General features: G+C 70.4%; 35 protein-coding genes (1 of these 35 cut by a window edge). 27 read left to right on the plus strand and 8 right to left on the minus strand.

Translation table 11 applies throughout. The features are described 5' to 3' along the window. The 14 genes in view from ACTWQA_RS40065 to ACTWQA_RS40130 are tightly spaced (at most 55 nt apart) and all read left to right on the plus strand, a layout consistent with a single transcriptional unit that may run on beyond the window. Positions 1-146, plus strand: partial view of an acyl carrier protein gene (locus ACTWQA_RS40065; RefSeq protein WP_305917180.1) — the 3' portion only. It extends 94 nt beyond the left edge of the window; the window shows 146 of its 240 coding nt (coding positions 95-240); the start codon falls outside the window, past its left edge; the stop codon is at positions 144-146. 2 nt (positions 147-148) lie between these two features. Further along, a complete protein-coding gene (locus ACTWQA_RS40070; protein ID WP_327581127.1) occupies positions 149-601 on the plus strand; it encodes an SRPBCC family protein in 453 nt (150 codons plus the stop codon). A 55-nt stretch (positions 602-656) separates the two neighbouring features. Next, on the plus strand, positions 657-2,198 hold the full coding sequence (locus ACTWQA_RS40075; protein WP_443164141.1) for an AMP-binding protein: 1,542 nt from the start codon (positions 657-659) through the stop codon (positions 2,196-2,198). Next, positions 2,155-2,460 carry a TcmI family type II polyketide cyclase gene (locus ACTWQA_RS40080; protein ID WP_305917177.1) on the plus strand — a complete coding sequence of 102 codons (306 nt, stop codon included), beginning with the start codon at positions 2,155-2,157 and terminating at the stop codon, positions 2,458-2,460. The genes ACTWQA_RS40075 and ACTWQA_RS40080 overlap by 44 nt, the downstream gene beginning before the upstream one ends. A gap of 2 nt (positions 2,461-2,462) precedes the next feature. Next, positions 2,463-3,476 carry a methyltransferase gene (locus ACTWQA_RS40085; protein ID WP_327581130.1) on the plus strand — a complete coding sequence of 338 codons (1,014 nt, stop codon included), beginning with the start codon at positions 2,463-2,465 and terminating at the stop codon, positions 3,474-3,476. Beyond that, complete coding sequence (locus tag ACTWQA_RS40090; protein WP_443164142.1) at positions 3,476-3,886, plus strand: cupin domain-containing protein; 411 nt, start codon at positions 3,476-3,478, stop codon at positions 3,884-3,886. Before ACTWQA_RS40085 ends, ACTWQA_RS40090 begins: the two co-directional genes overlap by 1 nt. Beyond that, entirely contained in the window at positions 3,883-5,154 is a 1,272-nt protein-coding gene (locus tag ACTWQA_RS40095) for a beta-ketoacyl-[acyl-carrier-protein] synthase family protein (protein WP_443164143.1), read from the plus strand. Before ACTWQA_RS40090 ends, ACTWQA_RS40095 begins: the two co-directional genes overlap by 4 nt. After that, positions 5,151-6,374 (plus strand): ketosynthase chain-length factor, encoded by a 1,224-nt coding sequence (locus ACTWQA_RS40100; RefSeq protein ID WP_443164144.1) that lies wholly within the window; start codon positions 5,151-5,153, stop codon positions 6,372-6,374. The genes ACTWQA_RS40095 and ACTWQA_RS40100 overlap by 4 nt, the downstream gene beginning before the upstream one ends. 13 nt (positions 6,375-6,387) lie before the next feature. After that, positions 6,388-8,007, plus strand: coding sequence for an FAD-dependent oxidoreductase (locus ACTWQA_RS40105; protein WP_443164145.1), 1,620 nt, complete (start codon positions 6,388-6,390; stop codon positions 8,005-8,007). Positions 8,008-8,016: 9 nt separating this feature from the next. Continuing rightward, positions 8,017-8,334, plus strand: coding sequence for an antibiotic biosynthesis monooxygenase family protein (locus ACTWQA_RS40110; protein ID WP_305917172.1), 318 nt, complete (start codon positions 8,017-8,019; stop codon positions 8,332-8,334). A 52-nt stretch (positions 8,335-8,386) separates the two neighbouring features. Beyond that, complete coding sequence (locus ACTWQA_RS40115) at positions 8,387-8,917, plus strand: TetR/AcrR family transcriptional regulator (RefSeq protein ID WP_443164146.1); 531 nt, start codon at positions 8,387-8,389, stop codon at positions 8,915-8,917. Between the two features lie 21 nt (positions 8,918-8,938). Next, entirely contained in the window at positions 8,939-10,246 is a 1,308-nt protein-coding gene (locus ACTWQA_RS40120) for a cytochrome ubiquinol oxidase subunit I (protein ID WP_443164147.1), read from the plus strand. Next, on the plus strand, positions 10,243-11,259 hold the full coding sequence (locus tag ACTWQA_RS40125; protein WP_443164148.1) for a cytochrome d ubiquinol oxidase subunit II: 1,017 nt from the start codon (positions 10,243-10,245) through the stop codon (positions 11,257-11,259). Before ACTWQA_RS40120 ends, ACTWQA_RS40125 begins: the two co-directional genes overlap by 4 nt. A 15-nt stretch (positions 11,260-11,274) precedes the next feature. Then, positions 11,275-12,519, plus strand: coding sequence for an acyltransferase domain-containing protein (locus ACTWQA_RS40130; protein WP_443164149.1), 1,245 nt, complete (start codon positions 11,275-11,277; stop codon positions 12,517-12,519). Here ACTWQA_RS40130 and ACTWQA_RS40135 read toward each other — a convergent pair. The 3 genes from ACTWQA_RS40135 to ACTWQA_RS40145 all read right to left on the minus strand — a co-directional run bounded on the left by ACTWQA_RS40135 (position 12,506) and on the right by ACTWQA_RS40145 (position 17,489). Further along, positions 12,506-13,204, minus strand: coding sequence for a 4'-phosphopantetheinyl transferase family protein (locus tag ACTWQA_RS40135; protein ID WP_443164150.1), 699 nt, complete (start codon positions 13,202-13,204; stop codon positions 12,506-12,508). The genes ACTWQA_RS40130 and ACTWQA_RS40135 overlap by 14 nt on opposite strands. Continuing rightward, positions 13,201-13,731, minus strand: coding sequence for a TetR/AcrR family transcriptional regulator C-terminal domain-containing protein (locus ACTWQA_RS40140; RefSeq protein ID WP_443164151.1), 531 nt, complete (start codon positions 13,729-13,731; stop codon positions 13,201-13,203). Before ACTWQA_RS40140 ends, ACTWQA_RS40135 begins: the two co-directional genes overlap by 4 nt. A gap of 125 nt (positions 13,732-13,856) precedes the next feature. Next, the gene (locus ACTWQA_RS40145; RefSeq protein WP_443164152.1) at positions 13,857-17,489 is read right to left on the minus strand and encodes a LamG-like jellyroll fold domain-containing protein; all 3,633 of its coding nucleotides are present in this window, start codon (positions 17,487-17,489) and stop codon (positions 13,857-13,859) included. Between the two features lie 333 nt (positions 17,490-17,822). Between ACTWQA_RS40145 and ACTWQA_RS40150 the strand changes: the two genes are divergently transcribed. From ACTWQA_RS40150 to ACTWQA_RS40205, 12 genes are all read left to right on the plus strand, one after another. Beyond that, positions 17,823-18,866 (plus strand): LacI family DNA-binding transcriptional regulator, encoded by a 1,044-nt coding sequence (locus ACTWQA_RS40150; RefSeq protein ID WP_443164153.1) that lies wholly within the window; start codon positions 17,823-17,825, stop codon positions 18,864-18,866. Between the two features lie 66 nt (positions 18,867-18,932). Further along, positions 18,933-20,204, plus strand: a complete 1,272-nt coding sequence (locus ACTWQA_RS40155; protein ID WP_443164154.1) for a sugar ABC transporter substrate-binding protein — start codon at positions 18,933-18,935, stop codon at positions 20,202-20,204. A gap of 4 nt (positions 20,205-20,208) precedes the next feature. Next, positions 20,209-21,150 carry a carbohydrate ABC transporter permease gene (locus ACTWQA_RS40160; protein ID WP_443164155.1) on the plus strand — a complete coding sequence of 314 codons (942 nt, stop codon included), beginning with the start codon at positions 20,209-20,211 and terminating at the stop codon, positions 21,148-21,150. Then, positions 21,147-21,965 (plus strand): carbohydrate ABC transporter permease, encoded by an 819-nt coding sequence (locus tag ACTWQA_RS40165; RefSeq protein WP_443164156.1) that lies wholly within the window; start codon positions 21,147-21,149, stop codon positions 21,963-21,965. Before ACTWQA_RS40160 ends, ACTWQA_RS40165 begins: the two co-directional genes overlap by 4 nt. 28 nt (positions 21,966-21,993) lie before the next feature. Next, positions 21,994-23,904, plus strand: a complete 1,911-nt coding sequence (locus tag ACTWQA_RS40170; RefSeq protein WP_443164157.1) for a glycoside hydrolase family 127 protein — start codon at positions 21,994-21,996, stop codon at positions 23,902-23,904. Between the two features lie 4 nt (positions 23,905-23,908). Further along, the gene (locus ACTWQA_RS40175; protein ID WP_443164158.1) at positions 23,909-25,606 is read left to right on the plus strand and encodes a CBM35 domain-containing protein; all 1,698 of its coding nucleotides are present in this window, start codon (positions 23,909-23,911) and stop codon (positions 25,604-25,606) included. 416 nt (positions 25,607-26,022) lie between these two features. After that, positions 26,023-26,568: a hypothetical protein gene (locus tag ACTWQA_RS40180; protein WP_305917158.1), complete on the plus strand. Its 546-nt coding sequence runs from the start codon at positions 26,023-26,025 to the stop codon at positions 26,566-26,568. Between the two features lie 97 nt (positions 26,569-26,665). Then, complete coding sequence (locus ACTWQA_RS40185) at positions 26,666-27,598, plus strand: hypothetical protein (RefSeq protein ID WP_443164159.1); 933 nt, start codon at positions 26,666-26,668, stop codon at positions 27,596-27,598. 129 nt (positions 27,599-27,727) lie between these two features. Continuing rightward, entirely contained in the window at positions 27,728-28,969 is a 1,242-nt protein-coding gene (locus tag ACTWQA_RS40190; protein ID WP_443164160.1) for an ABC transporter substrate-binding protein, read from the plus strand. A gap of 1 nt (position 28,970) precedes the next feature. Next, positions 28,971-29,912: a carbohydrate ABC transporter permease gene (locus tag ACTWQA_RS40195; RefSeq protein ID WP_443164161.1), complete on the plus strand. Its 942-nt coding sequence runs from the start codon at positions 28,971-28,973 to the stop codon at positions 29,910-29,912. Further along, on the plus strand, positions 29,909-30,730 hold the full coding sequence (locus tag ACTWQA_RS40200; RefSeq protein WP_443164162.1) for a carbohydrate ABC transporter permease: 822 nt from the start codon (positions 29,909-29,911) through the stop codon (positions 30,728-30,730). The genes ACTWQA_RS40195 and ACTWQA_RS40200 overlap by 4 nt, the downstream gene beginning before the upstream one ends. 8 nt (positions 30,731-30,738) lie before the next feature. After that, positions 30,739-31,782 carry a LacI family DNA-binding transcriptional regulator gene (locus tag ACTWQA_RS40205; RefSeq protein ID WP_443164163.1) on the plus strand — a complete coding sequence of 348 codons (1,044 nt, stop codon included), beginning with the start codon at positions 30,739-30,741 and terminating at the stop codon, positions 31,780-31,782. Between the two features lie 58 nt (positions 31,783-31,840). Here ACTWQA_RS40205 and ACTWQA_RS40210 read toward each other — a convergent pair whose 3' ends face one another. Further along, a complete protein-coding gene (locus ACTWQA_RS40210) occupies positions 31,841-34,165 on the minus strand; it encodes a rhamnogalacturonan lyase (protein ID WP_443164164.1) in 2,325 nt (774 codons plus the stop codon). A gap of 360 nt (positions 34,166-34,525) precedes the next feature. Here ACTWQA_RS40210 and ACTWQA_RS40215 point away from each other — a divergent pair, with 360 nt between their 5' ends. Next, a complete protein-coding gene (locus ACTWQA_RS40215) occupies positions 34,526-37,096 on the plus strand; it encodes a M14 family zinc carboxypeptidase (RefSeq protein WP_443164165.1) in 2,571 nt (856 codons plus the stop codon). 54 nt (positions 37,097-37,150) lie between these two features. On the opposite strand, the gene ACTWQA_RS40220 is transcribed toward ACTWQA_RS40215, so the two are convergent. Genes ACTWQA_RS40220 through ACTWQA_RS40235 form a run of 4 tightly spaced genes read right to left on the minus strand, consistent with a single transcriptional unit; the run spans position 37,151 to position 41,661 of the window. Continuing rightward, complete coding sequence (locus tag ACTWQA_RS40220; RefSeq protein WP_305917150.1) at positions 37,151-38,140, minus strand: ABC transporter ATP-binding protein; 990 nt, start codon at positions 38,138-38,140, stop codon at positions 37,151-37,153. Next, positions 38,137-39,171 carry an ABC transporter ATP-binding protein gene (locus ACTWQA_RS40225; RefSeq protein ID WP_443164166.1) on the minus strand — a complete coding sequence of 345 codons (1,035 nt, stop codon included), beginning with the start codon at positions 39,169-39,171 and terminating at the stop codon, positions 38,137-38,139. The genes ACTWQA_RS40220 and ACTWQA_RS40225 overlap by 4 nt, the downstream gene beginning before the upstream one ends. Then, on the minus strand, positions 39,171-40,139 hold the full coding sequence (locus tag ACTWQA_RS40230) for an ABC transporter permease (protein WP_443164167.1): 969 nt from the start codon (positions 40,137-40,139) through the stop codon (positions 39,171-39,173). The genes ACTWQA_RS40225 and ACTWQA_RS40230 overlap by 1 nt, the downstream gene beginning before the upstream one ends. Before the next feature lie 13 nt (positions 40,140-40,152). Then, complete coding sequence (locus tag ACTWQA_RS40235) at positions 40,153-41,661, minus strand: ABC transporter permease (RefSeq protein ID WP_443164168.1); 1,509 nt, start codon at positions 41,659-41,661, stop codon at positions 40,153-40,155. Positions 41,662-41,729 lie beyond the last annotated feature (68 nt).

Consider the following 41,729-nt stretch of genomic DNA (forward strand, 5'->3'; position numbering starts at 1 on the left):
CCTCGCTCGCCGAGCTGGGCGTGGACTCCATCGGAGTGCTGGAGCTCCAGACGGTGATCGAGCAGAAGTACCGCGTGGCGCTCCCGGAGACGGCCGGGGAACTGAGCCCGGCCGAGATCTACGACCTTGTGGCGAATGGAGGATGACCATGGCCGGCAGCACCGACAACTCCGTCTGGATCGACGCGCCGTTCGACGTGGTGTGGAAGATCACCAACGACCTGCGCAACTGGCCCAGCCTGTTCACCGAGTACGCCTCCATCGACGTGCTCGAGGAGGAGGGCAACACGGCGACGTTCCGGCTGACCATGGTGCCCGACCCCGACGGCTCGATCTGGAGCTGGGTCAGCAAGCGCACCTGGGACAAGGCCAACAAGCGCGCCGCGGCCCACCGCGTGGAGACGGGTCCCTTCGAGTACATGAAGATCTACTGGGACTACGCCGAGGAGAACGGCGGCACCCGGATGCGCTGGCAGCAGGAGTTCGCCGTCAAGCCCGAGGCCCCCTTCGACCTGGCTTCCATCACCGACCGCATCAACAAGAACACCAAGATCCAGATGGCGGTCATCAAGGAGAAGGTCGAGCAGGCGGCCGCCGCCTGACGCCGAGCGCGGGCCTTCGGCGGCTGCCCGCCGGAGGCCCCGGCAGGAGACTCCCATGACACTTGATCGCACCCTGTACGACTGGTTCGCCGCGGCCGCGGCCGCGCACCCCCAGGAAATCGCCCTCCAGACGGGCGGCGACACGCTCACCTACGCTGAGCTGGAGGCGCGCGCGGCCGGGCTGGCCGAGCGGATCGTCGAGGTCAACGGCGGGGCTCCGGCCACCGTCGCTCTGCACGCCACCCGCGCGGCCGGTACCTACGCCGGTTACCTCGCCGCCCAGCGCCTCGGCGCCGTGGTGGTGCCGCTCAACCCGGCCTGGCCGGCGGCGCGCAACGAAGAGATCGTCACCGCGGCGGGCGCGGACATCGTCCTCACGGACGGATCCGACGTCCTGCGACGGCCGGGCACGGCCGAGCTCCGCGACGGCGTCGCCTACATCCTGTTCACCTCCGGCTCGACGGGCACCCCGAAGGGGGTCCCCATCAGCCACGCCAACGTGTCCGCCTATCTGTCCTACGTGATCCCGCGCTACGAGCTGGGGCCGGGCTGCCGGGTCACGCAGACGTTCGACCTGACCTTCGACCTGTCCGTCTTCGACCTGTTCGCCACCTGGGGCTCGGGCGCCACGCTGGTCGTGCCCACCCGAGGCGACCTGCTGGCGCCCGCCCGGTTCGCCGCCCGTGAGGGCATCACCCACTGGTTCTCCGTGCCCTCCCTGGTGTCGGTGGCCATCCAGCTCGGACGCCTGCCGGAAGGCGCCATGCCGGCGCTGCGCTGGAGCCTGTTCTGCGGCGAGCGACTCACCCTCGACCAGGCCCGCGCCTGGCGGGCGGCCGCGCCGAACTCCGTCATCGAGAACCTGTACGGCCCGACCGAGCTGACGCTGAGCTGCACCCAGTTCCGGCTCCCCGGCGAGGTGGAGAGCTGGCCCAGGCCGGCCAACGGGACGGTCCCGATCGGCACCCTCTACCCGGGGCACGAGGAACTGATCGTCGATGACGACGGCCTGCCCTCCGACCTGGGCGAGCTCTGCGTACGCGGTCCGCAGCGCTTCGCCGGATACCTGGACCCGGCCAGCAACAAGGGCAGGTTCGTCCGCTTCGACGGCACGCGGGCGATCGTCTGCGGCGACCTGCCGGCCGCCGGTCCCGACCTCTGGTACCGCACCGGCGACCTGGTGCGCAGGCAGGACGGCGGGCTGCTCCACCTGGGCCGCCTGGACCACCAGGTGAAGATTCAGGGATACCGCGTCGAGCTCGGCGAGATCGAGACGATCCTGCGCGCCCAGCCGGGCGTCGTGGAGGCCGTGGTGGTGCCCATGTCGGGCGGCGACGGGCGTACCTGGCTGGCGGCCGTGCACACCGGCGCGGACGCGGACGGCGAGGCCGGGCTCCTGGTGGCCCTGCGCTCCCGCCTGCCGAACCACATGGTGCCGCGCTCCATCAGCCGGCTGGACCGGATGCCGCTCAACACCAACGGCAAGATCGACCGCTCTGTCATCATCAAGCTCCTGGAGGACGGAAATGCAGCGGGCACTCCTCGTCATGAAAATGAGCCCGAGCGACGCGCCGCACGTGGCGCAGGCATTCGCTGATCACGACCGCTCGTCGCTGCCCACCGATATCGGGGCCGTGCGCCGCACGCTGTTCAGCTACCACGGTCTGTACTTCCACCTGGTCGAGGCCCCCGACGACCTCGACGGCGACCTCATGGACCGGATCTACGCCTGGCGCGGGCACCCGGTCTTCGCCGAGACCGCCGAGCGCGTCAAGCCCTACCTGACGCCCTACCTGCCGACGTGGCAGGGGCCCAGGGACTCCCGGGCCACCGAGTTCTACTGCTGGGAAGCGGAGTGATCATGGATCGTAAGCAGCTCTTCGGCATGATGAAGGCGTACCAGCAGACGAGCCTGCTGCGCGCCGCCGTCAAGCTGAACGTCTTCGAGCACCTGGCGGGCGGTCCCGTCACCCCCGAGGAGGTGGGCCGCGGCGTCGGCGCCGACGCGCGGGGCGCCCGGATCCTGCTGAGCGCGCTGGCCGCCGTGCGCCTCGTCGAGTCCGACGGCACCCGCTTCTGGCTCTCCGACGAGCACGCCGACCTGCTGGTCCCCGGCCGTCCCGACTACGCGGGCGGCATGGTGAACGTCTTCGCCAGCGACTGGGAGTGGGACGCGCACAAGCGCATCGCCGACGCCGTACGGCACGGCGGCACGGTGCTCGCCGAGAACGCGGAGACCGCCGAGTACGAGTTCTGGGAGGACTTCGCCCGCTACGCCAACGTGGTCGCGGAGCCGACGGCCGATCTGCTCGCCGACGCGCTCCAGCCGTGGGCGGCCGGCCGGGACGAGCTGAAGGTGCTCGACGTGGCCTGCGGCCACGGCATCTACGGCTACACCGTGGCCAGGCGCTACGAGCAGGCCCGCGTGTGGTCCCTGGACTGGCCGAACGTGCTGGACGAGGCGCACAAGCACGCGGTCAGGCTGGGCGTGGCCGACCGGGTCGAGCGCATCCCCGGCGACATGTTCGAGACCCCGCTCGGCGGGCCGTACGACCTGGTGCTGGTCACGAACGTGCTGCACCACTTCTCCGCCGAGCGCGCCGCCGACCTGCTGGCGCGGACCGCGTCCGCGCTCAAGCCGGACGGCAGGCTGGGCATCGTGGGCTTCACCACCTCGGGCAAGACGCCCGCGGAAGACCCCGCGCCCTACCTGTTCGACCTGCTGATGCTCGCCTGGACCACCCAGGGCGAGGTTCACTCGGCGGAGACGTACGAGCAGCTGCTGGCCAAGGCGGGACTGGAGATCACCTCCAACGAGCCCGTGGCCAAGCCGGGCATCGACTTCCATGTGCTGCTGGCCAAGCGGGCGGCGTGATGGCCAACAAGATCTCGTTGACGGACGTCACGCCGACCAGGCGCTTCGGCTGCGACATCCGGGCCCTGCTGACGCCCAACTCTGTCGGCTCCACCTCGGGCTTCCTCGGCACGATGAACCTGGCGCCAGGGGAGATCGTGGCCGCACACTACCACCCCTACTCCGACGAGTACTGGTTCGTCGCCGAGGGCCGGCTGTCGGTCCGCATCGACGGCGAGGAACTCCCCGCCGCGCAGGGCGATGCGTTGTTCGTGCCGCGCGGCAAGGAACACCGGATCGAGAACACCGGCGACGAGCCGGCGCTGGTGGTCTTCCACATCGCGCCGCTCGCCCCCAGCCCGGAGCTGGGGCACGTGGACGTCGAGCCGATGCCCTTCCCGGCCGCGCCCCCGCCAAAAGTGGGAGGATGATCGTGAAAAGAGCAGTCATCACCGGGATCGGCATGTGCGTTCCCGGTGGGGTCGGTCGCAAGGAGTTCTGGGAGTTCATCACCTCGGGCCGGACCGCCACCCGCCCGATCTCGCTGTTCGATGCCAGCCGGTTCCGCTCGCGCATCGCGGCAGAGGTCGACTGGGACCCGATCGCCGAGGGCTTCACCGAGCACGAGGTGGCCAAGTTCGACCGGGTGCTGCAGTTCGCGCTCTACTCCCTGCGTGAGGCGCTGGACGACAGTGGCCTGAGCGTGCAGCCCGTCGCCCCCGAGCGGATCGGCGTGGCCGTCGGCACCGCGATCGGCGCCACCATGAGCCTGGACCGGCAGTACGCGGCCACCAGCCACACGGGCGAGCGCTGGCTGGTGGACCACACCCGCGCCGACCCGTGGATCTTCGACTACTTCGTGCCCAGCTCGATGGCCAGGGAGATCGCCTGGCAGGCGGGCGCTGAGGGGCCGGCCACCGTGGTCTCGACCGGCTGCACGTCGGGCATGGACTCGATCGGATACGCCCTGGAGCTGATCAGGGAGGGCACGTCCGACGTCGTGATCACCGGCGCGTCCGACGCCCCGATCTCCCCGATCACCTCGGCCTGCTTCGACGCCATCAAGGCCACCACCCCGCGCAACGACGACCCGGAGCGGGCCTGCCGCCCGTTCGACATCACCCGCAACGGCTTCGTGCTGGGTGAGGGCGCGGCCATCGTGGTGCTGGAGGAGTACGAGCACGCCGTACGGCGAGGCGCGCACATCTACGCCGAGGTCGCCGGCTTCGCCACCCGATGCAACGCCTACCACATGACCGGCCTGCGGCCCGACGGCGCGGAGATGGCCGAGGCGATCACCGTGTCCATGGGCCAGGCCCGGGTCAACCCGGAGGACTTCGGCTACGTCAGCGCCCACGGCTCCGGCACCAAGCAGAACGACCTGCACGAGACCGCGGCGTTCAAGACGTCGCTCGGCGCCGCCGCCTACGGCGTGCCGATCAGCTCGATCAAGGCGGCGATCGGCCATGCGCTCGGCTCGGTCGGCTCCATCGAGCTGGCCACCTGCGCGCTGGCCATCGAGCACGGCGTGGTGCCGCCCACGGCCACCCTGCACGACCCCGACCCGGAGTGCGACCTGGACTACATCCCCCGGACGGCCAGGGAGGCGCGCGTCGACGTCGCGCTCAGCGTGGCCAGCGGCTTCGGCGGCTTCCAGAGCGCGGCGGTGCTGCGCGGCCCGAGGAGCTGGTCGGCATGAGTGGCACCACCCAGACGGCCACCAGGACCGTCGTCACCGGCCTGGGCGTGGTGGCCCCCAACGGCGTGGGCCTGGACGCGTACTGGGACGCGACGCTCACCGGGCGCAGTGGGCTGCGCCGCCTCACCCGCTTCGACCCGTCGCAGTACCCGGTGCAGCACGGCGGCGAGGTGCTGGACTTCACGCCCAGGCCGGCCGTGCCCGGGCGGCTGATGCCGCAGACCGACCGGGTCACCCAGTTCTCGCTGGCCGCGACCGGGTGGGCGCTGGACGACGCCGCCCTCGACCTCGCTGCGCTGGGCCTGTACGACGTGGGCATCGTCACCTCCAACGCCTGCGGCGGCTACGAGTTCGGCCATCGGGAGCTGCAGAAGTTGTGGAGCGACGGCCCGCACCGGGTCAGCGCGTACCAGTCGTTCGCCTGGTTCTACGCGGTGAACACCGGCCAGCTCTCGATCCGGCACAACGTCCGCGGACACAGCTCCGTGGTCGTCACCGAGCAGGCGGGCGGCCTCGACGCACTCAACCACGCCCGCCGCCTGCTGCGCAACGGCACACTCAAGGTGGCGATCGCGGGGGGCATGGAGGCGCCGCTGTGCCCGTGGGGGCTGACCGGGCAGATCCCGACCGGCCGGCTCAGCCGTGCGGGCGCCTACCTCCCCTTCCACCGCGCCGCGTCCGGCTACCTGCCGGGCGAGGGCGGCGCCATGCTCACCATCGAGGACGCGGAGGGCGCGCGGAGTCGCGGCGCCCACGTGTACGGCGAACTGGCCGGATACGCCGCCACCTTCGACCCGGCGCCGGGCACGGGGCGCCCGTCGGCGCTGCCGCGGGCCATCCGCGGGGCGCTCGACGACGCCGGGCTGGAGCCGGCCGACGTCGACGTGGTCCTGGCCGACGCGGGCGGGCTTCCCGAGCTCGACACGACGGAGGCCCGGGCGATCAGCGAGGTCTTCGGCCCACGTGGCGTGCCCGTGGCCGCGCCCAAGAGCCTCACCGGCCGCCTCTACTCGGGGGGCGGGCCGCTGGACGTGACCACCGCCCTGCTGATGATCCGGGACGGCGTGATCCCCGCGGTGCCCTATGAGAGCGACATTCCCGACGAGTACGAGATCGATCTGGTCGCCGGGGAGCCTCGGCGGCACCCGGTGCGCAACACCCTCGTCATCGCCCGCGGGAACGGGGGCTTCAATTCCGCCCTCGTGGTCCGGGCCGCCTAACTAAGGAGTCGTCATGGCAGACAGAGAAGTTTCCGTCCTGGTCGTCGGGGGCGGGCTGAACGGACTGGCGTCGGCCCTCTTCCTGAGCCAGCAGGGCGTGGACGTCCACCTGGTCGAGCGCAACGACAAGACGGCGCAGCTGCTGCGCGCGGCGGGCGTCAGCGCCCGCACCATGGAGTTGTTCCACAGCGTCGGGCTGGAGCCGGAGATCCGCGAGCGCGGCCTGCGGCTGATCCCCGGTGAGCACTGGACCGAGCCCCACTCGCCGGTCGACCTGCTGCCGCGGGCCATCCTGGGCGCCAAGCGGCTGTCCGACATCGGCAACGGCCGTGCCTTCGTCATGGAGGAGGGCACGGTCGAGGTGGCCGACGCCAGCCCCATGGAGCCCGCCTGGTGCGGCCAGGACCGGCTCGAGCCGATGATGATCCGCGAGGCCGTGCAGCGCGGCGCGCGGATCGAGTTCGGCACCGAGATGGTGTCCTACGAGCAGGACGCCGACGGCGTGACCGTCGTGGTGCGCACCCTGGCCACCGGCGCCGAGCAGCGGATCAGGGCCCGCTACCTGATCGCCGCCGACGGCGTGACCAGCCCCATCCGCGAGTCCCTGGGCATCACCAGGTCGGGCAACGGCACCATCGGCCACGTGCTGAGCATCCTGTTCGAGGCCGACCTGGACTCGGTGGTGGAGGGCCGCAGGTTCCTCATCGCGTACCTGCTCAACGAGGCCGCGGGGCTGCTGCACCGGTTCGACGAGACCCGCTGGGTCTTCGGCCTGTTCTTCGACCCGGAGCGGCACGCCGAGGCGGAGACGTCCAAGGACAAGGCGCTGGAGCTGCTGCGCACCGCGCTCGGCGAGCCGGACCTGCCCATCGACATCCAGCTCGTCAACCGCTGGCGGCTGGCCCACGACGTCGCCGACACCTACCGGTCCGGCCGGATCTTCCTGGTCGGCGACGCCTGCCACGTGCATCCTCCGGCGGGCGGCTACGGGGCCAACTCCGGCATGCAGGATGCCCACAACCTCGCCTGGAAGCTCGCCGCGGTGCTGCGCGGCTGGGCCGGCGAGAGCCTGCTCGACAGCTACGAGCAGGAGCGGCACCCGGTGGGCAAGGCGACCGCCGACCAGGCCTGGATCCGCCAGACCACCCGCAGCGAGGGCGACGGCGGGCACCCCGACCTGCGCAACTCCACCGTGATCAGCACCGGCTACCGCTATCCCGAGGGCGCGTTCGTCGGCGAGAAGGGCGGCGAGGCCCTGGAGACGGAGCTGCGCATCGACGGCCGTCCCGGGCTGCGGGTGCCGCACGTCTGGCTGGAGCGCGAGGGCGCCAAGGTGTCCACGGTAGAGCTGGCGACGGACACGTTCGTGCTGCTGGCCGCGCCCGACGGCGCCTCCTGGGCCGACGCCGCCACGGCCGCGGCCGGCGAACTCGGCATCCCGCTGTCCGCGTACCGGATCGGCACCGACCTCGCGGACGCCGAGGGCAGGTTCCTCCAGGTCACCGGCCTCACCCCGCCGGGGGCGCTGCTGGTGCGGCCGGACGGCTTCGTCGCCTGGCGCTCGCCCGGCGCCGCCGGGGAGCCGCGCGTCCTGCTCCAGGACGTGCTCGAGCAGATCACCGCACGGGCCTAGGCGCGCGCGATGGCGACCATCACGACGGACGAGAAGCACTACACGCTGATCAACATCTTCCGGGTGACCCCGGAGAACCAGCGGCGCATGTACGACATCATCCTCGACGCCACCGACGTGATCACCAAGTTCCCCGGATACGTGTCGGCGAACGTGCACCTCAGCGACGACGGCACCCGGGTGGTGAACTACGCGCAGTGGCGCACCAAGGAGGACTTCGACGCCATGCGCGCGCATCCCAGCGTCCAGGAGCACTTCGCGGCCTGCCGGGCGCTGGCCGATATCGAGCCGATCTTCTGCCACGTGGAGTACACGCACGAGGCCTGATGTTAAGGTGGACTCAACCAACTGGTTGGTGGAGTCTCGCGGAGGTGGAGTCATGAGCACAGGAAGCCGACGGCAGGCACTGGTGGAGGCCGCCTTCCACTGCGTCGCGGCCCGAGGTTTCGAAGGGCTCCGCCTCCGCGAGGTCGCCAAGGAGGTCGGCATCGACCACTCGACCGTCCACCACTACTTCCCGACCAAGGAAGACCTGGTGGCCGCGGTGGTCGAGCTCGCCACCCGCCAGTTCTGGAAGACGATGCCGCCCCAGCCCAGCGCCGCCGCCACGATCAGGCATCACCTGGCGGTGCTGGCCGACATGATCCGCACCCGTCCCGAGTTGTTCGCGGTGCTGCGCGAGCTGGACCTGCGGGCCGCCAGGGACGCGCGCATCAGGGAGATCGTCGCGAGCAGCGAGCGCGGCTGGCACGACGCCCTGCGCGAGGTGCTCGCGGAGGCGGCGCCCGGCGCCGACGCGAAGGCGACGGCCGACCTCGTCATCTCCGTGGCCCGCGGCGTCAGCCTCGCCCCGGACCTGGCGCCCGCTGTTTTCGCACAGCTCGAACTGTTGCTCGACCTGACCGACTGACGCCTGACAAAGGAGTGCACCGTGCCGGCGGATGCGATCGTCTACGCACGGCTTCAGTTCGCGCTGACCGCCGTCGCGCACTGGCTGTTCGTAGCCCTCACGCTGGGCCTCGTCACCTACGTCGTGATCATCCAAACCATGTGGACGGTCACCGGAAACCCCCGTTACGAGCGGATGACCCGATTCTTCGGCCAGCTCTACCTCATCAACTACGCGCTCGGCATCGCCACGGGCATCGTGATGGAGTTCCAGTTCGGGCTGAACTGGAGCGGGCTGACCAAGGTCACCGGCAGCGTCTTCGGCGCACCACTGGCGATCGAGACGCTCGTGGCGTTCTTCCTGGAGTCGACCTTCCTCGGCATCTGGATCTTCGGCTGGAACCGCCTCGGCAAGCGGCTGCACCTGGCGATGATCTGGCTCACCGCCGTCACCGCCTGGATGTCGGTCTTCTGGGTCCTGATGGCCAACTCGTTCCTGCAGCACCCCGTCGGGCACGCCTCCGCCGCGAATGGGCGGCTGGTGCTGGCGGACTTCGCCGAGTTCGTCGGCAACCCGAACTTCTGGCACGCCATCCCGCACGCGGCGGCGGCAGCGATCACCACCGGCACGTTCTTCGTCGCCGGCGTCAGCGCCTGGCACCTCAGGCGGCTGCCCGAGGGTCACGAGGACCGGGCCGCGTTCCTGCTCCTGCTGCGCATGGCCGTCTACATCGCGCCGGTCTTCGTGTTCATCACCGCCTTCATGGGCGGCAACCTGCTCGACGTCATCAACGTGGAGCAGCCCATCAAGGGCGCACTGGCCGACAACGACCTCGCCTTAGCGGCCCGGCTGCAGGAAGAGATGGTCGCCAAGCACGGTCCCGGTGAATACATCCCGGTCCACGAGTTCATCTACATCACCCGCACGGTCATGATCTGGTCGGCCATCACCCTGCAGGCCGTGTCCGTCATCACCGCGCTCATGACCATCAAGATCTCGCTGCTGCTCACCCGGTTCGCCTGGCTGCTGCGGGTGTTCCCATGGCTGATCCCCGTGCCGTTCGTCGCGGCCACCGCGGGCTGGCTGTTCCGGGAGGTGGGCCGCCAGCCGTGGGCCGTCTACGAGATCCTCAAGACCGAGGACGCGATCAGCCCCGGGCTGACCAGCGGCGTGCTGCTGACCTCCCTCATCGTCTTCACCCTGGTCGTCGGGGCACTGGCCGTCACCGACTGGCGGCTGCTGGCGAAGTTCGCCCGGCGCGGGCCCGACGCCGCCCAGCTGGGCTCCCAGGGCCAGGAGACGGACACTGACGAAGAAGAAGAGCTCGCGATCACCGGAGGTCGGCTGTGACCTGGCACGCTGCTTGGCTCGTCCTCACCGGGCTGATGTTCGCCGGATACCTCCTCACCGAGGGACGCAGCATCGGCATCGGGCTCATCCTGCCCGTGCTGGGCAGGAGCGACCGCGACAGGGACGCCGTCGTCGACACGATCGGGCCGTACTTTCTCGGCAACGAGGTGTGGATCGTCTCCGTGGTGGGCCTGCTCATCGGCGGCTTCCCGGTCTTCGAGGGGACGCTGCTGTCCGGGCTCTTCCCGCTCTTCGCCGCGTTCGCGCTGGGCATGGTGGTGCGCGGCGCTTCCTTCCACTTCCGCCGCCGCCACCCGTCGCCGCGCTGGCGGCGCGGCTGGGCCGCCGCCATCACCGCCGCCAGCCTCGTGATCGCGCTGGCGCTCGGCGCGATCGCCGCCGCGCTGCTCCACGCCCTGCCGCTGCGGCCGGACGGCGTGCTGCCGCTGACCGCCGGGGTGCTGTTCACCCCGTTCGGGCTGGCCTGCGCGCTCACGTCCGTGCTGTTCTTCGCGCTGCGTGGGGCGGCGTTCGCGGCGACCAGGACCCGGGGACCGCTCGCCGAGCGGGCCATCGGGCTCGCCAGCCTGCTCACCCGGCTCGCCCTGGCCGGCGCCGCGATCTCCTTCGGCGTGGGCCTGCTGGCCGCCGACGTGCGGGCCTCCGTGCAGCAGCCGATCGTCGTGTGGGTGCTGGCCGGCGTCGTCGCCGTGGCGCTCGTGGTGTGCGACGTCTTCGCGATGCGGGCCGCGCCCCGGCGCGCGCTCGCCCTGTCGGGAGTCGTCCTGCTCGCCGCCGCGGCCGCCGTCGCCATCGGCCGCCTGCCGTACCTGCTCGTCTCCCGGTACGGCGACTCGGCCGGCATGACGGTGGCCGAGGGCAGCGCGGATCCGGTCGTGCTGGCGCCGCTGTTCTGGGTCGTGGCCGTGCTGGTCCCGTTGCTGGCCGCCCTCCAGTGGTGGGCGGGGCGTCTCTACCGCACCGCCAGGACCGGCGCGCGCGCCTACTTCTAGGTGGAGGAGCAGATCATGACCGTGCAGCTTCAGGACGTGACCGACGCGCGGGCGCTGCTCTGGTCGGGCCGCGACGAGGCCGAGTGGGAGTCGGAGCGGCGGCGGCTGGCAGAACGGCTGGCAGCGCGACCGGTTACGGCGGCGGAGTTCGCCGCCGTCGCCGGCGAGTGGAACGCCTGTGAGCGCGGCGACGGCCCGGTGCGCGGCGCGATCGTCGCGGTGGACGCGGAGGCCGCGCTGGCGGCGCTGCCGGGCGCGCGGCCGTCCGCGGCGCTGCGGCGGCCGGTCGCGCTGCTCTTCCCCGGGCAGGGTGCGCAGCACCGCAGGATGGCCGCCGGCCTGTACGGGTTCGAGCCCGTCTTCACCGCCGCGATGGACGAGCTGTTCGACCTGCTCGGTCCCGACGGGGAGGAGGTGCGGGCCGACTGGCTCGCCGGCGAGCCCCGGGTCCCCGTCGACGAGGTGTCGCGGGCCCAGCCGCTGCTGCTCGGCGTCGGCCACGCGCTGGCGCGAACGCTGATCGGCTGGGGGCTGCGGCCTGGGGCGCTGCTCGGGCACAGCGTGGGGGAGACCGTCGCCGCGGTGGTGGCGGGGGTGTTCTCCCTGGAGGACGCGGTGGCCACGATGCGGCACCGCGTCGCGGCCGCCGCCTCTCAGCCGCCCGGCGGCATGCTGGCGGTCGGCGCCGCCGCCGAGGCGCTCGCCCCCTACCTGCGGGGCTCTGTCGTGGTGGGGGCGGTCAACTCGCCCCGGCAGACAGTGCTCGCCGGTCTGGCCGCGGAACTGGGCGCCGTCGCCGACGACCTGCGGGAGGCCGGGTTCATGGTGGTCCCCGTGCCGTCGCCGCTGGGCTTCCATAGTCCGGCCGTGGACGAGCTGGCCAGGAGCGGGCTCGACGTGCTCGGCCGCGTCACGTACAGCCCACCGGGGCTGCCGCTCTACTCCGCGTACACGTGCGCGCCGCTCACCGCGGAGCAGGCCGGCGACCCGTGGTTCTGGGCCAGGCAGGTGGCCGACCCCGTGCTGTTCTGGCCGGCGCTCGACCGGCTGCTGAACGACGGCGACTTTCTCCTCGTCGAGGCGGGGCCGTCGCAGGGCCTCATCACCGCCTGCCGCCGCCACCGGTCGGTGATCAGGAAGAAGAGCGACGTGACGGCCTTCCTGCCCGCCCGCCCGGGCCCGGCGGAGGCCGACAGAGCCGCCCTGCTGACGGCCGCGGCGCGGATCTGGACGGAAGGGCACGACATCACGCCGTGGTGACCCCCGCCAGGTAGGGGGCGGCGCTGCCCGCCGCCACGCGGGGCATTTCCCGCACCCCGACGATCGCGAGCGCCGCGGCGTGCCCGTCTCGCCGCGGCAGGTCCGTGAGCGCCACCCGGAGCAGCGGGCGCCCGCGGAAGCCGAGCAGGCGCGCGGGCTGATCGGGAGGGGAGACGATCACGTGTGACATGGGCACGCGCAGCCCGTCACCGGTGGCCTTCAGCACGGCCTCCTTGCGCGTCCAGTAGGCGATGAATCCGGCCACGGGGTCGGCCGTGCGCCCCAGCGCCTCGGCTTCGACGTCCGCGAGCGCCGCCTCCACCAGCGCCGTGCTCCGTTCGGCGACGCGCTCCACGTCGATGCCCACGGGCCCTACGCCGCTGATCGCCACAGCCACCCAGCGGCCGGAGTGAGACACCGAGACGTGCAGCTCGTCGCCGGGCAGGCGCGGCTTGCCGTGCGGGCGGGCACAGGCCGGGCAGTCGCGACGCAGCGGCACGCCGGCGGCAGGCACGCCCAGGCGCCTGCCGAGCATGATCCTGGTGATCGCACAGCCCAGGATGAAACGGTCGCGGTCCGCCGGGGCACGGTACTTGCCCTTGCGGAGCCGTTCCACGGGGTCGAGGAGCTCCTCATGCCAGGGCCGCACCTCGCCGAGCTCGGCCCACCACACCTCGCAGGTCATCCGGCTCGGTCCGGGAGCGCGGCGGCCAGGCCGTCGAGCAGCAGCTTCAGGCCGAAACGGAAGCACTCCCCGCACGGGGCGTCCGGTGCCGAGGCAAGGCGGGGATGACGTCCTTCCGGCGCGTGCCGGCACGCGGCAAGGCTGGGGTGACGCCCATCCGGTGCGTGCTGGTACGCGGCATCGGCGATCGCGTACAGCAGCAGCCGGGTCAGCGCCGCGGCGCGGGTCGCCTCCGGCAGACCGGCCGCACGCATGATCGCCAGCATGCCCTCCCTGACGCGCAACCCCTGCGGGCACACCGGAGACTCCAGCGCGGCTCGCGCCACGCCCGGATCGACCAGCAGCGCCTCGCGCAGCCCGGCGGTCGCCTCCTCCAGCTGCTCCCGCCAGCGCCGCGGGTCCGCCTCGGGCACGCGGACCCCGGCCAGGACGCCCTCGAGCGTGATCGGGGGCCTGCGGGGCGGGGTCGTGCGCGGAGGCCACCAGGCGGGCAGGCGGGCCGCCGTCGGCAGCAGGTCGGTTTCCATCGGCTCACTCCGCTCAGTCACTCGCCCTCTACTGTGCCGCGCCACGACCGAGAATCGATTGAGGACCGATGGAGCGTCCCGCCCGTGCGCCGGGGTTGCGGGGCACGGGCGGGGGAGTGGGTGTGTCAGTCCCGGTAGGGAGCGACCGTGATCTTGTCGATGGCCGGGGCGTACTGGGAGCGGAGGAGCACTCCCGGGAAGGTCTCCGACGCGTAGGTCTTGCCGTCGAAGTTGGGCAGTTCCTCGGCGGAGAACCGCACCGTGTTCTCGCCCTTCTCCAACTGCACCGGGACCGTGAGCTCCCAGAAGTTGTTCTCGTGGAAGGAGTGCGGGAACAGGACGCGCTGCGGGGCGGCGCCGTTCACCGAGATGTCGGCGTGCCTGGCGAGCGGGTCCGGGTTGTAGTGCGTCGCGGGCGACTGCTCCGGGTTGGAGTAGCGGACGCGCATCGCGTACGTGCCCGGCTTGTCCGCCTGGACGGTGAAGGTGAGCGTGTTGGCGTTGCCCGGCGTGCCGCCGACCCCGGTGACCGCGGCCTTGCCACTGGCCAGGGAGAGCTGCGCAGCCTGGGCCGTGCCGGCCAGCTGCGCGGACTCCGCCTCGTAGGCGGTGCCGGGCAGTGCGTCGGCGGCCGGGCGCACCTCCAGCCGGTCGACGAGCGCCGTGCCGGACGCGCCGGTGACCGTGACCTTGTTGACGCCGCCGGACAGCGACACCGTCCTGGTGGAGCCGTCGCGCCGGGCGTCCTCCATCACCTGGATGCCGTTGACGGATATCGTCGCCTCGCCGGAGCCGAGCAGCTTGAGGTCGAGGACGGCCGCGGCGTCCCGGGCGGAGTAGACCCAGAACGTCACCGACTTCCCGCGGTCGGCCGCCACGACACCCGAGCCGCCGACGCCGTCGCCCTTGACGTCGTGGGCGATGTGGGCCCCGCTCAGGTCGGCCAGCTCCGCCTCGTAGATCGAGGTCGCCGCCGCCGGGTTGGCCAGCGACAGCCGGATCCGGTCCACGATCGCATCGCCCTTGGTCGCCTTGGCGCCGTCGAGGCTCCGCGCGGCCAGGGAGATCACGTGCTTGCCCGCCTTGAGCTCCACGGTGGTGCCGGCGTGGTCCCACACGACCCACTTGTAGCCGAGGGGCAGGAACAGCTCCTGCTCGGCGGCGCCGTCCACGCGGACGAAGACGTTGGTGGGCCCCTGCTCGCGCACCCGGTCGAAGGTGTTGAGCGAGTTGGCGAAGACGCTCAGGTCGTAGCGGCCGTCCTGCGGGACCTCGACGGTGAAGTCGAGCACCCCGTCGGAGCCGGTCCGCAGCCCGCCGACGTTGTAGCGGCCGGAGGTGTAGAACTTCGACACGTCCGAGGGCGAGCCCTCGGGGCCGTTGCGGCTGTAGCCGCCGCCGGTGTACTTGGCGTCCTCGGCCTCGTACGACTGCTCCCACAGCTTGGGCGCGGGCGCTGTCACCGTGCCCGCGCCCTCGGGGCTGAGCACGATCTCGTACGCCGACGACTCCTTCAGCCGCGGCAGGCCGCCGCTGCCGAAGTCGAACGCCACGGTGCCGTTCTCGACCTTGACGTCACGCTCGGCGATGATCTCCGGCTGCGCCGAGTCGCCGATCTGCCCCGTCCACGGGATCTCGCGGATCCAGGCGTGCACACTGTCACCGAAGACGCCGGCGGGGACGTTCTCGAAGCGGATGTGCCCGGCGCTGCTCGCGCCACCGAAGATCGTCCGGGCCTGCTTCTTGGCCGGGTCGAGGGTGGCGACGCCCTGCAGGGTGTAGTTCTGCCCCGGGAACGGTGGCGTGACCTGCACGGTGTGCCCGCTCATGCCGCCGTAGGCGTTGAGCAGCCACCACTGGCCGTTGGCGCGGTTGGCCTGCACGGCGGAGTCGGACAGGTTGCCGTCGATGTTCCAGTACGCGATGTCGGCGTCCACCTTCGACTCCTCGATGGCCGACACCCACTGGATCATCTGACCGGGCACCGAGGTGTGGTAGTTGAAGGCGTACTCGTTGATGTTGATCGGCAGCTTCTTCCCGGCGTGCTCGGTGCCGGCGAAGACCTCGGCCTCCCAGCCGCGGTAGCGCTTGACGCTCTGCCGCACCTGCTCGGGGTGGCTGAGTTCGTGCCAGGTCATCACCTCGGGCACGGTGCCGGCCTTGACGGCGTGCTGCAGAAAGCCCTTCACCTGGGAGTACAGCACGCTGGTGTTGGGTCCGGCGATGCGGGCCTGCGGCATCTTGCCCTTGATGAGCGCGTGGACCTCGTCCCACGCCCTGAAGTAGTCCGTCGGGTCGTTGAGCCAGCTCTTGCGGTTGTAGCTCCACTCGCCGGTGCCGAACATGTTGCCCTCGGGCTCGTTGAATGGCACGAAGACGATGTTGTCCTGATATTTCGCGTCTAGTTGGAGGACCTGGTCGACCTGCTTGGCGATCTTCTCCTTGAACAGGTCCATCTTCTCCTGCGGCGTGCTGCCCGGCCACTGGTACGGGAAGCCGCGGTGGATGTCGGTCATGTAGATGTACACGTCGCCATTGGTGCTGTCGGCCAGCGGCTTGACCACTTCGAGGGCGTCGGCCCCCGGGTGCTGCGGGCCGTCCTGGGCCTTGGTCGAGACCGTGCGCAGGCGCATGCCCTCGATCAGGTTGTTCGTCGGCACCCCGGGCCCATACAGGCCGTAGAGCGTGCCGGACGCGCCGCCGTGGAAGGCGCCGGTGTCCTTGGCCAGGTCGATGACGAGCTGGCCCTCGCGGATCACCGTGACGTTGGCGGTGACGGCGCGGCCGCCCGCCGTGCCCTTCACGGTGAACGTCCCGGCCTTGGCGTAGTCCTCGGGGCTCACCTGCGCCCAGGTGATGGACACGTCGCGGTCATAGCCGTCGGAGAAGGTGGCGCGGACCGCGGCCGGCAGGGACGGCGCGGTGCCGATGAACGTCCGCACCGCGAAGGCGTCCTGGGTCAGGCCGGTCGGGGTGGGGACCTGGCCGCCGGCGAGGGTGGCGACCTGCTCGGCCGTCAGCGCCGCGCCGTAGACGCGGAAGTCGTCGATCGCGCCGTCGAACAGCGGATCCGGATAGAACGAGCGGCCGATGAAGCCGGCGGACGTCGTGGCGGCGTCGATCAGCTGCGCGGCCGTCACGTTCGTGGCGGCGGAGGCGACGGCGGCGCCGTCGAGGTAGGTGGTGACGCGCTTGGCGGCCGTGTCGAGGGTGACCGTCAGCGTCTTCCAGGCGTTCGCCGGCAGCGGGGCATAGCCCGTGACCTGGGCCTCGCCGCCCGCCGCCGAGGCGGTGACGGCCGTGCGCAGGCGGCCGTCGCCGTTGTACGGCGTGGTGAACAGGTAGCGGCTGGTGTCCTTGCCCAGCGCGTAGATCCACTGCCAGGGGGCGGTGGTGCCGTCCCACTTCACCCGAGCCGACACGGTCAGATCGGTCTTGCCTTGGATCGCGGCCAGCGGCAACCTCACGTAGGCGCCGTTGGAGGTGGGCGCGCCGCCGGGCAGGCTCAGCGCGTGACCTCCGCCCGCGCCGTCGACCAACGACGCGGTGGAGCCGTTGACCAGCGTCCCGTGCAGGCCGTTGCCCGAGGAGTCGGTGACGGAGCCGGTGCTGACGTCGTCGGCGTCGAATTCGTAGACGAGGGCGGGAGCAGGCGGATCGGCCGCTGCCGCGACCGGGACGCCAAGGGTTAACGCGAGGGTGAGGGCGGCCGGGAGGAGCCCGGCGCGCATGGCCTTGGTGATGCTCGGAAAGGTCATCACGATGTCCCTAGGTCATGTGAGCGCTAACAAAACCGAGGGAGTCGATCCGCAACGCAACCGAGGTTTCGCGTAGGTTACGTAGCCGCGGCGCGCACGTCAATGGGGTGGTTTCCCACCGTTTCCGGCAAGTCACGATTCGGTATCTTCCGTCGCCCGCGCTCTTGACGCCTGCCTCCTGGAGGAGTGACAGTCGAGCCCAATCGTTGAACCGGTTCGCCGATGCCGATGAGGCACCGTCCAGGGAACTCTGGGCGAAGGCGTCGTCCGGGCGACGATATGAGGGAGTCCGCAACGCAACTGTCGAACCGGTTCAATGATCAGGAGGTGAGAGTGGCGACGATCGGAGACGTGGCCCGGGAGGCCGGGGTGAGCCGCAGCACGGCGTCGTATGCGCTGTCGGGCAAGCGGCCCATCTCGGAGGAGGTCCGCCGGCGGGTGCTGGCGGCGGCCGAGGCGCTGGCGTACACGCCGAACGCCGGCGCCCGCGCGCTCGCCACCTCCCAGACCAAGGTCCTCGGTCTGCTCGCCCAGTTCCACGAAGACGAGTTCGCGCCCGCGATGATGCAGTACATCCTGGGCGTCACCGACACCGCCCGCGACCTGGGCTACGACACGCTGCTGGTCACTGAGGCCGACGGCGCGCGGGCGCTGCGGCGCATCACCGATTCCCGGATGGTGGACGGCGTCGTGCTGATGAACATCGCGGAGGACGACCCGCGGCTGCCCATCCTGCGCGCCGCGCCGCAGCCGGGCGCCCTGGTCGGCCTGCCCGGCGACTGCTCGGGGCTCGACGTGTTCGACCTGGACTTCGAGGAGGCCGGCCGGGTCATGGTGGAGCACCTCCATCGCCTCGGCCACCGCGAGCTCATCCTGATCTCGCAGCCCGAGCACGTGGTCGAGCGCGGCGGCGCGTACGTGTGGCGCCTGCGCGACGCCGCGCAGGAACGGGCGCGGCAGCTGGGCGTCACCCTGCACGCGGTATACGGCGAGTCCCGGCAACCCGCCGTCGGCCGCCTGCTCAACGGCCTGCTCGACGCCTACCCGGCGGCGACCGGCCTGCTGATCAACAACGAGGCGGCCGCCGCCGCGCTGCCGTCGGTCACCTACCAGCGGGGACTGCGAGTCCCCGAGGACCTGTCGGTCATCGGGCGTTACTCCGAGGAGTTCGCCGCGACCTTCTCCCTGCCCTATTCCTTCATCGAGAGCGCACCCGACCGCCTCGGCTCCATGGCGGTGCGCCAGCTCGTGCGCCGCGTCGAATCGGCGTCGGCCCGCAACGAGCCGTTCGTGGTGCGCTTCATCTCTCCCGAACTGGTCTCCCGAGGCAGCACCGCAGCCCCGGGAGCGCCGCTCCCGCCTCCGCACGCCCGCTGAACACGGGCCTCTACCCCCCAAACCACCTTTGACCGCTCGATGTGAGCGCTAACATTGGAGGAATCGATGAACCGTCCGTCGATGTCCACGAGGGCGGCGGTCTTCGGAACCGCCGCTCTGGCGCTGTCCGCTCTGTCCGCCTGCGCCTCCGCCCCTCAGGGTGGCAGCACCCCCACGACCGCCGGCTCCGCCGGCACGGCCTACACGTGGTGGGACCCGTACCCGCAGCACGACGCGTCCTCCGCCTGGGCGAAGCGGGTGAACACCTGCGGGCAGCAGGCCGGCGTCACCATCGAGCGCACCGCCTACGACACGACCGCGCTGACCAACCAGGCGCTGCTGGCCGGGCAGGAGGGCAACGCGCCGGACGTCATCCTCCTGGACAACCCGGCCGTCTCGACGCTCGCCGACGCCGGGATGCTCACCACCATGGCCGACTTCGGGCTGGACACCGCCCGGTTCGACAAGAACCTCATCGCCGCCGGTGAGCTGGACGGCAAGACCTACGGCATCCCCATCGGCGCCAACACCCTCGCCCTCTACTACAACAAGAAGATCCTCGACGAGGCCGGCGTCGACCCCGCCTCGATCAAGGACTGGGCCTCGCTCAACGCGGCGCTGAAGAAGGTCAAGGCGGCGGGCAAGAAGCCGATCACGTTCTCGGCCATCGGCACGGAAGAGGGATCCTTCCAGTTCCTGCCGTGGTTCTGGGGCGCCGGCGCGCAGCTCACCCAGCTCGACTCGCCCGAGGCCGTGGCGGCGCTGGAGCTGTGGACGTCGTGGGTCAAGGACGGCACCGCGCCCAACTCGGTCATCAGCAACTCGCAGAACACCACCTGGGAGGAGTTCCTGACGGGCGAGTTCGCCTTCGCCGAGAACGGCACGTGGCAGATCAACAGCGCCGGGAAGGCGGACTTCCCCACCGGCATCGTCCAGATTCCCGGCAAGGACGGGGGCGTCGCCCCCACGCCCACGGGCGGCGAGTTCATCACGGTCCCGGTGCAGAAGGACACCGGCCGCTACAGCGCCACCAAGAAGATCCTCGAGTGCATGACCACGCCCGAGGGCCTGGTGGAGACCGGTACGACGTTCGCCTACTACATCCCTTCCACCGCCGACGGGCAGCAGGCGATCCTCGCCAAGGAACCCGGCCTGAAGCCGTGGGTCGGGGCCGTGCAGTCCGCCAAGGGCCGCACCAGCGACAACCTCGGCACCAAGTACCCGAAGATCTCCGAGGCGATGTGGACGGCTGTGCAGAAGTCGCTGAGCGGTTCGGCCAGCCCGGCCGACGCGCTCAAGGAGGCGCAGGCGCAGGCGAAGCAGGCCACCGGCGGCTGATCCGATGACCTCCGTTCGCACCCAGACGGTCACGGTGAGGAGAGCGGCGCACCAGGCTCCCCGGCGGCGCTCTCCCCGGTGGACGGCCCTCGCCTTCCTCGCGCCGCTCGTCGTCTACCTGCTCCTCTTCTACGCCTATCCGCTCTACCGCAACATCGAGCTCAGCGTGCACGACTACACGCCGCGCGCGTTCGTGCAGGGCGACCCGGAGTTCACGGGGTTCGAGAACTACGCGACCATCCTGTCCGACGACACCTTCCTGCGGGCTCTGGGCAACACCGCTGTGTTCACGCTGGGATCCATCGCCGTGCAGTACGCCCTCGGGCTGGCGCTCGCGGTCTTCTTCCACCGCACCTTCCGCCTGTCGGTGGCGTTGCGCGCGATGTTCCTGGTGCCGTGGCTGCTGCCGCTGATCGTCTCCGCCTCGACCTGGTCGTGGATGCTCAACAGCGAGAACGGCATCGTCAACGCGGCCCTGCAGGCGTTCGGGATCGGCCAGATCAACTGGCTCACCTCGCCCGACACCTCACTGCTGGCCGTCACCATCGCCAACATCTGGCTCGGGATCCCGTTCAACCTGGTGATCCTCTACGCGGGGCTGCAGAACATCCCGGCCGACCTGTACGAGGCCGCCGGCCTGGACGGGGCGAACGCCTGGCAGCGCTTCTGGCGCATCACGTTCCCCCTGCTGCGCCCGGTGTCGGCGATCACGCTGCTGCTCGGCCTGATCTACACGCTCAAGGTCGTCGACATCATCTGGATCATGACGAGGGGAGGTCCGGCGGACGCCTCGACGACGCTGGCCATCTGGTCCTACCGGGAGGCGTTCGGCACCGGGCAGCCTGACTTCTCCCCGGCGGCGGCCGTCGGCAACATCCTCATCCTCATCGCCTTCGCCGCCGGGCTCGTGCACGTGCATCTGCAGCGCAGGGAGGAACGCGCATGAGGACCGGGAGATCCTTCTGGAAGACCGCGCTCGGCGTCGTCCTGGTGGGGCTGATGCTCTTCCCGGTCTACTGGATGTTCAACGTCTCGCTCACCAAGACGAGCGACATGCGGGCCGACCCGCCGCACTGGTTCCCGTGGGACCCCACGTTCGAGGGATACACCGCGGCGTTCGGCCAGCAGCTGCCGGCCCTGGCCACCAGCCTGTTCATCGGCCTCGGCACGGTCGCGCTCACGCTGGTCGTGTCGCTGCCCGCCGGCTACTCGCTGGCCAAGCTGCGGCCGCTCGGCGCGCGCGGGATCGACTTCCTGCTCCTGGTCGCCCAGATGATCCCCGCCGTGGTCATGGCCATGGGCTTCTACGCGATCTACATCAGGCTCGGGATGCTCAACACCGTCGCGGGCCTGATCGTGGCCGACTCCACGCTGGCCGTGCCGTTCGGGGTGTTGCTGTTCCGGGCGTTCATGGCGAGCATCCCCGCCGAGCTCATGGCCGCGGCCCAGATCGACGGGGCGAGCACCTGGCGCACGTTCCGCTCGATCATCCTGCCGCTCAGCCGCAACTCGGTGATCACGGTCTCGCTCTTCGCGTTCCTGTGGGCGTGGTCGGACTTCATCTTCGCCTCCACGCTCAACCGCAACAGCGACGTCATCCCCATCACGCTCGGCATCTTCCGTTACATCGGCAACAACACGACCCAATGGAACTCGATCATGGCGACCGCCGTGATCGCGTCCGTTCCCGCCGCGTTCCTCCTCGTCCTCGCGCAGCGTTACATCGCCGCCGGGGTCACCGCGGGCGCCGTGAAGGACTGATCGTTCCGTGATTCGAAAGGCCCACCACATGACCGACCGCTCCGTTCCCGTGCTGCCGCCGACCGGCCCGGTACGCCCTCTGGGGCTCGCCCAGGTGTCCATCACCGGCGGGTTCTGGGGCCGCAGGCAGAGCGTGAACGCGACGGCCACGCTGTTCCACTGCGAGTCGTGGATGGAGCGCCTCGGCTGGCTCGCGAACTTCGACCGCGTCGCCGACGGCACGACCGGGCCCGACCGCCCGGGCTGGTCGTTCTCCGACTCCGAGGTCTACAAGCTGCTGGAGGCCCTGGCCTGGGAGACCGGCCGGACTGGCGACCCGGACGCGGAGGCGGCCATCAAGCGGCTCACCGCCCGCATCGGCCGGGCGCAGGACCCCGACGGCTACCTCAACACGTGCTTCGGGCACGGCGAGCAGCCGCCGCGCTACAGCGACCTGGAAATGGGCCACGAGCTCTACAACACCGGCCACCTCCTGCAGGCCGCGGTGGCCCGCTTGCGCACCTCCGGCGAGGACGACCTGGTACGGATCGCGCGGCGGGCCGCCGACCACGTGTGCCGCACCTTCGGCCCCGGCGGCAACCCGGGCATCTGCGGACACCCCGAGATCGAGGTCGGGCTGGCCGAGCTCGGCCGGGCACTGGGGGAGGAGCGCTACGTCGAGCAGGCCCGGCTGTTCCTCGACCGCCGCGGGCACGGGACCCTGCGGGACATCCCGCTGGGCCGCGCCTACTTCCAGGACGACATCCCGATCAGGCAGGCCGACGTCTGGCGCGGCCACGCCGTGCGCGCGCTCTACCTCACCGCCGCCGCGGTGGACGTCGCCGTCGAGCTCGGCGACGAGGAGCTGCTGGCCGCGATCGAGCGGCAGTGGGAGCGCTCGGTCGCGCGCCGCACCTACATCACGGGCGGCATGGGCTCCCGCCACCAGGACGAGGGGTTCGGCGAGGATTGGGAGCTGCCGCCGGACCGGGCCTACTGCGAGACGTGCGCCGGTGTGGCCTCGATCATGGTGTCCTGGCGGCTCTACCTGGCCACGGGCGACGTCCGCTACACCGACCTCATCGAGCGCACGCTCTACAACGTCATCGCGACCTCCCCGAGCCCCGACGGCCGGGCGTTCTTCTACGCCAACCCCCTCCACCAGCGCACGCCCGGCAAGCCGGCGGACGCCACCGAGGTCAGCCCCCGGGCCGAGGCCGGCGTCCGGGCCGCCTGGTTCGACGTCTCCTGCTGCCCCACCAACGTCGCCAGGACGCTGGCCAGCCTGGACGGCTACGTCGCCACCGCCGACGACGACGGCCTGCAGATCCACCAGTACGCGCCCGGTACCGTCCGCGCCGAGCTGCCCGGCGGGCGGCAGGTCGCCGTGGACGTCGAGACGGACTACCCCGCGTCGGGGACCGTCCGCGTCCGGATCGTGGCCGAGGCGCCCTCGCCCTGGACCCTCTCCCTGCGGGTGCCGGCCTGGGCCGCCGGCGCCACATTGACCGAGGACGGGCAGGCACGGCCGGTCGAGCCCGGCATGCTGGAGATCCGGCGGGCGTTCCGCGCCGGCGAGGTGATCACCCTCGAACTCCCGATGGAGCCCCGCTTCACCTGGCCGGACCCCCGCATCGACGCCGTACGCGGCTGCGTCGCCGTCGAGCGCGGCCCCGAGGTCCTGTGCGCCGAGGCCCACGACCTCCCGCACTCCGGCGGGCTCGACTCCCTGGCGATCGACCCCCTGTCCAGCCCTCAGGCCGAGCCCGGCGGCGCGCGGGTCCGCGCCCTCCTGCCCGCCCACCCCGACCGGCCCTGGCCCTACCGTCTCTCGGCCGTTCCCGCGGAGCGCGCCGAGTGGCTCGACCTGCCACTGCGCCCGTACCACTCCTGGGCCCAGCGCGGCCCGTCGAGCATGCGCATCTGGTTGCCCGTGTCCACACCCCCCGAAGGAGCGTGACACCATGTCCCGAATCCGAGCGATCGCCTTAGCACTGGTCACCACGGCCGCCACCGTGGTGACCGCCGCCCCTCCGGCCGCCGCGGCAGGCGCGACGCTGACCGTCAACGTCGCCCAGCCGTTCCGGACCGTCACCCACGCCGCCTCCGGCGGCCTCTACGGCCTGGCGGAGAACTCCCGCCCGGCCGACTCCACCCTGCTGCCGATCAAGGTGAACTCGCTCACCCAGCCCGCGCCCGGCGTCGGCCAGCGCCCCAACGGCCAGCCGCCCGGCGGCGACGCCCTCCTGGTCGCCCCGCAGGCCACCCGGGTCGGCGCGGGTGAGTTCATCCGCATGCCCGACATCTACCCGGACTTCCCCTACCGGTGGGTGAGCTGGGACGACTGGCTGGCCAAGGTCAACACCATGGTCAACGCCCGCCTGTCGGCCACCACGGTCACGAACGTCATCGGCTGGGAGCTCTGGAACGAGCCCGACTACACCTGGAACACCTCTGCCGCGGGCAACTTCAACGACGGCTGGGTGCGCACGTTCCGGGCGGTGCGCGCGCTCGACACGCTCACGCCGATCGTCGGCCCCAGCACCGCCACCTACAACCGCTCCTGGATGCAGGCGTTCCTCACCCGCGCCAGGGACACCGGCACGCTGCCCGACATCATCTGCTGGCACGAGCTGACGAACCCCACCAGGATCGCCGGCGACATCGCCGACTACCGCAACCTGGAGGCGTCGCTGGGCATCAGCCCGCGCCGCATCTCCATCAACGAGTACGCCGCACCCGCCGAGGTGGACGTCCCCGGCCGGGTCGCCAGCTACGTGGCCAAGCTGGAGCGAGGCGGCGTCGAATCCGCGCACCGGGCCTTCTGGTACGAGTACGGCACCATGAACGGCCTGGTCGTCAACAACAACCAGCCCACCGGCACCTGGTGGCTGTACAAGTGGTATGGCGACATGGCCGGGAACATGGTCACCACGACGACCAGCACGCAGACCGGCCTGGACGGGTTCGCCTCCTACGACCCCACCCGCAGGATCGTCAACGTGGTGTTCGGCAACGAGGCCGGGGCCAACACCGTCAACCTCACGGGCCTCGGCCCGCTCGGCTCCAGCGTGCGCGTCACGCTGCTGTCCACCCCGTCCAGCGGCCGCTTCACCGCCGTGACCGCGCCTGCCACCGTCTCCACCACCACCCGCACGGTCAGCGGCGGCAACCTCAGCGTGTCGGTGCCGAACATGAGCGCCACCAGCGCCTACCAGCTCATCATCGAACCCGGCAGCGGGGTCCCGTCCTACCAGCAGCGCTACGAGGCCGAGAACGCCTCCGTGTTCCGCGCCCAGCGGCTGAGCGCCTCCAGCGCGTCGGCAGGCGGCTACGTGGGCCGGATCGACAACTCGGGCACGCCGCGCACCGACAGCTACGTCGACTTCGTGGTGAACGTGCCCACCGCCCGGGCGTACACGATGACCATCGGCTACGCCAACGGCACCGGCGCCACCGCCACCCAGGGCCTGGCCTACAACGGCGGGGCCTGGACCACGGTCAGCTACCCGCCGACCGCGGGCTGGGGCCAGTTCGGGGCCACGATCAGCACCAGCGTCAACCTCAGGGCCGGCTACAACGTGATCCGCCTGGCGAAGGGCTCGCCATACTTCGCGGGCGGCACCGGATACGCCGAGCTCGACTACATCCAGCTCACCTGATCGCTCGCCGCCCATGATCGCGCCTGGCCGGGCCACGACGTCGACGTGACCCGGCCGGGCGGGTCTGGTCGAGGCAAAGGGCTGCGGGCGAGCGCCCCGGGAGCGTCCGCCCGCAGCTCAGGGAATGGATGGGCCGGCCGTGGCGTTACCCCCGCAACCCCGAAGCTGGCTTTACCGCACAGGGTAGATCTTTGCCGGATTCGTGGTGTTTTATTTGCGTTTGTCCGATTCGAGTCGGTAACGTAGTTCCAGTTGCCGGGGAATGACCCGCACCTTACCTCTGAAGGGCGGTTTCCCGGATCCTCTTGCGCTCCACGTAGCGACTGTGGCCTCATGCCCGGCTACGTCGGTCAAGCGAGTGCAATGCCTGTACGTGTCCCCTAACAAAGGACTGACCTTTAACTATGACTGCCCGCATGCGCTCTATCGCCCTGCTCGCAGCCTCCACCCTTGGCGCCCTGACCATCGGCTCCGCCGCGGCACACGCCGACACCGGCTCGGACGCCGGCAAGGCCAAGCTCCAGGGCTCGACCACCGCGTCCTACTTCTGGGACGACTCCTCCGGTCGCGCCGGTGACACCGGCCTTCCCGCCGCCGGCAAGCCCATGCAGAAGGGTCTGGCCGCCAGCCCCAGCTGGCCGCTCATGACCGAGGGCTACGTGATGTACAAGGGCAAGAAGCTGCCCTTCTTCGTCGGCGACCGCGGCCCCGGCGACCCCTCCAGCCGTGGCGTCATGCTCGACCTGGACGCCAAGACCTTCGCCGAGCTGACCGGCGGCACGTTCAACCCCGACACCCTGGGCGTGGACGGCGTCGGCGGCGAGGGCCACATCAAGATCCAGTACGTGGTGACCAAGTGGGGCGACGGCATCGGCCGTAAGAGCCACCCGGTCGCCTTCTCCACCCGCGCCTGGGCCGAGAAGGACACCACCTCGGTCTCCACCGTGTCGGTGAAGCACTAAGCCGGCCCACCGGTCAGTCCGTCCACGAGGAGGGCACCCCATTCGGGGTGTCCTCCTCGTCTGTATCGTTACAAACCGATCTACAGAAGGGACGGTCATGACAGAGGTTCCCCGGCCGCTCTACCGCGACCCCATGTTCGACGGCGCCACCGATCCCACCGTGATCTGGAACCGCGCCGAGGGCGCGTGGTGGCTCGTCTACACCAGCAGGCGGGCGAACGCCCCGCACCGCCAGGACGTCAGCTGGGTCCACGGCACCGACCTCGGTGTGGCCTCCTCCGCCGACGGCGGCGTGACCTGGCTGTATCGGGGGACCATCGACGGTCTCGACCTCGAGTGGGGGCGGCACACGTACTGGGCGCCGGAGATCGTCGACGACGGCGCCACGTACCACATGTACGTCAGCGTCATCCGCGGCGTCCCCGAAGCCTGGCATCCCCATGAACGCCATATCCGCCACTACACCAGCCCCGACCTCGTCCGCTGGACCTACCGCTCCACCTTGGACCTGTCCTCCGCGTACGTGATCGACGCCTGTGTGGCCCCGCTGCCCGGCGGCGGCCACCGCCTCTGGTACAAGGACGAGGCCGACGGGTCCCACACCTGGGCCGCCGACAGCCAGGACCTGTATGAATGGAAGGTCAAGGGCCCGGCGGTGACGATCTCCGCCCACGAGGGGCCCAACGTGTTCACCCTCGGCGGCCACCACTGGATGATCGTGGACGAATGGCGCGGCCAGCGCGTGCTCAGATCCGACGACCTCGAGACCTGGCAGCCCCAGGGGCTCATCCTCGACAAGCCGGGGACCGGCGAGCAGGACGCCGGCTACGGGCACCACGCGGACGTCGTGGTGACCGGCGAAGAAGCGCTGGTCTTCTACTTCACCCACCCGGACGGGCCGGACAGCGGACGGCGCTCAGCCGTGCACGCGGCCCGGCTGAGGGTCCGCGACGGCATGCTGACCTGTGATCGTGACGAGCCGCTCATCGGCCCGATCCTGCCCGTTGAGGGTCCGGCAACACATCCTTGACATCCGCCAATTTTTATCGATACAAACCACTGTATCGATAAACCGGCGAAAGACCGGCCGGTTGCCCCCCGCGTGGATGTCCATCCGCGCGCCCATCCCCCACGGTAACGATCGCCAAAGAGGTGAGCGATGTCCCTGCTCAGAAGATCAGTCGCGACGCTGGCGGCAGCGGCCGCCGTCCTGGCCGCAACGGCCGGATGCGGCTCGGGAAGTGAAGGCAGCGGCGGCGGCAAGACCAAGCTGAGCTTCTTCTCCTGGGAGAACGAGCAGACGATGAAGCCGCTCATCGACGCCTTCGAGAAGCAGAACCCCAGCATCGACATCGAGTTCTCCACCGCCCCGCCCGTGGCCGAGTACATCGCGGCGCTGCAGACCAGGCTCGTCTCGGGCACCGCGGCGGATGTGTTCGTGATCGCCGCGGAGAACAAGACCAACCTCGTTCAGGGTGGCTTCGTCAAGGACCTGACCGGCAAGCCGTTCATGGCGAACATGTCCAAGTTCAACACCGAGGCCTGGTCCGTGGACGGCAAGGCCTACGGCATGTCGATCTCGTCGTGGTCCGCCGGCATCCTCTACAACAAGGACCTCCTCGCCAAGGCGGGCGTCACCGAATTCCCCACCAAGTGGGACGACTTCATCGCGCTGTGCCAGAAGCTCAAGGCGGCGGGCACCACGCCGTACCACGAATCGGTGGCGGGCATGCCGCTCACCTTCGCGGCCCTGGTCGGCCACGAGAACGCGCGCCAGGGCGGCGACGTGGACGCCCAGATCTTCGCAGGCACGAAGAAGTTCGGCGACCTGTGGAACGGGCCGCTGACGACCTTCAACCAGCTGTTCACCAGCGGCGTGCTGGGCAAGGACGCGGTCAGCCTGAAGGGCGAGCAGATCGTGGACGAGTTCGCCAACGGCCGCGTCGCGATGATCCCCGCGGGTCCGTGGGACGTGACCTCGCTGCGGGAGAAGGCGCCGAAGATGAACATGGTCTTCGCCGGGGTGCCCACGCCCGACGGCAAGCCGTTCTGGGGCGGCGCCGCCTCGCCCGGCTGGGCCATCAACGCCAAGACCGAGCACGAGAAGGAGGCCGAGGCGTTCCTGACGTACCTCGGCAGCAAGGAGGGCGTCACGCTGTTCAACAAGCAGACGGCCGCCATGACCACCACGTCCGACGTCACCCCCGTGATCGACAAGGTGCTGGAGCCCAACCTCCAGGCGCTCAAGGACGGCAACTTCTACCTGCCGCAGATCGCCTGGCCGCGGGTCCAGGACGCGCTCAACACCGAGGCCGTCGCCCAGCTCCAGCTGATGGTGCAGGGCCAGGCCAAGCCGGCGGACGTCGCCGCCGCGCTGGACAACCGGCTGGCCCAGGGCTGACATGACCGCGCTCGGCAGAAGGGCGCCCGCACCGACGGGCGCCCTGTCCTGGCTCACCTCGCCGAAGAGGCTCGAAGGGCTGCGCCTGCAGGCGTTCCTGGTGCCGATCGGGATCGTGTTCGCGGTGTTGTTCGCGATCCCGCTGGCGCAGTCGCTCTACTTCAGCGTGACCGACTTCAACGGCTACTCCACGGACGTCAACTTCGTCGGGCTGGAGAACTACCGGAAGATCTTCAGCGATCCGTCCATGCTGGCGGGGCTGGGGTTCACGCTGCTGTACGCGATCGGCACCACCGTGATCGTCACGGTGCTGGCGATCCCGCTGGCCGTGCTGCTCAACCGGCGCTTCTTCGGCCGGAACGTGGTGCGCGCGGTCTTCTTCTTCCCGGCGATCCCGAGCATTGCGATCCTCGGTCTGGTGTGGGGGTTCATCCTGTCGCCCCTCGGGTCCGGCGCGCTCAACTGGCTGCTCGACGCGGTCGGCGGGTTCGGCCCCGTGTCGTGGCTGTCGGACGGCACGCTCGCCCAGTTGTCGATCATCATGGTCGCCGTCTGGTCGTCCACCGGCTGGCACGCCATCCTCTACCTGGCGTACCTGCAGTCCATCCCCGGCGACTACTACGAGGCCGCGCGGGTCGACGGGGCCTCGCCGCGCCAGTCGTTCTTCAGGATCACGCTGCCGCTGCTCGCCCCCGCGGTCACCGTCAGCTCGCTGCTGCTGATGACCGGCGGGCTGAAGGTCTACGATCTGCCCTACACCCTCACCAAGGGCGGCCCCGGGTACGCGACCTTCACCATCACCCAGTCGATCATCCAGAGCGGCATCGCCCAGGCCAAGTTCGGCCAGGCCTCCGCGCTGGCCGTGGTCTTCATGCTGGCCGTGGGAGCGATCGTGGCCGTCCAGCTCGTTCTGTCCCGCCGCCTGGAGGGACGCCTCTCATGAGGAAACAGCGCTCCTCACCGATTCTGTCCCTGGCCATGATCCTGGCCGCGGCCGTGGTCGGCGTGCCCTTCTACTACATCGTCGTCAACACGTTCAAGACGCGGCAGGAAACGTCCGCCGCGCCGCTCGCGCCGCCGACGAGCCTTTACCTGGACAACTATGTGCGGGTGTTGGAGGGCACGCCGATCCTGCAGTCGTTCCTCAACACCCTCTACGTCACCGCCGTGTCCATCGTGATCATGCTGGTCATCGGGTCGATGGCGGCGTACGCGATGCTGCTGCGCCAGACGCTGCTCAACCGGGTGGTCGGGGTGCTCCTCGTGATCGCGTTCTTGGTGCCCGGGCAGGCCACGCTGATCCCCGTCTACCGGATCCTGGTGGGGCTGCGGCTGGTGGACAGCCTGGAAGGGCTCGTCTTCCTGTACGCGGCCGGCTCGATCTTCTGCTACTTCCTCATCCAGGGCTACCTGCGGTCGCTGCCGATCTCGATCTTCGAGGCCGCCCGCATCGACGGCGCCGGACCCTGGCAGATCTACTGGCGGATCGTGCTGCCGCTCATCCGGCCGATCCTCATCACGGTCGGGGTGTTCCAGACCATGTGGATCTGGAACGACTTCATCACGCCGAACGTCTTCATCAGCTCACCCGACAAGCAGACCCTGGTCCTGCAGGTCTACAAGGCCGTCGGGGAGTACTCGGTGGACTGGCCGGCGTTCATGACGCTCAGCGTGATCGTGCTCATCCCCGTCGTGGTCTTCTTCATCGTGATGCAGCGGCACATCGTCAACGGGCTCCTGCAAGGAAGCGTCAAGGGCTGAGGCCCTCCATGAGAGGATTCTTCGGTGAGGCGGCGGGGATGGTGACGATCCAGGACGTGGCACGAGCAGCAGGCGTGTCCGCCATGACCGTGTCCCATGTGATCAACGACCATCCGCACGTCAAGACCGAGACCCGGGCTCGCGTGCTGCAGGCCATCACTGACCTCGACTACCGGGTCAACGTGGCCGCGCGCAACCTCCGCACCGGCCGCACCGGCACGATCGGGCTGGCCGTTCCCGAGGTCGACCGGCCTTACTACGGGCAGCTGGCCGCCGAGATCATCACCGCGGCGGCCCGGCACAACCTCAAGGTGGCGATCGAGCAGACCGGCGCCTCCCGCGAGGGCGAGCTCGACGCGCTCGCCCTGTCCCGCAACCGGCTCTATGACGGGCTCATCCTCAGCACGGTCGGGCTGGGACCGGCCGACACCGACCTGCTCAAGGTCGACTACCCCGTGGTCATCCTGGGGGAGCGGATCTTCGACGGGCCGGTGGACCACGTCGCGATGCCCAACGTCGAGGGCGCGCGGGTGGCGACCGCGCACCTGATCGAGCGGGGCTGCCGCCGCATCGCGCTGATCGACGGCGGGCCGCCCGGCGACGAGGTCGACGTGTCCAGCCTGCGCTACGACGGTTATCGGGAGGCGCTGGCGGAGGCCGGCATCCCCCTCGACCCGCGGCTACTCGTCCACATCGACGGGCTCACCATGGAGCAGGGCGCCGCCGCCGCGCGGCGGGTGAGCGAGTCCGGGGTCGAGTTCGACGGCGCCTTCTGCGTGACCGACACGGTGGCGATGGGCGCGCTGCGCGGGTTCGCCGACGCCGGGGTGCGCGTGCCGCAGGACGTCAAGGTCATCGGGTTCGACAACATCGCCGAAGGCGCCTACATCGTGCCGTCGCTGTCGTCGATCGACCCCGACCACGCGCTCATGGCGAGCACGGCCGTGCGGTTCCTGGTCGGGCGGCTGGCGGAGAAGGGGAAGAAACGGCAGGTCGCGCGGGAGTTCATCAGCCGCTTCACGGTCGTGGCCCGCGAGTCCACCGGCGGCTGACGACTCCGGCCACTGACATCGACCGGCGGCTGACCGCCGCCGGTCGACTCGCTGGGGCTCAGCCCCGGGGGGTCCGGAAGCGGGGCACGGGCACCCGCGACCAGTCGATGTCCGAGCCCAGGTAGAAGCTCGGGTACGCGGGCTGGTTGTAGCCGGTCTGCTGCCGCGCCACCTCCACGCGATACTGCGGGTCGTGCATCAGCGTGTACAGCTTGCGGTCCGTGACCTCCATGCTGAGGAAGATCCGGATCGCCGAGCTGTCGGCCGTGCGCGTCAGCAGCTCCTCCCGCCAGTCGCCGAACACGTCGGCCACCAGACCCGGGTTGCCCTTCGTCCAGTTGTTGGTCAGCGTGCCCTCAGCGGTGAGCACCGTGCCGCGCTTCCAGTCGTCGATCGTCGGCGTCTGGAGCACGGTGGTGGCAGTGCCGTTGATCAGCTGGGTGGTCATGTCGGTCGCCCAGCGGATGCTCATGTTGGTGCCGGGGGTGGTCCGGCCCAGGTGGTCGCCGCGGGCCGACCACAGGCCCGCCTGGATCTCCTGGTTGGGCGGCATCGACGACCATGCCTCCAGGCCGCGGATGGCGGGGTCGATGTCACCGACCATGCCGCGCCCGGTATCCCGGCCGCTGTATCCGCCGAACAGTACCTTTCCGGTGGCGGCGTCCCGCATCGCCCATCCGTACGGGGCCCACGCGGCGCCCTCGTGCACCGTCCAGATCTCCAGGCCCGGGTGGTCGGGGTCGAGGTCGCCGACGTGCATGGCGTCGCCGTGGCCGAGCCGCACGTTCTGCCCGGGCACGTTGCTCTGCGGCGGGCCCTCGGCGAACGACGAGTACAGCAGGTCGCCGTCGTCGTCGATGGTCGCGGCCCCGTACACGATCTCCTGCCGGCCGTCAGCGTCCACGTCGGCCACGCTCATCGAGTGGAAGCCCTGGGTGGTGAGGTCGGCATATTTCGGGTTGCTTCCCGGCACGCCGTGGGGGGAGGCGTTGAACGGGTTCGCCATCGGCGCGTGGCCGCTGTCGACGTACCAGACCTCCTTCAGCTTCCTGCCGTTCCAGTCGTAGGCGACCAGCGTGGTGCGCGTGTAGTAGCCGCGGGCGAAGATCGCCGACGGCCGCTTGCCGTCGAGGTAGGCGACGGCGGACAGGAACCGGTCGACCCGGTTGCCCGGCTCGACGCGGGCCATCGCGTAGTCGCCCCACAGCAGGCCGTCGTCGCCGCGGCCCGGCTTGTAGTGGATGGTCTGCAGCTCCTTGCCGGAGGCGCCGTCCAGCACCGACAGGTACTCGGGGCCGGTGATGACGAACCCGGCGAACTCCCGCAGGCGGTTGTTGCCGCTGCGGCCCGGGGCGTAGACGTCGACGAAGTGCGTGGCCAGGTCGACGGCGGCCTCGTGCGACAGCGGGTACTGGTGCCTCGGGGCGATGCCGAAGGCCTGCTCGAGCGTCGCCGGCCAGCGCCCGGCCACCACCTCGGGGTGCTCGTGCCACTTCTCGAACATGCCGACCACGTGGTCGAAGTAGTCCGCCGCGCTCTTGCGGTAGTCGTCGGCGTGCGAGTAGCCGGCTTTGACGTCCTGCTCCGGCATCGTGACGTAACGCTCGGAGACGACCTGGCCGTCGCGTCCGTAGCGGATCATCTTCGTGCCGGGGGCGGTCTTGAGCATCATCTCCGAGCGGCCGTCGCCGTCGAAGTCGTAGACCAGGAACTGCGTGTAGTGGGCGCCCGCGCGGATGTTGACGCCCAGGTCGAGCCGCCAGCGGAGGGTGCCGTCCAGCTCGTACGTGTCGACGTAGGTGTTGCCGGTGTAGCCGCGCTGGGAGACGTCCTTGGAGTTGGACGGGTCCCATTTCACGACGTATTCGTATTGGCCGTCGCCGTCCACGTCGCCGACGCTCAGGTCGTTGGCCGAGTAGGTGTAGGCCTCGCCGGCGGGGGTCACGCCGTCGGCCGGTTTCTTCAGCTGAAGATCATAAAACGATTTAACCCACGGCGTGGCGGCGGCGCTGCGGCGGCCCTCCCGGCCCTTGACGACGGGGGCGACGCGGTACTCGGCGGAGCCGGTGCCGGCGGTGTCGAGGTAGTTGGTGCTGTCGGTCACCGTCGCGATGGGCCGGCTGTCGCGGTAGACGCGGAAGTCGGCACCCTCCATGCCGGTGGCGCCGGCGCCGGTCACCTCGTCGCCGAGGAGTCGCCAGCTGAGGAACACGCCCTCGCTGGTGGAGGCCGCTACCAGGCCGCGGTCGAGGTGTTCGAGCCGCACGCCCGCGCCGTGGCCGCGGTCGGTGCCGGCGGCGGCCGGGGCCACGGTCGCCGATGCGGTGAGCAGGGCGGCCAAGGCGGTGGCGAGTAAGCGGCGGACGCCGCTGGGGGATCTCATGGCACAGGGCTCCTGGCGCATTAAATCGATAAAATCTCCCGGAGGCTATTGGCCGTCTGTGAGGTTTGTCAAGGACACATTTCGGCTGCATTTTTCGCGAAATGAATGCACGAGTTGCAGTGAATTGAATTCCCGATCGCGCACCGGCCGCCGTGCCCCGGCTCCGGCGCGCCCCGGCTGAGATCGTCGACGAGCACATGCGCCCGTGGGATGCTCGCTGGGCGGGGCAGGCGGGCGATCCCTGGATCTCCGGCGACACAGAATGACATGGATTGCGCGTCGCTCTGATCACGGCGTCTTGTGTGGTTTCGTCGCTAAAACGTACGAACGAGACCGCACTTCTGATTCGTGGAGGACTTTGTGCGCTTATATCCAGCCATCCTGGGCATCGCCGTCTCGGCCGCGCTCCTCGTCCCGCCAGGGTCGGCGACAGCCGAGCCGGCCGAGCCGCCCCACCCCGCCGTACGCGACTTCGGCAACGGCCCCGAGCGGAACGAGGTGGCCGCGGGCGTCGCGGAGGGACAGCAGGCCCAGAAGCTCCGCCTCGCCCCGGAGGCCGAGCCGTACGGGCTGTCCCGGGACCGCGGATACCCCAGGCGGACCCAGCTCCCGATCCCCGCGGAGAACCCCGCCGACGCCTCCATCAAACTGGGCCTGGTGCCGTACCACGGCATCGCCCCCAAGCTGAACGACCTGCAGCGGCGCAGCGACCGCGTCAGCGCGGAGATCATCGGCCGCACCCACCAGGGCCGCGACCTCTACCTCGTCACCCTCACCGCCCCGGAGAGCCGCGGCCAGGCCGCCGAGCAGAGCGTCATCCGCGACCGCATCGAGAACGACCCGGCCGGCGCCGCCCGCGACCGCAGGCTGGCCGCCAGATACAAGGCGCCGATCTTCGTCAACGCCAACATCCACGGCAACGAGTGGGAGGGCACCGACGCCGCGCTGCGTACCATCGAAGAGCTGGCGACCAGCACCGATCCCCAGGTCGCCGACCTCATGAAGCGCACGAGACTGTACTTCAACATCACCGCCAACCCCGACGGCCGCGTCAACGGCGTTCGCCAGAACGGCGCCGGCTTCGACATGAACCGCGACTTCGTCACCGCCTCCCAGCCCGAGGTCCGGGCCATGCGCCAGGTGATGATCGACACCCAGCCGGTCGCCATGATCGACCTGCATGGCTACGTCAATGGCACGCTCATTGAGCCCACCACGCCGCCGCACGGCGCCAACTACGAGTACGACGTGTTCATCAGGAACACCTACGCCAACGGGCTCGGCATGGAGGCCGCCGTCAACGGGCTCGGCTACACCCCGGCGAAGGACGGCGTGGAGCCGGTGCAGATCCCGTTCCGCGACTCCGCCGAGGGCTGGGACGATTGGCCGCCGATCTTCACCCCGCAGTACGCGCCGTTCCACGGCACGGTCGCCGCGCACACCGTCGAGATCCCGCTCCGGGTCAACAACGCCGACTACAACCTGCCCGTCGAGGAGCTGCGCCGCCGCTCCGCGATCAACACCGACGTGGCCGCCGCCGCGATCCGGGCCACCTACGGGTTCGTGCAGTCCAAGCACGACGCGCTGATCGCCGACCAGATCGAGGTCTTCCGGCGGGGCGCGGCTGGCGAGCCGTCCAAGGTCGTGCCGCTCGGCATCGTGCCCGGCTTCGGCCCCGAGGACGTCTACAACACCACCTTCCCCCGCGCGTACGTCATCACCGGGCAGCGCTCGGCCACCGCGGCCGCTCGCCTGGTCGACCACCTGATCGCGAACGACGTGCGGGTCGAGCGGGCCACGCGCCCGTTCCGCCTGAACGGCAAGACGTACCCGGCCGGCTCCTACGTCGTGGACATGCGCCAGCCCAAGCGCGGGCTGGCCAACGTGATGCTGGAGCCGGGCGAGGACATCTCCCCACGAGTCGATGCCATGTACGACATCTCCGGCTGGAGCCACGGCCTGCTCTGGGGCGCCACCGTGGACAGCATCCCCTCGGGACCGCTGCACGTCTCATCCGAACCGGTCAAGGCCGCCGCTCCTACCGGATCCGTCCCGCGTACCCCCGGGCCGCTGGCGCTGAAGGTGACCGACGCCAAGGAGGTCCAGGCGCTCAACGACCTGCTCACCCAGGGCGTGGCCGTGACCTGGACGAACGACGGCCGCGCGATCGTGCCGGCCGCCGCCCGCCAGGCCGCCGCGACCGTGTCCGACCGCTACGGCGTGGCCTTCACCCCGGCGGGCCCGGCCACGGGCACGCCGCTGGCGCCGGTGCGCATCGCCGCGGCGGCCTCCGCGGACGAGCTGTTCACCCTGCGCGAGATGGGCTTCACCGTCACCCCGGTCTCCACCGCCGTGCTCAACGCGGGCTTCGACTGGAGCGGCGCCGACGTCCTGTACGTCTCCAGCGGGCTCAGCTACGCGGCGCTCAACCCCGCGGCCCGGACGGCGCTCGACGCCTTCCTCGCCACCGGCGGCGTGATCACCCGTGGCGGCACGGGGGCGGCGTTCAACGCAACGGCAGGGCTGCTCACGGCGACCGCGGTCGCCGGCCGCGGCGACGCCAACGGCGTGGTCCGCGTGACCTCGTCGGCCGGCCCCGTCGGCGGCGGGTCGCCGGAGCACTCGTTCGTGTACTCGCCGCGCTGGTTCACCGCCCTCGGCGCCGAGGTCACCGTCGAGCAGTCGTACGCCACCGACGGCCCGCTCGTGTCCGGCCACTGGCGGCCGAACGCGGCGGACGGCATCGGCGGCCCGGACGCGGCCAGGGGACAGGCCGCTGTGGTCAGCGGCCGGGACGAGCGGGGCGCGGCCGTGGTGCTGTTCGGCACCGAGCCGATGTTCCGCAACCACCCGAAGGGGTTGTTCCCGCAGGTGGCGAGGGCGCTGTACTGGTCGGCAGCGGTCACCGGCGCAACCGTCACCGCCCCCTGACACCACTCGCGCGGGCCGGCGACCCGAAGACCGGGTCACCGGCCCCCGCGGGCGTCACACCACCTTGGTGTTCACCTCGGCGAAGTGGCAGGCGGTGGGGTGGCCGATGCCGCGGTCGGTCAGGGCGGGCTCCTCGACGGCGCAGATGTCCTGGGCCTTCCAGCACCGCGAGCGGAACCTGCATCCGCTGGGCGGATCCAGCGGGCTCGGCACCTCGCCGGTGAGGATGATCCGCTGCCTGCGGCGCTCCTCGCGCGGATTGGCCATCGGCGCGGCCGACAGCAGCGCCTGGGTGTAAGGGTGGGCGGGACGGTCGTAGACGTCGTCACGCGAGCCGGTTTCGACGATCTTGCCGAGGTACATCACCGCGACCCGGTCGGAGATGTGCCTGACCACCGACAGGTCGTGCGCGATGAAGATGTACGCCAGCCCGAACGCGTCCTGGAGATCCTCCAGCAGGTTGACCACTCCGGCCTGCACCGACACGTCCAGCGCGGACACCGGCTCGTCGAGCACGAGGAGCTTGGGCTCCAGCGCCAGCGCGCGGGCGATGCCGACGCGCTGGCGCTGCCCGCCGGAGAACTCGTGCGGATACCTGTTGCCGTGCTCGGGGTTGAGGCCGACCCGTTCGAGCAGTTCGGCCACCCGGGCGGGGCCGCCGTCCTGCCAGCGGCCGTGGACCTTCAGCGGTTCGGCGATGATGTCGTTGACCGGCAGCTTCGGGTTGAGCGAGGCGTAGGGATCCTGGAAGACGATCTGGATGTCCCGCCGCACCGCTCGCAGCCGTTTGGGCGGCATCGTCGTCAGCTCTTCGCCTTCGAAGAGCACCGAGCCGGACGTGGGCTTGTGGAGCTGGAGGATGGCCCGGCCCGTCGTCGACTTGCCGCATCCCGACTCGCCGACGACGCCGAGGGTCTCGCCCTGGTCGACGTGCAGGCAGACGCCGCTGACCGCCTGGATGTGGCCGCCCACTTTGCGCAGGAGACCGCCGCCGCGTACGGGGAAGCTCATCACCAGGTCGTTGACCTCGAGCAGGTGGGTCATCGGACGGCCTCGCTCCCGTTGCGGAACAGCGCGGTGGGGTCCGCCGCCGCGGCCACGTCGCGCCAGTGGTGGCAGGCGGCGTAGTGCCCGCCTTCGCCGGCTTCCATGAGGGTGGGCTCCTCGCTGCGGCAGGTGTCGTCGGCCAGCGGGCAGCGTGGCGAGAACGGGCAGCCCGCCGGCAGGTTGATCAAGGACGGCGGGGCCCCGCCGATCGGGCGCAGCCGCCCGCCCGACGTCTCCAGCGACGGCATCGAGCCGAGCAGCCCCGCCGTGTACGGCATGCGCGGCTTGTAGAAGATCGTGTCGGTGTCGCCGATCTCGACCGGCTTGCCGGCGTACATGACCAGCACCCGATGCGCGATGCCCGCGACCACGCCGAGGTCGTGGGTGATCAGCACGATCGCGGCGTTGACGGCGTCCTTGACGGCCAGAAGCTTCTCCAGGATCTGCGCCTGCACGGTGACGTCGAGGGCCGTGGTCGGCTCGTCGGCGATGATGACGTCCGGGTTGTTGATGACCGCCATGGCGATCATCGCGCGCTGGCGCATGCCGCCGGAGAACTCGTGGGGGTAGGCGCGCAGGCGTGCCTCGGCCTGCGGGATGCCGACCAGGTCGAGCATCTCCTTGGCCCGCGCGAGCGCCTGTTTCCTCGGCACCAGGCCGTGCGCGAGCACCGCCTCGGCGAGCTGGTCGCCGATCGTGTGCACGGGGTTCAGCGCCGTCATGGGGTCCTGGAAGATCATGGCGATCTTCCCGCCGCGCAGCGCCCGCCGCCTGCGGCCGGGCAGCTTCAGCACGTCCTCGCCGCGGTAGAGGATCCGGCCCCGCACGCGGGCGCCGCGCGGGAGCAGCCCCATCACGGCCAGGGAGGAGACCGACTTGCCCGAGCCGGACTCGCCGACGATGCCGAGCACCTCCCGCTCGTTCAGCGCGTAGGAGACGCCCCGGACGGCGTGGACGACGCCGTCGTCGGTCGGGAACTCGACGGTCAGGTCCTCCACGCGAAGAATCTCACTGGCGGGACTGGTCATCAGGCACGCACCCGGGTCTGTCGAGGGTCGAAGGCGTCACGCAGCCCGTCGCCGATGAAGTTGATGGACAGGGCGATCGCGATGATGAAGACGCCCGGCCACCAGAACAGCCACGGGCGGGTGGTCATCGCGCTGCGGTAGGTGTCGATGAGCTGGCCGAGGGAGACGTCGGGCGGCTGCACGCCGACGCCGAGGAACGACAGCGCCGATTCCAGGAGCACCGCGTTGGCCACGGCCAGGGTGGCGCTGACGATGATGACGCCGACGGTGTTCGGCAGGATGTGCCGGAAGATGATCCGGCCGGCGGAGGTCCCCACCGCCCGTGCCGCCTCCACGAACTCCTTCTCGCGCAGCGACAGGAACTCGCCCCGGATCAGCCGGCCCAGCGTGGGCCAGGTCACCAGGCCGATGCAGATGGCCAGGATCACTATGCCCGAATCGCCGAACGCCCGTCCGACGATGGCCGCGATGATCAGGATCGGAATGGTGATCATCACATCGGTCAGCCGCATGATGATCGATTCCGTAATTTTCCTGAAGTATCCGGCGAAGGCGCCTGCGATCGTCCCGACCGTGGTGGCGACGAAGCCGACGATGAACGCGACGATGATCGACTGCTGGGCGCCGCGCATGGTCAGCGCGAAGTAGTCGATGCCGATGTTGTCCTGGCCGAACGGATGCTCGCCGAGGCGGATCCCCTGACCGCCGAGGAACGCGGGGACCACGCTGAGCGTCGGCCTGCCCTGGTTGACCAGTGATCCGGTGGCGAGATACGTCTTGTCCCACCAGCCGGGCACGGGCCCGAACCCGATGGAGGTGAACGCCAGCAGGACGACGCCGCCGAAGACGACCATGCCGGCGAGCGCGGCGCGGTGCCGGAAGAACCGGCGCCGGACCATCTGGCCCTGGGTGCGGGCGACGACGGTCATGCCCTGCGCGGCCCCTGGAGCCTGGGCGCTGATCGTCATAGGTGGTTCTCCCTCATGACAGCCTGATCCGCGGGTCGAGATAGGCGTAGACGATGTCGGCCAGCATGTTGAACACGACGATGGCGGTCCCCGAGACGATGAAGAACGCCATGACCGGAGCGGGGTCCACTTGCTGGAGCCCCCTGAGGAACAGGCTCCCCATGCCCTGCCAGCCGAAGACGTTCTCGGTCACGATGGCGCCGCCGATCACGCCCGCGAAGTCGACGGCCATGAGCGTGGTGATCGGGATCATCCCGTTGCGGAAGGCGTGCTTGGTGATCACCGTGCGCTCGGGCGAGCCCTTGGCCCGCGCGGTGCGCACGTAGTCGAGGTTCATCACCTCGAGCATGCTGGAGCGGCTGTAGCGTGTGTACGTGGCCAGGGAGATCAGGATCAGCGCCATGGTCGGCAGCAGGAGGTGCCCGGCCGCGTCCAGGTTCGTCTGCCAGAAGTCGCCGGTGAAGTTCGGGGTGCGTGAGCCGATCGTGGAGATCGGGCGGCCGCGGACCCGCTCGCTGTAGGCGGCGAAGCCGCGCAGCATCCGGTCGAGGAAGATCAGCCCGCCGGTGATCAGCCCGGTCAGCACGGCGGCGGTGATCGCCTGGCGGCGGAGCAGGCCGCCGAGGCCGTGCCCGAGTCCCGCGCAGACGGCCACGGTGACGAGCGCGAGCCCGAAGATCCCCGCCCAGCCGGGGTCGGCCAGCACGGGATCCAGGACCTCGGACAGGAGCACGCCGATTCCCGCGGCCGCCAGGGCCGCGTAGAGCGGGCCGCGGTACTGCAGCCCGGAGATCAGCACGGTCAGCCCGATCGCCGTGCCTCCCGCGAGAACGGCCAGCGCGAACAGCCCGATGCCCGGATCGGCGAACCAGCGGGTCGCCGAGAGCAGCGCCAGCGTCACGGCCGTGACGGCGGCGCCCGCACCGAACGCGGCCAGCCTGAGCCGCCGCTCGCCCACGGCCAGCGCCGCCCAGGCCAGGCCGCCGACCAGGGCCGCCGAGCCGATGACGGCAGGCGGGATGACGGGATCCCGGAGCCAGTCGTTGAACTCGATGGCGATGTACTGCTTGAGCATGACCGCGACCCAGAAGAGCGGGAGGGAGAAGCAGACGAAGGCGGCGAAGGTGACCGAGTAGTCGAAGGCGCTGTACTGCCGCAGCGCCGAGACGATGCCCACGATCACGCCGATGACGACCGCGAGCACGGTGGCCGCCACGACGAGCTGGAGCGTCGCCGACAGGGCCGCGCCGAGCAGCACGCCCACGTCCTGGCCGTCGCGGTTGACGCCGAGGTCACCGCGGAACAGGTTGCCGAGCCAGGCCAGATATCTCAGAGGAAGGGCGACGTCGAGGTTCATCCGGTCGATGCGGTCGGCCATCCTCCTTTCCCGGTCCGGGCCCGGAAGCTCCCTCAGGTCCTCCAGCGGGTCGCCGGCGAGCGCCGTCAGCCCGTAGATGACCATGGTGGCGGCCAGGAGGACGAAGAAGGAGGTGATCAGTCTTCGGGAGATGAAGGCGATCACTCGCTACCCCCTTGGTTCATGGCGACGATGTGCTGGCGCGTGGGGCGGGGGCCCGTGGGGTTTCGGAC

The organism is Nonomuraea sp. 10N515B, from assembly GCF_052245915.1.
Taxonomy (GTDB): Bacteria; Actinomycetota; Actinomycetes; order Streptosporangiales; family Streptosporangiaceae; genus Nonomuraea.

Excerpts from the sequence above, each read along its gene's own strand:
- ACTWQA_RS40070 (WP_327581127.1), top strand. The coding sequence starts at position 149 with ATGGCCGGCAGCACCGACAACTCCGTCTGGATCGACGCGCCGTTCGAC.
- ACTWQA_RS40075 (WP_443164141.1), top strand. The coding sequence starts at position 657 with ATGACACTTGATCGCACCCTGTACGACTGGTTCGCCGCGGCCGCGGCC.
- ACTWQA_RS40080 (WP_305917177.1), top strand. The coding sequence starts at position 2,155 with ATGAGCCCGAGCGACGCGCCGCACGTGGCGCAGGCATTCGCTGATCAC.
- ACTWQA_RS40085 (WP_327581130.1), top strand. The coding sequence starts at position 2,463 with ATGGATCGTAAGCAGCTCTTCGGCATGATGAAGGCGTACCAGCAGACG.
- ACTWQA_RS40090 (WP_443164142.1), top strand. The coding sequence starts at position 3,476 with ATGGCCAACAAGATCTCGTTGACGGACGTCACGCCGACCAGGCGCTTC.
- ACTWQA_RS40095 (WP_443164143.1), top strand. The coding sequence starts at position 3,883 with ATGATCGTGAAAAGAGCAGTCATCACCGGGATCGGCATGTGCGTTCCC.
- ACTWQA_RS40100 (WP_443164144.1), top strand. The coding sequence starts at position 5,151 with ATGAGTGGCACCACCCAGACGGCCACCAGGACCGTCGTCACCGGCCTG.
- ACTWQA_RS40105 (WP_443164145.1), top strand. The coding sequence starts at position 6,388 with ATGGCAGACAGAGAAGTTTCCGTCCTGGTCGTCGGGGGCGGGCTGAAC.
- ACTWQA_RS40110 (WP_305917172.1), top strand. The coding sequence starts at position 8,017 with ATGGCGACCATCACGACGGACGAGAAGCACTACACGCTGATCAACATC.
- ACTWQA_RS40115 (WP_443164146.1), top strand. The coding sequence starts at position 8,387 with ATGAGCACAGGAAGCCGACGGCAGGCACTGGTGGAGGCCGCCTTCCAC.
- ACTWQA_RS40130 (WP_443164149.1), top strand. The coding sequence starts at position 11,275 with ATGACCGTGCAGCTTCAGGACGTGACCGACGCGCGGGCGCTGCTCTGG.
- ACTWQA_RS40135 (WP_443164150.1), bottom strand. The coding sequence starts at position 13,204 with ATGACCTGCGAGGTGTGGTGGGCCGAGCTCGGCGAGGTGCGGCCCTGG.
- ACTWQA_RS40140 (WP_443164151.1), bottom strand. The coding sequence starts at position 13,731 with ATGGAAACCGACCTGCTGCCGACGGCGGCCCGCCTGCCCGCCTGGTGG.
- ACTWQA_RS40145 (WP_443164152.1), bottom strand. The coding sequence starts at position 17,489 with ATGACCTTTCCGAGCATCACCAAGGCCATGCGCGCCGGGCTCCTCCCG.
- ACTWQA_RS40155 (WP_443164154.1), top strand. The coding sequence starts at position 18,933 with ATGAACCGTCCGTCGATGTCCACGAGGGCGGCGGTCTTCGGAACCGCC.
- ACTWQA_RS40160 (WP_443164155.1), top strand. The coding sequence starts at position 20,209 with ATGACCTCCGTTCGCACCCAGACGGTCACGGTGAGGAGAGCGGCGCAC.
- ACTWQA_RS40165 (WP_443164156.1), top strand. The coding sequence starts at position 21,147 with ATGAGGACCGGGAGATCCTTCTGGAAGACCGCGCTCGGCGTCGTCCTG.
- ACTWQA_RS40170 (WP_443164157.1), top strand. The coding sequence starts at position 21,994 with ATGACCGACCGCTCCGTTCCCGTGCTGCCGCCGACCGGCCCGGTACGC.
- ACTWQA_RS40175 (WP_443164158.1), top strand. The coding sequence starts at position 23,909 with ATGTCCCGAATCCGAGCGATCGCCTTAGCACTGGTCACCACGGCCGCC.
- ACTWQA_RS40180 (WP_305917158.1), top strand. The coding sequence starts at position 26,023 with ATGCGCTCTATCGCCCTGCTCGCAGCCTCCACCCTTGGCGCCCTGACC.
- ACTWQA_RS40185 (WP_443164159.1), top strand. The coding sequence starts at position 26,666 with ATGACAGAGGTTCCCCGGCCGCTCTACCGCGACCCCATGTTCGACGGC.
- ACTWQA_RS40190 (WP_443164160.1), top strand. The coding sequence starts at position 27,728 with ATGTCCCTGCTCAGAAGATCAGTCGCGACGCTGGCGGCAGCGGCCGCC.
- ACTWQA_RS40195 (WP_443164161.1), top strand. The coding sequence starts at position 28,971 with ATGACCGCGCTCGGCAGAAGGGCGCCCGCACCGACGGGCGCCCTGTCC.
- ACTWQA_RS40200 (WP_443164162.1), top strand. The coding sequence starts at position 29,909 with ATGAGGAAACAGCGCTCCTCACCGATTCTGTCCCTGGCCATGATCCTG.
- ACTWQA_RS40205 (WP_443164163.1), top strand. The coding sequence starts at position 30,739 with ATGAGAGGATTCTTCGGTGAGGCGGCGGGGATGGTGACGATCCAGGAC.
- ACTWQA_RS40210 (WP_443164164.1), bottom strand. The coding sequence starts at position 34,165 with ATGAGATCCCCCAGCGGCGTCCGCCGCTTACTCGCCACCGCCTTGGCC.
- ACTWQA_RS40220 (WP_305917150.1), bottom strand. The coding sequence starts at position 38,140 with ATGACCCACCTGCTCGAGGTCAACGACCTGGTGATGAGCTTCCCCGTA.
- ACTWQA_RS40225 (WP_443164166.1), bottom strand. The coding sequence starts at position 39,171 with ATGACCAGTCCCGCCAGTGAGATTCTTCGCGTGGAGGACCTGACCGTC.
- ACTWQA_RS40230 (WP_443164167.1), bottom strand. The coding sequence starts at position 40,139 with ATGACGATCAGCGCCCAGGCTCCAGGGGCCGCGCAGGGCATGACCGTC.